48 protein-coding genes (2 of these 48 cut by a window edge) are annotated in these 57,671 nt (G+C 37.2%); 22 read left to right on the top strand and 26 right to left on the bottom strand.

Annotated features, from left to right (window positions below; translation table 11 throughout):
- On the bottom strand, positions 1 to 1,414 hold the beginning of the coding sequence (locus tag AQF98_RS18680; RefSeq protein WP_055133473.1) for a S41 family peptidase. The gene continues 1,769 nt to the left of window position 1, outside the view; the window shows 1,414 of its 3,183 coding nt (coding positions 1-1,414); it begins with the start codon at positions 1,412 to 1,414; its stop codon lies off the left edge, out of view.
- 74 nt (positions 1,415 to 1,488) lie between these two features.
- On the opposite strand from AQF98_RS18680, the gene AQF98_RS18675 reads away from it, so the two are divergent.
- The 5 genes from AQF98_RS18675 to AQF98_RS18655 all read left to right on the top strand — a co-directional run bounded on the left by AQF98_RS18675 (position 1,489) and on the right by AQF98_RS18655 (position 6,506).
- Positions 1,489 to 2,769, top strand: coding sequence for a glycosyltransferase family 4 protein (locus AQF98_RS18675; protein WP_082435171.1), 1,281 nt, complete (start codon positions 1,489 to 1,491; stop codon positions 2,767 to 2,769).
- A complete protein-coding gene (locus AQF98_RS18670) occupies positions 2,766 to 3,521 on the top strand; it encodes a glycosyltransferase family 2 protein (RefSeq protein ID WP_055133472.1) in 756 nt (251 codons plus the stop codon). Before AQF98_RS18675 ends, AQF98_RS18670 begins: the two co-directional genes overlap by 4 nt.
- A 369-nt stretch (positions 3,522 to 3,890) precedes the next feature.
- On the top strand, positions 3,891 to 4,622 hold the full coding sequence (locus AQF98_RS18665; protein ID WP_082435170.1) for a phosphatase PAP2 family protein: 732 nt from the start codon (positions 3,891 to 3,893) through the stop codon (positions 4,620 to 4,622).
- On the top strand, positions 4,564 to 4,980 hold the full coding sequence (locus AQF98_RS18660) for a GtrA family protein (RefSeq protein ID WP_055133470.1): 417 nt from the start codon (positions 4,564 to 4,566) through the stop codon (positions 4,978 to 4,980). Before AQF98_RS18665 ends, AQF98_RS18660 begins: the two co-directional genes overlap by 59 nt.
- Positions 4,981 to 5,015: 35 nt before the next feature.
- Positions 5,016 to 6,506, top strand: a complete 1,491-nt coding sequence (locus AQF98_RS18655) for a glycosyltransferase family 39 protein (protein ID WP_152969759.1) — start codon at positions 5,016 to 5,018, stop codon at positions 6,504 to 6,506.
- Between the two features lie 310 nt (positions 6,507 to 6,816).
- On the opposite strand, the gene AQF98_RS18650 is transcribed toward AQF98_RS18655, so the two are convergent.
- Both AQF98_RS18650 and greA read right to left on the bottom strand, forming a co-directional pair.
- Positions 6,817 to 7,209 carry an HIT family protein gene (locus tag AQF98_RS18650; protein ID WP_055133468.1) on the bottom strand — a complete coding sequence of 131 codons (393 nt, stop codon included), beginning with the start codon at positions 7,207 to 7,209 and terminating at the stop codon, positions 6,817 to 6,819.
- Between the two features lie 68 nt (positions 7,210 to 7,277).
- Positions 7,278 to 7,751, bottom strand: a complete 474-nt coding sequence (gene greA / locus AQF98_RS18645) for a transcription elongation factor GreA (RefSeq protein ID WP_055133467.1) — start codon at positions 7,749 to 7,751, stop codon at positions 7,278 to 7,280.
- A gap of 189 nt (positions 7,752 to 7,940) precedes the next feature.
- Between greA and AQF98_RS18640 the strand changes: the two genes are divergently transcribed.
- Positions 7,941 to 9,830 (top strand): M1 family metallopeptidase, encoded by a 1,890-nt coding sequence (locus tag AQF98_RS18640; RefSeq protein ID WP_055133466.1) that lies wholly within the window; start codon positions 7,941 to 7,943, stop codon positions 9,828 to 9,830.
- Positions 9,831 to 9,908: 78 nt separating this feature from the next.
- On the opposite strand, the gene AQF98_RS18635 is transcribed toward AQF98_RS18640, so the two are convergent.
- The 3 genes from AQF98_RS18635 to rsmA are packed head-to-tail and all read right to left on the bottom strand — an operon-like array spanning position 9,909 to position 12,143.
- Complete coding sequence (locus tag AQF98_RS18635; protein ID WP_055133465.1) at positions 9,909 to 10,385, bottom strand: OsmC family protein; 477 nt, start codon at positions 10,383 to 10,385, stop codon at positions 9,909 to 9,911.
- Between the two features lie 40 nt (positions 10,386 to 10,425).
- Entirely contained in the window at positions 10,426 to 11,355 is a 930-nt protein-coding gene (locus tag AQF98_RS18630) for an NAD(P)-dependent oxidoreductase (RefSeq protein WP_055133464.1), read from the bottom strand.
- 2 nt (positions 11,356 to 11,357) lie between these two features.
- Positions 11,358 to 12,143, bottom strand: coding sequence for a 16S rRNA (adenine(1518)-N(6)/adenine(1519)-N(6))-dimethyltransferase RsmA (rsmA, locus tag AQF98_RS18625; protein WP_055133463.1), 786 nt, complete (start codon positions 12,141 to 12,143; stop codon positions 11,358 to 11,360).
- A gap of 490 nt (positions 12,144 to 12,633) precedes the next feature.
- Between rsmA and pdxA the strand changes: the two genes are divergently transcribed.
- The 14 genes from pdxA (at position 12,634) to AQF98_RS18560 (ending at position 27,653) form a co-directional block, all read left to right on the top strand.
- Complete coding sequence (pdxA, locus tag AQF98_RS18620; RefSeq protein WP_055133462.1) at positions 12,634 to 13,713, top strand: 4-hydroxythreonine-4-phosphate dehydrogenase PdxA; 1,080 nt, start codon at positions 12,634 to 12,636, stop codon at positions 13,711 to 13,713.
- A gap of 74 nt (positions 13,714 to 13,787) precedes the next feature.
- Entirely contained in the window at positions 13,788 to 14,585 is a 798-nt protein-coding gene (locus tag AQF98_RS18615) for a hypothetical protein (protein WP_055133461.1), read from the top strand.
- A gap of 7 nt (positions 14,586 to 14,592) precedes the next feature.
- On the top strand, positions 14,593 to 15,429 hold the full coding sequence (locus AQF98_RS18610; RefSeq protein ID WP_055133460.1) for a sulfurtransferase: 837 nt from the start codon (positions 14,593 to 14,595) through the stop codon (positions 15,427 to 15,429).
- A 402-nt stretch (positions 15,430 to 15,831) separates the two neighbouring features.
- Positions 15,832 to 16,365, top strand: a complete 534-nt coding sequence (locus AQF98_RS18605) for a DUF177 domain-containing protein (RefSeq protein WP_055133459.1) — start codon at positions 15,832 to 15,834, stop codon at positions 16,363 to 16,365.
- Positions 16,366 to 16,383: 18 nt separating this feature from the next.
- Entirely contained in the window at positions 16,384 to 16,575 is a 192-nt protein-coding gene (gene rpmF, locus AQF98_RS21965) for a 50S ribosomal protein L32 (RefSeq protein WP_082435168.1), read from the top strand.
- A 97-nt stretch (positions 16,576 to 16,672) separates the two neighbouring features.
- On the top strand, positions 16,673 to 17,611 hold the full coding sequence (gene plsX, locus AQF98_RS18600) for a phosphate acyltransferase PlsX (protein WP_055133458.1): 939 nt from the start codon (positions 16,673 to 16,675) through the stop codon (positions 17,609 to 17,611).
- Between the two features lie 15 nt (positions 17,612 to 17,626).
- Complete coding sequence (locus AQF98_RS18595; protein WP_055133457.1) at positions 17,627 to 18,616, top strand: beta-ketoacyl-ACP synthase III; 990 nt, start codon at positions 17,627 to 17,629, stop codon at positions 18,614 to 18,616.
- 152 nt (positions 18,617 to 18,768) lie between these two features.
- On the top strand, positions 18,769 to 19,251 hold the full coding sequence (gene accB, locus AQF98_RS18590; protein ID WP_055133456.1) for an acetyl-CoA carboxylase biotin carboxyl carrier protein: 483 nt from the start codon (positions 18,769 to 18,771) through the stop codon (positions 19,249 to 19,251).
- Positions 19,252 to 19,327: 76 nt separating this feature from the next.
- Positions 19,328 to 20,668, top strand: coding sequence for an acetyl-CoA carboxylase biotin carboxylase subunit (accC, locus tag AQF98_RS18585; RefSeq protein WP_055133455.1), 1,341 nt, complete (start codon positions 19,328 to 19,330; stop codon positions 20,666 to 20,668).
- A 79-nt stretch (positions 20,669 to 20,747) separates the two neighbouring features.
- Positions 20,748 to 21,629, top strand: a complete 882-nt coding sequence (gene tatC, locus AQF98_RS18580; protein WP_055133454.1) for a twin-arginine translocase subunit TatC — start codon at positions 20,748 to 20,750, stop codon at positions 21,627 to 21,629.
- Between the two features lie 132 nt (positions 21,630 to 21,761).
- Positions 21,762 to 22,202, top strand: a complete 441-nt coding sequence (rpiB, locus tag AQF98_RS18575; protein ID WP_055133453.1) for a ribose 5-phosphate isomerase B — start codon at positions 21,762 to 21,764, stop codon at positions 22,200 to 22,202.
- Positions 22,203 to 22,273: 71 nt separating this feature from the next.
- Complete coding sequence (locus tag AQF98_RS18570) at positions 22,274 to 23,923, top strand: M28 family peptidase (protein ID WP_055133452.1); 1,650 nt, start codon at positions 22,274 to 22,276, stop codon at positions 23,921 to 23,923.
- 329 nt (positions 23,924 to 24,252) lie between these two features.
- Positions 24,253 to 25,641: a LutB/LldF family L-lactate oxidation iron-sulfur protein gene (locus tag AQF98_RS18565; RefSeq protein ID WP_055133451.1), complete on the top strand. Its 1,389-nt coding sequence runs from the start codon at positions 24,253 to 24,255 to the stop codon at positions 25,639 to 25,641.
- Between the two features lie 35 nt (positions 25,642 to 25,676).
- Positions 25,677 to 27,653 (top strand): thiamine pyrophosphate-dependent enzyme, encoded by a 1,977-nt coding sequence (locus AQF98_RS18560; RefSeq protein WP_055133574.1) that lies wholly within the window; start codon positions 25,677 to 25,679, stop codon positions 27,651 to 27,653.
- Positions 27,654 to 27,979: 326 nt separating this feature from the next.
- Here the strand turns inward: AQF98_RS18560 and AQF98_RS18555 are convergent, their stop codons facing one another.
- A complete protein-coding gene (locus AQF98_RS18555; protein WP_055133450.1) occupies positions 27,980 to 28,222 on the bottom strand; it encodes a hypothetical protein in 243 nt (80 codons plus the stop codon).
- Positions 28,223 to 28,541: 319 nt separating this feature from the next.
- Between AQF98_RS18555 and AQF98_RS18550 the strand changes: the two genes are divergently transcribed.
- Positions 28,542 to 29,357, top strand: coding sequence for a hypothetical protein (locus tag AQF98_RS18550; RefSeq protein ID WP_055133449.1), 816 nt, complete (start codon positions 28,542 to 28,544; stop codon positions 29,355 to 29,357).
- Here AQF98_RS18550 and AQF98_RS18545 read toward each other — a convergent pair.
- The 13 genes from AQF98_RS18545 to AQF98_RS18485 form a co-directional block, all read right to left on the bottom strand.
- Positions 29,309 to 29,890 (bottom strand): SprT-like domain-containing protein, encoded by a 582-nt coding sequence (locus AQF98_RS18545; RefSeq protein WP_055133573.1) that lies wholly within the window; start codon positions 29,888 to 29,890, stop codon positions 29,309 to 29,311. The two genes, AQF98_RS18550 and AQF98_RS18545, sit on opposite strands and share 49 nt — an antisense overlap.
- A 50-nt stretch (positions 29,891 to 29,940) precedes the next feature.
- Complete coding sequence (feoB, locus tag AQF98_RS18540; protein ID WP_055133572.1) at positions 29,941 to 32,049, bottom strand: ferrous iron transport protein B; 2,109 nt, start codon at positions 32,047 to 32,049, stop codon at positions 29,941 to 29,943.
- 13 nt (positions 32,050 to 32,062) lie between these two features.
- Positions 32,063 to 32,278: a FeoA family protein gene (locus AQF98_RS18535; protein WP_055133448.1), complete on the bottom strand. Its 216-nt coding sequence runs from the start codon at positions 32,276 to 32,278 to the stop codon at positions 32,063 to 32,065.
- A 54-nt stretch (positions 32,279 to 32,332) separates the two neighbouring features.
- On the bottom strand, positions 32,333 to 35,182 hold the full coding sequence (locus AQF98_RS18530) for an outer membrane beta-barrel protein (RefSeq protein WP_055133447.1): 2,850 nt from the start codon (positions 35,180 to 35,182) through the stop codon (positions 32,333 to 32,335).
- A gap of 132 nt (positions 35,183 to 35,314) precedes the next feature.
- The gene (locus tag AQF98_RS18525; protein WP_055133446.1) at positions 35,315 to 38,113 is read right to left on the bottom strand and encodes an outer membrane beta-barrel family protein; all 2,799 of its coding nucleotides are present in this window, start codon (positions 38,111 to 38,113) and stop codon (positions 35,315 to 35,317) included.
- A gap of 263 nt (positions 38,114 to 38,376) precedes the next feature.
- The gene (locus AQF98_RS18520) at positions 38,377 to 38,784 is read right to left on the bottom strand and encodes a VanZ family protein (protein WP_055133445.1); all 408 of its coding nucleotides are present in this window, start codon (positions 38,782 to 38,784) and stop codon (positions 38,377 to 38,379) included.
- 3 nt (positions 38,785 to 38,787) lie between these two features.
- A complete protein-coding gene (gene gcvH, locus AQF98_RS18515) occupies positions 38,788 to 39,168 on the bottom strand; it encodes a glycine cleavage system protein GcvH (protein WP_055133444.1) in 381 nt (126 codons plus the stop codon).
- Between the two features lie 79 nt (positions 39,169 to 39,247).
- The gene (sprA, locus tag AQF98_RS18510) at positions 39,248 to 46,426 is read right to left on the bottom strand and encodes a cell surface protein SprA (protein WP_369816943.1); all 7,179 of its coding nucleotides are present in this window, start codon (positions 46,424 to 46,426) and stop codon (positions 39,248 to 39,250) included.
- A 4-nt stretch (positions 46,427 to 46,430) separates the two neighbouring features.
- A complete protein-coding gene (gene ruvA / locus AQF98_RS18505) occupies positions 46,431 to 47,015 on the bottom strand; it encodes a Holliday junction branch migration protein RuvA (RefSeq protein ID WP_055133442.1) in 585 nt (194 codons plus the stop codon).
- 6 nt (positions 47,016 to 47,021) lie between these two features.
- A complete protein-coding gene (locus AQF98_RS18500) occupies positions 47,022 to 49,340 on the bottom strand; it encodes an NADP-dependent malic enzyme (protein WP_055133441.1) in 2,319 nt (772 codons plus the stop codon).
- Between the two features lie 337 nt (positions 49,341 to 49,677).
- Positions 49,678 to 50,121 (bottom strand): hypothetical protein, encoded by a 444-nt coding sequence (locus AQF98_RS18495; RefSeq protein ID WP_055133440.1) that lies wholly within the window; start codon positions 50,119 to 50,121, stop codon positions 49,678 to 49,680.
- A 140-nt stretch (positions 50,122 to 50,261) separates the two neighbouring features.
- Positions 50,262 to 51,698, bottom strand: coding sequence for a TlpA disulfide reductase family protein (locus tag AQF98_RS18490; protein ID WP_055133439.1), 1,437 nt, complete (start codon positions 51,696 to 51,698; stop codon positions 50,262 to 50,264).
- Positions 51,699 to 51,703: 5 nt separating this feature from the next.
- The gene (locus AQF98_RS18485; protein ID WP_055133438.1) at positions 51,704 to 51,967 is read right to left on the bottom strand and encodes a hypothetical protein; all 264 of its coding nucleotides are present in this window, start codon (positions 51,965 to 51,967) and stop codon (positions 51,704 to 51,706) included.
- Between the two features lie 182 nt (positions 51,968 to 52,149).
- Here AQF98_RS18485 and AQF98_RS18480 point away from each other — a divergent pair, with 182 nt between their 5' ends.
- The gene (locus tag AQF98_RS18480; protein WP_055133437.1) at positions 52,150 to 52,356 is read left to right on the top strand and encodes a helix-turn-helix domain-containing protein; all 207 of its coding nucleotides are present in this window, start codon (positions 52,150 to 52,152) and stop codon (positions 52,354 to 52,356) included.
- Positions 52,357 to 52,388: 32 nt separating this feature from the next.
- Here AQF98_RS18480 and AQF98_RS18475 read toward each other — a convergent pair whose 3' ends face one another.
- From AQF98_RS18475 to AQF98_RS18450, 6 genes are all read right to left on the bottom strand, one after another.
- Entirely contained in the window at positions 52,389 to 53,798 is a 1,410-nt protein-coding gene (locus tag AQF98_RS18475; RefSeq protein WP_055133436.1) for a lytic transglycosylase domain-containing protein, read from the bottom strand.
- A 38-nt stretch (positions 53,799 to 53,836) separates the two neighbouring features.
- Entirely contained in the window at positions 53,837 to 55,261 is a 1,425-nt protein-coding gene (gatA, locus tag AQF98_RS18470) for an Asp-tRNA(Asn)/Glu-tRNA(Gln) amidotransferase subunit GatA (protein WP_055133435.1), read from the bottom strand.
- A gap of 119 nt (positions 55,262 to 55,380) precedes the next feature.
- Positions 55,381 to 55,581 carry a twin-arginine translocase TatA/TatE family subunit gene (locus AQF98_RS18465; protein WP_055133434.1) on the bottom strand — a complete coding sequence of 67 codons (201 nt, stop codon included), beginning with the start codon at positions 55,579 to 55,581 and terminating at the stop codon, positions 55,381 to 55,383.
- A gap of 32 nt (positions 55,582 to 55,613) precedes the next feature.
- Positions 55,614 to 55,955 (bottom strand): twin-arginine translocase TatA/TatE family subunit, encoded by a 342-nt coding sequence (locus AQF98_RS22300; RefSeq protein ID WP_055133433.1) that lies wholly within the window; start codon positions 55,953 to 55,955, stop codon positions 55,614 to 55,616.
- Between the two features lie 48 nt (positions 55,956 to 56,003).
- Positions 56,004 to 57,278 (bottom strand): murein hydrolase activator EnvC, encoded by a 1,275-nt coding sequence (locus AQF98_RS18455; protein ID WP_055133432.1) that lies wholly within the window; start codon positions 57,276 to 57,278, stop codon positions 56,004 to 56,006.
- Between the two features lie 21 nt (positions 57,279 to 57,299).
- A protein-coding gene (locus AQF98_RS18450) for a DUF4292 domain-containing protein (protein ID WP_055133431.1) crosses the window boundary here: on the bottom strand, positions 57,300 to 57,671 show its final stretch. The gene runs 417 nt beyond the window's last position; 372 of the gene's 789 nt are visible here — the last part of the coding sequence; its start codon lies off the right edge, out of view; it ends in the stop codon at positions 57,300 to 57,302.

Genomic DNA, 57,671 nt, shown 5'->3' with positions numbered 1-57,671 from the left:
TGTCTTTGATATCATGTACCAAAATATCTTGTTCAAAATTGCGAAAGGCCGTAAACAATACATATTGATCATTTGGAGAGAAACTAGGGCTAGAGTTTTGGATGGCCCAGAACTCGTCTCTTACAATTGTTCTACTCTCTAAAGTTTTAAGGTCTAACAACCTTAACTCGTTACGTCCACTCAAATAAACACCCAATGTTTTGGTTTTGTTTAAGGTAATATCATGGTTATTAGCTTTGTCTTTGGTCAACTGTTTTAAGGTACCTTTACCATCACCAGTAATGGTATACCAGTTTTGGTAGCCATTAAATGTTTGGTTAAAAAGAATGGTCTTGTTGTCTGCCAGCCATTTTACCTCTAAAGCCCGCTCTCCCGTATTGCTGATTTTACGGATAAATTTACCATCTGGATCACTTACAAAAATCTCTCCTCTTGCAATAAACGCAATCTTTTTACCATCAGCCGATGCATCAAAATTAGAGATGTTCGCTCTTACATCATACTCTTGTTCTTTGCTCAAGATCTGGTTTCTCGACGTGCTCACAGCTACTTTTTCTATTTTTTTGGAAGCCACGTCGTAAGTATACAATTGGTAATCCTTCTCAAAAACAATGGTACTGCCATTTGCCGATACAAAAGGACGTTTAATTGAAGTATCGAACTTGGTCAAAGCTGTTTTTTTGCCATTGTTAAAAGTATAGAGATTGTATTCTTCATTACCCTCGTCAGATACAAAGTAGATATTTCCTTTTTGATCTATGGTAGTCCAAAAATCTTTACCTATATAATCGGTATAGCGTTTATAGCTTTTAGTTTTTGGGTTATACGATTGAATATCAGGGTTAAATGCACCTTTATAATGTTTTCTATTGATAAAGTTTCTACTCTCCCAAGTGTCGTTAAAAAAGAGGTTACCATCTGGTGCCTCTGCAATATTATGGGTGGTGTTAAAGTAATTATCGAACAAACGCACAGCCGTTCCGCCATTGATTCCTACCTTATAACTACTATAGTTGTTGTATCTACTAGAAGTAAAATAGATCGTTTTAGAATCCCAACTCCAATTGTCAACCTCATCCGTTCCATCGTTAAAAGTTAACTGTCTGATGTCTCCACCTGCCAATGGCATTACATACACATCGTTGTTTCCGAACTGGTTTGAAGTAAAGGCCAGCCATTTCCCATCTGGAGAAATTTTAGGATTGATTTCATCGCCTTGCATTCCTGTAATGCGTAAGGCCACACCACCTTTTGTAGGCACTTTCCAAATGTCGCCATCATAGCTGAACACGATCGTTTGTGCATCTGGGCTTAACGATGGATAAGCGGCAAAATAGGTTTGATCTTGCGCTTTAGTTAAGGCTGGCAGCAACAATACCATTGCGGCGAGCGTTCTAAGGATGTTTTTGTTCATGAAAATTTTGTTTGTTGGCTTTAAATGTTGAAAATACACAACAATTTTATAAACCTAAACAATAAAATGTATTTTTGATTGATTTGAAAGTTGTACACTTAAATACCTACGATGGAAATGGAGGCGCTGGCAGGGCTTGCCTGCGTTTAAGTGACGCCCTAAATGCGAATGGAATAGACTCGAAGGTATTGGTCTATTACAAGTTTGGCCAAAACCCGAAAATCGACACTTTTACCAAAGGCATTTTTGCCAAAGCTATGGCTATTTTTAACATTATGGCCGAGCGTTACCTCGCCAAATTATTTGTTAAGGCTGTAAAAACCCCTTTTTCTTTGCAATGGTTTGGCAAATCGATCGTAAACCATCCTGATCTTCAATCGGCAGACTTGATCCATTTACATTGGGTTAACCATGGCTTTTTAACTCCAAAATTTCTAGCCCAACTTGATCAATTAGAGAAACCCATTGTTTGGACTTTTCACGACAGCAATGCCTTTACTGGGGGCTGCCATGTGCGTTACAGCTGTGAGCATTTTCATCAACAATGTGGCAATTGTCCGGTATTGCGCCTAAGCGGGAAAGACGATATCTCTCATAAAAACTGGTTGCGTAAGCAAAAAGCGTACTCAGAGTTGAACTTTCATGTGGTAGCACCAAGCAGATGGATGGCCGCCTCGGTTAAACAAAGTAGTTTACTGGGCGTTAGACAAACTACGGTTATTCCAAACACCATTGAAATAGACGTTTTTAAACCTTATGTTAAAGCAGAGGCTAAAAAAATATTAAAAATCCCTGCAGACCATTTTGTACTGATGAGCGGTTTTATGCCCTCTAAAAATGATAAACACAAGGGTGCCCAATACTTGATTGATGCCTTAAATGAACTGGCCGCTCGTCCAGAAATTCCAAGAGAAAAAATAGAATTGGTCATTTTTGGCAATAAGACTGAGAAAGATTTGCCAGAATTCCCTTTCAAAACCACTTGGTTAGGCACCATCAATAAGGATGAACATTTAGCCAAATGTTATGCTGCAGCTGATGCATTTATTACCCCTTCTTTAGAAGACAATTTACCCAATACCGTGATGGAAAGTTTGGCCTGTGCTACACCTGTAATCGCTTTTACAACAGGTGGTATTCCAGATATGGTGAAACATTTAGAAAATGGTTACCTGGCCAAATATCAGTCGGCAACAGACTTGGCCGATGGTATAGAATGGCTATTCCTTCACGAAAACAAAGAGGCGGTACAAAAAGAGGCCCGAAGAAGCATCTTAAACCATTTTGCACCTACAGTAATTGCCAACCAACACGAAGAATTATATCACAGTTTAATTAACGCAATGCCTCAATGACCATTAACCCGAAACTTAGCGTAATTACTGTAGTTTATAACAATGTAAAAGATATCGAGCGTACCATGCTTTCGGTATTGAACCAAACTTATACCAATATTGAATATATTGTAATTGATGGTGCTTCTAATGATGGAACTGTTGAGGTTATCCACAAATACAAAGACCGTATCGCCAAATTAATCTCGGCGCAAGACCAAGGTATTTATGATGCCATGAACAAAGGATTGGCTTTGGCTACCGGCGATTATGTATTGTTTATGAATTCTGGAGACGAGATTTATGCATTGGACACGGTAGCTGATGTTTTCTCATCAGCACCATCTGGCGATATCTATTACGGTGAAACGGAGATGTACGATGAAAATTGGAATAGCCTAGGGCAACGCAGGCACACTGCTCCTGAACATTTCGATTGGCACAGTTTTAAGTTCGGGATGAATGTAAGCCATCAGGCCATTTATATTAAACGCAGTTTAACGGTGCCTTATGACCTACACTACAAATACAGTTCTGATATTGATTGGATTTTAAAAGCAGCCAAAAAATCGTCGAATATTGTAAATACACATTTGTATGTGGCCAAATATTTGGTAGGCGGCATATCTAAGAAAAAACATTTGGCAAGTCTTAAAGAACGCTTTAAAATTTTGAGTAAATATTATGGTCTTATTCCAAATCTATTGAACCATATTTTTATTGCTTTAAACCTCATTCAATATTTCATTAGACATAGAAGAACCAACGATTAGTCTTACACTGTTAAGTTAACGTGAGTTGCGCATAAGTAAATATATAATTTACATCAATAGCTGATCTTGAAATCAATTATTCCTAGCTACTATTTGATCGTTCTGTCGCTTCGCGGACAAACTTTTTTCCTGTAGATGAAAAAAGTATGCAAAAAAATCCACGGCTGCGCCCTGTTCTATAAAAGGAAGTGCTTAGGCATAATAGTGCAATCCGAACAGGCCAAGGCCGCTTTTAGCGAAACGTTGAGGTAGTACTTTGGCTTGAGATAGTTCTAAATCTAAATTCCTTAACACAAACTCAGGTTAAGTTAACTTTATCCTCACCCCGACTTAATATTCAACCTATAGATTTGTTTAAATCACTTATCTATGATGTTGAAACAGCTAAAGCAGCATCCAATCTATTTTGGCCTTGTTGTTTTATTACTAATTTTAGGTACGCTATTTAATTTCTACTTTTCTAAAACGGAGGGGTTTGTATGGTTAAATGGTTTCCATACTGAGGCCTTAGATCAGTTTTTCAGCTTTTATACTTTATTAGGCGATGGGGTATGCTCTATCATCGTTGTCTTATGTCTATTCATACTCAAAAAGTATAGAAAAGCAAGCACCTTATTATTGGCTTTTTTGAGTTCTAGTTTAGCGGCCCAATTGTTAAAAAGACTCTTTCAATTGCCCAGACCAAAAATGTATTTTGAGGCTACTTCATTCCAATACAATCATTTTATTGAGGGCATTACCCTACACAACTCCAATTCTTTTCCATCTGGGCATACCACATCAGCCTTTGCCTTGGCTACGGTTTTGGTATTGGTTTTTAAAAAAGAAAAACTGGCTATACCCTGCCTCATTGGCGCAACATTAGTGGCCTATTCAAGGATCTACCTGGCGCAACATTTCTTGCAAGACACCATTGCTGGTGCATTGATTGGCACCATTTTCGGTATGCTGAGCTATTACTGTGTGAAACAGAAAAAAATGCACTTGCCATTTAAAAACATTTACAAAAAAGCAAAATCTGAGCAAATATTAAGTAAACATTATGGATTTAGCACAAAAAAACAGCCCCTTATTCAAGAAGAAAATCATACAGCTCTTTAAATTTGGGATAGTAGGTTTATCAGGTTTGTTGATCGATTTTTCTGTTACCTATTTTTTTAAAGAACACCTTCATTTCAATCCATATCTGGCCAATACTTTAGGCTTCTGTTTTGCTGTGGTTAACAACTATCTCATCAATAGGGCATGGACTTTTAAAAGTAAAGAACAAGCAATTATCCAACAGTTTGGAAAGTTTTTGCTCATCGCCATTATAGGCTTAGCGCTAAACACCCTTTGTATTTACTTATTGCAACAACAACTGCACCTCCCTTTCTATTTGGCAAAGTTGATTGCTATTGTTATCGTTTTTGCATGGAACTATACCATTAATGCCACCTTAACATTTAGCAAGAATTGAACTTCTGGAACAATAGAATTTGGTTTTTAATTTTAGTGGCCACCATTTTACGATTGGTGATTGCTTTTTGTTTAAATCTGGGCAATGATGAGGTTTACTACTGGACTTATGCCCAAGACCTTCAATGGAACTACTTTGACCACCCGCCTATGGTGGCTTGGTTAATTCGGCTCACTACGTTTAACCTTACGCTACACCACGAGGTATTTGTAAGGGCTGGAGCTGTGATCTCTTCTGCCATTTGTACTTTATTGATCTATAAAATGGGTACTAGCCTTTACAACCGTCGTGCGGGTTGGTATGCGGCCCTACTTTATACCTCATCATTTTATTGCAGCATCATTGCAGGAACATTTATTTTGCCCGATAGCCCTCAAATGATTTTTTGGTTATGGGCTATCTTTACGTTGATCAAGATAGCCCGATCAAACACCATCAATCCACGCAGCAAAAGGCTATGGTGTTATTTTGGCATCATTGCAGGGCTCTGTATCCTATGTAAAGTGCATGGTGTATTTTTATGGGCTGCGGTTGCCTTGTTTGCTTGTTTTGGCAATAGAAATTGGCTCAGAAACCCTTGGTTGTACATTGCAGCAATGATCAGTTTTGTAATTGCCTCTCCAATTTTGCTTTGGAACATTCAGCATCATTTCATCACCTACACTTACCATGGCAGCAGGGTCAGTTTAGTTACCGCTGGTTTAAATCCGATTGCTTTTTTTAGAGAGTTATTTGGCGAGTTTTTCTACAGTAATCCGGTTGTCTTTTTCTTAAGCTGGGCAAGCATTTGGTTGTGGTATAAAAATAAATTGCATGCCAAAAGAAAAGAATTCAGCTTGCTGATCTGTTGTAGCTTGCCATTAATTGTTGTGTTGCTGGCCTTGTCTTTATTTAGAGATACCTTACCACATTGGTCTGGCCCGGCTTACAGTTGTTTGATCTTAATTTCTGGGGTAAGGTTAGCCTTCTATCCTAAACGCAAGGCCAACCAGTTGATCATTGGCGCACTGTCTTTCTATTTGCTAGTGGTAGTTGCAGGGCTTATGGTTATTAATTTCATGCCGGGAACATTGGGTTCAACTACAGACAAATATACTACCGGAAAAGGTGATGTAACCTTAGATTTGTATGGTTGGAAAACAGCTGGCAAAGAATTTAACCAGCTTTATTTAAACGACAAAGCCAAAGGTTTAATGCCAATCAATGCGTCCATCATTATCAATAAATGGTTTCCGGCTAGCCATATAGATTTTTACTTGGCCCATTATACCCAACAAGAAACATATGGTATTGGACCGTTATTTGACCTACACCAATATTACTTTTATAACCTTAAGAAAGAAAAACCAGCTTTGGGAAGTGACGCCTATTACATTGCCCCTTCAAATACATTTAAACCAGAAGACCTAGAGGTGAATAAAACAGCTTTTGAAAAAATAGATGTTCCAACATTTATTCCGATCTATAGAAATGGCAAAATCTGCAAATATCTATTGGTTTATCGATTAAGGGGTTTTAAAGGTTAACTGTTGGTCGAGATTTAGAATGTTGGTTGGAATTTACAATCTCGACCTTTTTAATTTTTAATAGAACAAACCGCTGTCCGAATCCTTTTCAGACTCAAAGCGGTCTTATTTATTAAGGTTTCAGAAAAACATTGTCCGTAGTTCTTCGGGCATTTCAGTCCTGCTTTTCGTTGCTGCCGAAGAAAAATCGGCATACACTACAATCAGGTTTAGCTAACAAAGGCAGTGGCTCTAGGCACAGTTACAACCCCATAAAAAAAGTGCCATGAAATATATTCATGGCACTTTCCGATTACTTCAGTAATCAATTTTATAACACCGCTTTAATTTTAGCAGCGGCCTCGGCCAGTTCATCTTGCGATGGCTTTAATTTTTCTTTACTAAAATTCATGTCACTTACATTGTTCATCGGGATTAAATGAATGTGCGCATGCGGTACTTCGAGTCCAATCACAGCCACACCTACCTTCTTACATGGAAAAGCTTTTTTTACTCCAGTAGCCACTGTCTTTGCAAAAAGTGTCAATCCGGTATAAATTTCGTCATCCATGTCAAAAATATAGTCTATCTCTTTTTTGGGGATCACCAAAACATGGCCCATTACCAATGGGCTAACATCTAAAAACGCTAAAAAATCTGTAGTTTCTGCTACCACATGTGCTGGAATTTCTCCGCTTACAATTTTAGAAAATATACTCATAATTAAGTTGCAAGTTATCAGTTATGGGTTGCAGGACTATTAACTTATAACCTACAACTTATAACTTCTTTCTATCTCGAGATTTCTAGTATTTCAAATTCCATTTTACCTGCAGGCACTTGGATTTCTGTGGTATCGCCAATAGATTTACCCAATAAACCTTGCGCAATAGGAGATTTCACTGAAATTTTCCCAGTTTTTAAATCTGCTTCACTTTCTGCAACCAATTGATAAGTCATTGTTGCACCATTCTTTATATTCTTAATTTTAACAATAGATAGGGCCAACACCTTAGATAGGTCAAGCTTGCTTTCGTCAATCAGTCTTGCCGTAGATAAGGTCGCCTCCATTTTAGCAATTTTGGCTTCGTGCAAACCTTGTGCTTCTTTAGCAGCATCGTATTCTGCATTTTCCGACAAATCGCCTTTATCTCTAGCCTCTGCAATAGCTTTTGATATTGCCACTCTATCACTTGTTTTTAATCTATGTAATTCCTCTTTAAGTTTATCTAAACCTTCTTGGGTATAATAAGTTACCTCTGACATACTTAATAATTTTATAAAGTCCTCTAAAAAACAAACAAGACTACATCGGCATTTAGCCTACATAGTCTTGCTTCACTTAAAACGAAGATATAAGGCTATTCTTACAAAAGCAAATATTTTAGCACTAAATTATTTTCATCTGACCTTCATCTTCAATTGCTAACTTTAAATTTTAATTACTATAAATTTATGAAAAGACTTAACCTCATTTTAGTAGGAGCCATTGCTTTACTAAGTTGTCAACAACTTTCGGCGCAGGAACTGTACATGCCACGGAATGTGAAGGCTGCCTATCAGAAGGGTACACGTTCTCTTGATGGTAAACCGGGCAAAAACTATTGGCAAAACCATGGCAAATACAATATGGAAATTACCGTTAACCCAGATACCAAAGTAGTTAGCGGAACGGAAAGCATCGATTATTCGAACAACAGTAGAGACACTTTAAAATCGATTACCATCCGTTTTGTAAACAATTTGCATAAACCTACCTCGCCTAGAGGTGGTAGTGTAAGTGAAGATTTTTTGTCGGCTGGATTAACCATTACCACATTAAAAATTAATGGTGAGGTATACAACGTAAACACTAAAAATTGGGGTACCACAGGCGATGTCAAGTTAAAATCGCCCTTATTGCCGGGTCAAAAAGCCCTATTAAATATTGATTGGAATTATCCTTTATCAAAAGAAAGTGGCCGCGAAGGACAGATCAATCCAACCACGCTATATGTGGCCTACAGTTATCCACGGGTATCAGTTTACGATGATTACAATGGTTGGGATAAATTGCCACATACCGACAGACAAGAATTCTACAATGATTTTAACGACTATGTTTTTTCGATCAAAGCGCCTAAAAATTATGTGGTATATGCCACAGGCGATCTGTTAAACCCTGATGAAGTGTTACAGCCAGAATATGCTGCAAGATTAAAAAAATCGTATACCAGTGATGAGATTATCCATGTGGCCAATGAGCAGGAAATGAAAAGTGGTAAGGTGACATTACAAAACGATTGGAATACTTGGAAATTCTCAGTTAATAACATTGTAGATGTTTGTTTTGGCTTAAGTAGCACTTATTTATGGGATGCAAGTAGTGTGGTGGTTGACAATAAAACCAACAGAAGAGTAAGCACTCAGGCAGCTTACGATGTAACTGGAACTGATTTTATCAACTCTGTTAAATACAATAACTATGCCTTGGCTTGGTTTTCTAACAACTGGCCTGGTGTGCCTTATCCATTCTCAAAAATGACTGCTTTTCAGGGTTTTGCCGACATGGAATACCCAGGTATGGTTAACGACTCGCAAACCGGTGATCCGAAATTTGCACAATTGGTACAAGACCACGAAATAGCGCACACTTATTTCCCTTTTTACATGGGCATTAACGAAACGCGTTATGCTTTTATGGATGAGGGTTGGGCCACCACTTTAGAATATTTAATCGGCATTGCACAACATGGCAAGGAATCGGCCGATCAGTTTTACAAAAGTTTTAGGGTAAATAAATATATCAATGACAAATCTGCCGAAGAAGATCAACCGATCATTACCATGTCTACTCAATTGTCTGGTTCTGGTTACGGCAACAATTCTTATGGCAAAGCCTCTTTATCTTATCTGGCACTTAAAGATATGTTGGGCGATGACCTGTTTAAAAAAGCCCTGCACACTTACATGGACAATTGGAATGGTAAACACCCCATTCCTTGGGATTATTTCAATTCGATGAATACTGGAGCCGGCCAAAACCTAAACTGGTTTTTCCAGAATTGGTTCTTTACCAACAACTATCTAGACCTAAGAATGATTGGCATTGGAAAAGCACCAGGTTATCTTCCGGTTCGGATAGAGAATGTGGGTGGTTTTGCGATTCCTTTTGATGTAGTTGTGACCTTTAGCGATGGCACAAAACAAAAGGAACATTTTACACCCGCAATTTGGAAGAACGGTCCAAAATTTATTTCAGTTAGGATCAAAACACCTACCGGAAAGCCTATCCAATCCATTCATATTGACAATGGGATCTTTGTTGATGCTACACCAGCAGATAACTCTTGGAATTCCAAATAATTCAAATTCCCTTGGTTCGCGTCGACACGAACCAAGGGAATTCATTATACCGTTGGTCGGGATTTATAATCCCGGCCATTATTCATTTTCTGCTTTAAATGAAGCTTGATGTTTAACTGGAAAATTAACCGAGTTGGCAATGAAACACATTTTATTGGCGTCTACGTGTAAAGCATTTGCCTGAGCAATATGCGCTTTGTCTGCAATGAGTACCTCAGGATTTAAAGTTACTTCTCTAAATCTCCCACTACCATCAGCACTTTCTTCCATAATGCCAACCGCATTATCTTTATACTCAATAACCACAATGCCATTTTTTGAACACAGGTGCAGATACCAGAGCATGTGGCAGGAAGATATAGAGGATAGTAAAAGATCTTCTGGATTATATTTTGTTTTATCTCCTAAAAATACTGAATCTGAAGAGCCTGAAATTGGGGCTTTGTTTTCAATAGACACTACAAAATCTCGGTCGTATGAGCGATAATCCATTGTTCCCGAACCTTTGTTACCCGTCCAAACCAAATTGGTTTTATATTGATGTTCCTTTGCCATAAGTTTTTTGATGTTTTGTTCTTATGAGCAATTTAAGGAATTATAATTTGATTTCGCCTAGTTTTTGCGCCAAAACTTCAGAAATTTTACGATAGGAATCAAAGGTCCAACCAGCCACATGTGGAGTTAGGATGACCTTACCCGATGTTTTTAACTCATCAAACCAAGCTTGTTCTCCGAGCAGTGGAAATTTTTCGGTTTCCAATACATCTAGCCCCGCTCCCAAAATTCTACCACCTTTAATCTTGTCCAATACGGCTTTCGTATCTACAATTTCTCCTCTGGCAGTGTTGATCAAAAAAATCGGTTTTTTAAAATGGTAGAGGTATTCCTCGTTCACCATCTGTCTGGTTTCTTTGGTTAATGGGACATGTAAACTGATCACATCACTATGTTTTACAATTTCTTCCATACTTACCTCACGGACATATTGATCAGTGAAACCAGTTTGGTATTTATCGTAAGCAATTACATTTACCTCAAAACCTGAAAGCTTACGAGCCATTTTCTTGCCCATAAATCCATAACCTATAACGCCTACGGTTTTACCCTTCAGCTCATAACCACGGTTGCTTTCTCTATCCCAAACACCATTTCTTATTTCTGCATCCGCATTGCGAAAGTTATTCATTAAGGCCAACAGCAATCCAATAGCATGTTCGCCAACGGCATCATTGTTTCCCTCTGGGGCATTGATCAATTGGATATTTTTTGCTTTAGCTATTGCTTCGTCAATATTATCCAAACCCGCACCTGCCCTGGCCACAAACTTTAAGTTTGGCGCAGCATCTAATAGCTCTTCATCTATTCTAAACTTGGTTCTAACTGCAATGCCTACATAGTCTTTAATCACTGCTAAAGTTTCAGCTCTGCTAATCAAAGGCCTATCGTCAACCTCAAAACCTAGTGCAATTGCATTTTCTTTAAAAACAGGGTGAAGATCATCTACAATTAAAATTCTTTTATCCATTCTTATTTGGCCATTAAAGCACTCAGATGCTGTGTTAAAGTAATAAAATCTGCAACACTCAATTGTTCGGCACGTTTACCGAAAAACGGATGGTCGTCCATTTTATCTTTCGGAATGGTACCAGATAGAGCGTTACGTAAAGTTTTACGGCGTTGGTTGAATCCTCCTTTTACGGTACGCCAAAACAATTTTTCGTCGCATGGCAAAGCTGCTGTATTATTGCGGCTCAACCTGATCACACCAGAATTTACCTTGGGTGGCGGATTAAAAGTGCCCGGTTTTACAGTAAACAAATACTCAATATCATAATAGGCTTGGATCAGTACACTTAATATGCCGTACTCTTTGGTACCCGATTTGGAGGCACAACGTTCGGCTACCTCTTTCTGAAACATCCCTACCATTTCTACAATATGGTCTTTATGGTCTAAAATCTTAAATAAAATCTGAGAAGAGATATTGTAAGGAAAGTTACCAATTACAGCAAACTTGGCAGGAAAGATTGAAGTCAAGTCTAGCTTTAAGAAATCGCCATTGATTAAGCGATCTCCAAGTTGAGGATATTTAGCCGCTAAAAAATGAACAGATTCCGTATCAATATCAATAAGGTAGGTCTCTAGGTCTTTTCGTTCCAATAAAATATCAGATAAAATACCCATACCTGGTCCTACTTCTAAAACCTGATGGTATTGATCAGTATGAATGAGACCATTCACAATTTTTTCGGCAATTTTCTTGTCCGTTAAAAAATGTTGACCTAAATGTTTTTTTGCTTTAACTAAACTCATGTTACGCTATTGATTAACCGCGAAGAATACAAAGTTAGGGTTTATTTTTGCCACTAAGGCTCAAAGCGCACCAAGAAATAGGAATCTCAATTTTTTACAGGTACTGTACATGATTTTAGGATAAATATTTTTTGAAGAGCAGGTTCTTGCTCATCACTTCTGCAAGCCCCTTTAACCGCTTTACTATGCTCCCGCCCCTTGTTCGCTAATATCAGGTGTATTTAATCAACAAATTTGCTTTCTATTTTGGTATCCTGTACATTTCATAGCCCTTGTTGGCGTCCCCGCCAACAAGCATAAAGACACATTGGTTGAACAAAGTTATATAAAAGGTAGGTTCCCGTTGGCGAGGACGCCAACGATAGCAAAAATTGCGCTACTGATCATTTGAAATTCGGAAAGTTTAATAGCGATTTGCCTAGTGGTTTGCCCCTTATCTTGGCCGTTTCTATAATAATCGCTAATTTGCGCTAAATTCTTTCAATAAAGCATGAGCGACAAAGTTAAAATAGGAATCAGCATAGGTGATGTTAATGGTATAGGTTTAGAGGTTATTCTTAAAACCTTTGCCGAAAATAAAATGCTTGATTATTGTACACCTATCATTTATGGGCATACCAAAGTAGCTTCTTTTCATAGAAAAGCTTTGCACATGAACGATTTGGTGTTTAACGTGATCCATCAACCTGCAGATGCCAACCCACGTAAGGTAAATATGGTAAACTGCTGGGAAGAAGATGTAAAAATTGACCTTGGTGTAGCCAATGAAACTGGCGGAAAATATGCTTTGCTTTCTTTACAAAGAGCTACAGACGACTTGGTTAGTGGAGCTATTGATGCTTTGGTTACCGCCCCAATTAACAAAAACAACATCCAGTCGGAGAATTTTAACTTTCCTGGACATACCGAATACTTACAAGAACGCAGCGGCAGCAATGATGTATTGATGTTCCTGATTAGCGAAACCTTAAGAGTTGGCGTGGTTACTGGCCATATCCCAGTATTTGAGGTTCCAAAAGCGATCAGTCGCGAAAAAATTGTCAAAAAACTACAATTGATCAATGAGAGTTTAAAGAAAGATTTCTGGATCGAGAAACCAAAAATAGCGGTATTAGGACTAAATCCTCATGCCAGCGATAATGGTTTATTGGGTAAAGAAGAAGCTGAAATTATCTCGCCAGCGATACAAGAGGCCTTTGACAAGGGAATTATTTGTTTTGGCCCGTACCCTGCCGATGGCTTTTTTGGCAATGGAACTTATACCCAATTTGATGCAGTTTTGGCCATGTACCATGATCAAGGCTTAATTCCTTTTAAAACCATTGCATTTAGTACAGGCGTAAATTATACCGCAGGATTAAAGTTTGTAAGAACCTCTCCAGACCATGGAACGGGTTATGATATTGCTGGTAAAAACATTGCAGATCCGACTTCGTTTATGGAAGCTGTTTTTGCGGCCATCCATATTGTTAAACATCGCAGAGAGCAAGAAAAATTATTGGGCAACCAATTGAGGTCTGGTGGTAAACTGGTAGAAACGGCCAGCGATGTGAAGGATGATGCGAATTAAAAGTGGAAGGCTTAAAGCTGAAAGCAAAAGGCGGAAAGCGGCTAACCCTTGATTAATATTTAAATCTCTATCTAATGAAAAGATTGTTTTGTATCCTTCCTTGCTTACTACTTTTCACATCGTTTCCTAATGCTTTTGCTCAAAAGAAAGTAATTCGTCCTAAAAAGGGGGAGATTGTTTTTGTATCAGAAAACATCATATCAAACAAAGAGTTGTTTGAGCAGAGTATGAAAGAAAAGCAGACTAAGCTAATTACACTAATATTGGCAACAATGGGTAAAGAAGGAGAAATTGATAGTCTCGCTCAAAAACAAGCAAAAAATTTAGATTCTGTTCCTTTTATGTTATTAACAGGTAATGATGAACCAATGATGTTTCAACATGTTTATGAAGACTCTTTAATTAGAAGTTATCAAAGCAGTGATAATGGCGTTATGATTGGGGATTATACACTCATTGACCTAAAAAAATCAACATTTGTTTTACAAGCCAAAGTAGATCGTTCAATTATCTACACCAAACCTCAAGTTTATTATTACGCAAAAAATAAAGAGGTAACCATTACAGAGTTTAGAAATGAACGAAAGAACATTCATGGTTATGATTGTTTCAAAGTTATTTATAAATATAAAGATGGCTCAGGAGAGGAGAATGAGGAAGAATATGATGAGATTTCTACAATATTATCACTTGATGAGTTCAGCATTGCCGAATTTTGGGTAACAGATCAAATCCAATCTTTATTTCATCCAATTTGTAAAGAAAAGGAAATTTTGGCAAAATATTTTCCTCTTGAAATCAATCAGAAAATTTCTTTGTTTAATGGGATGACCATCTCAACAAAATTAAAATCAATTACTCTTTCAAATTAGTCATCCAATGGAAAAACTATCTCCAATTATAGAACCAACAGCATTAGTTGAACTTGATCCAACTACATTTGTTTTAGTTGATGCAAGTGCAGGCTCAAAAGCAAGATATGATGAAAATCATTTAAATGGTGCCTTATACATAGACCTGAATACAGATCTGGCACACATTGAAGATTTTGCTGTTGGCGGTAGGCATCCTTTGCCAAGCTTACAACAATTTACCAAGGTTTTAAAGCAATTTGGGATCGCTAAAGGCACTCGTGTAATAATTTATGATGATAAAAATGGTGGCAATGCAGCCGCCCGGTTTTGGTGGATGTTAAAAGCGATTGGACATGAGCAGGTGCAAGTGGTAAATGGTGGATTTAATGCCGCCATTGTAGCGGGTTTCCCTACCAGTTCAAGCATAGAAGCACCAAAAACTGTTGAAGATTATCAGCTCACAGAATGGGCCTTACCATTGGCTGATATCAATGAAGTTGAAACTGCTAGTAAAACTGGAAATCAGGTAATTGTTGATGTAAGAGATAAAAACCGTTTCGATGGCTTAACTGAGCCTATAGATTTAATTGCAGGACACATTCCTGGAGCCAGAAACATCCCGTTTACCGAAAATTTAGACGAAAATGGTTTCTTTTTAGCTCCAGCACTTTTAAAAGAAAAATATACAGCAGCACTAAAAGATATTCCTAGCGATCAGGTTATTGTACATTGTGGTTCTGGAGTAACCGCTTGCCATATGTTGTTGGCTATGGATTATGCCGGCCTAAGCATCCCTAAACTCTATGTGGGTTCATGGAGCGAGTGGTCTAGAAATCAGAAGGAAATGGTGTTGGGTGTTTAATGAGTTAATTGTTAGTATTGTTTAATTGCTAAACTGTTTAAATTGGTTAATCGTTTAAATTACAGGCCAAAGCAACTTTTCAATCTATGTGTCCTATGTTTCTATGTGGTGAAAGTCAAATTGCTAAATTGTTGAAATTGGTTAACTGTTGAAATTGAAAACCAAAGCAACTCACCAATCTATGTGTTCTATGTCCCTATGTGGTTAAATTCCAATTGCTAAGCTGTCGAAATTAGTTAATTGTTAAACTACAGGGCATAAAATATAGGAATATTGAGGTGAAAAGTAATTATTCTTCTTCATCCATATCATTATGAGTTTAATAAGCTTGATTCAATTTTGTGAAAATATTTCATTTAATAAAAATATTTCCTACCTTTGCAGGCTAAAATTTAGTTACAATTGAAGGCATTAAAACAATTTTCAATCCCGTTTACCGGCTTAAAATTGGGCAAACATCAATTCGAGTTTGAAATTGATAAAAGCTTTTTTGATGCATTTGAGTACTCTTTGGTTAAAGATGGAGCGCTTAAAGCTGAAGTTGAACTGGATAAACAGGAAACAATGTTGATTTTGCATCTCCATATTTTGGGCACGATACAATTGAATTGCGATAAATGTTTAGCCGAGTTTGCCCAGTCGATTGAAATTAACGAAAGGCAAATTGTAAAATTTGCAGAAGATGATTTAGAAAGTGATGATCTTGAGATCATTGTTTTAAATAAAAAGGAAAGTGCAATAGATATTTCGGAGATGATCTACGAGTTTATCAATGTTGCAGTACCCTATATTAACAACTGTGAGCAAGCAGGACAAGGCCAACAATGCGACCCAGAAATGATCGCTACTTTGGAAAAATTGGCCAGTGGAACTCCAGAAAAAGAAGAAGAACAAAATGACGACCCTCGTTGGGCCGCATTAAAAAAATTAAAATAATAATTAAACAAAGCAGCAATGGCACATCCTAAACGCAAGGTTTCGAAACAAAGAAGAGACAAAAGAAGAACTCATTATAAAGCTGTAGCTCCTTCTTTGGCAACATGCCAAACTACTGGTGCTATACACGTTCCTCACCATGCATACAATGTTGATGGTAACTTGTACTACAACGGTAAATTAGTTATAGAAAACACTTCAATAGGTTAGTTTTCTAAGAAAATTTTTGTGTTTTCTGTTAGTTTAAGTATAACTTAGATTAATGGAATTAAAAAGCAATTAAGCTTACACACAAAAGATTTTTACTATGAAAATAGGTCTCGATATTATGGGCGGAGACTATGCTCCCAAAGCAATTGTTTTGGGGGCAATAGCAGCTCATCAATCCCTTACTCCCGATCAGCATTTAGTGCTTATCGGAGATACCCAGCAGATTAAACCTCTACTTTCAGAGAACGGATTCAACCCCGATCACTTTGAATACGTACATACCGAAGAAGTAATTGGTATGGGCGAACATCCCACAAAGGCTATTCTTCAAAAGCCAAATTCTAGTATTGCTGTAGGTTTCCAATTGTTAAAAGAAGGCAAAATTGACTCGTTCGCAAGTGCGGGAAATTCTGGTGCAATGCTAGTTGGCGCTGTTTTTAGCGTAAAAACTATCCCTGGTATTATCCGTCCTTGTTTATCAACCATTGTACCCAAACTTAAGGGTGGAATAGGCTTGATGCTGGATGTAGGTGCCAACGCCGATTGTAAACCTGATACTTTATTGCAGTTTGGTGTATTGGGCAGTCTGTATGCAGAAAATGTAATGCAGATCAACAACCCTAAAGTAGCCTTGATGAACATTGGCGAAGAAGACGAAAAAGGCAATATGCTTTCTTTGGCTACTTTCCCGTTGATGAAGGAAACAGAACTGTTTAACTTTGTAGGAAACGTAGAAGGCCGAGATTTATTTAACGACAAAGCCGATGTAATAGTTTGCGATGGTTTCACTGGAAATGTAATGCTTAAATTAGCCGAATCATTTTATGTGCTGACCATTAAAAAAGGATTAAAAGATGAATTTTTTGATCGTTTTAACTACGAAAACTATGGCGGAAGCCCAGTGCTAGGCGTGAATGCCCCTGTTCTGATCGGACATGGAATTTCAAGCCCTGAAGCAATAAAAAATATGATCTTCCAATCTAGAGATATGATCAACACTGGATTGGTTGGAAAAATACAAGCCGCATTCCAATAATTTAAATCAAACAAAATGAATAAAATTCACGCTGCCATCACTGCAGTTCATGGTTACGTCCCAGACTATATATTAACCAATAAAGAGCTGGAAACCATCGTTGAAACGTCTGACGATTGGATTACTTCCAGAACTGGCATAAAGGAGCGAAGAATATTAAAAGGAGAAGGTTTAGGCACTTCAGATATGGCTGTTGAAGCTGTAAATGGTTTACTTAAAAAAAGAGGAATTGGCGCTGAAGAAATTGAACTGATCATTTTCTGTACCACTACTCCAGATTTCCCTTTTCCTGCATCTGCAAACATCTTAGCAGATAAAATTGGCGCTAAAAATGCTTGGGGATATGATTTACAGGCTGCTTGTTCTGGTTTTATCTTTGGCTTATCAACCGGCGCTCAATTTATCGAGTCGGGTAAACATAAAAAAGTATTGGTTGTAGGTGGCGATAAAATGTCATCGATCATCAACTATCAAGACCGTACCACCTGCATTATTTTTGGAGATGGTTGCGGCGCCGTACTACTTGAACCAAATGAAGAAGGTTTAGGTGTACAAGATTCTATATTGCGTAGCGATGGTTCTGGAAGAAATTACCTGGGCCAAAAAGCAGGTGGTTCTGCTCGTCCTGCTACTGCAGAAACCGTTGCCAATAACGAGCATGTGGTTCACCAAGAAGGACAAGCTGTATTTAAATTTGCTGTAACCAATATGGCAGATGTTGCTGCAGAAATTATGGAACGCAACACTTTAACCTCTGATGATGTAACCTGGTTGGTACCACACCAAGCCAACAAACGCATTATTGATGCAACAGCTTCAAGAATGGGATTAGATTCTGACAAGGTAATGATCAACATCGAACGTTACGGAAATACCACCAATGGTACCATCCCACTTTGTTTATGGGAATGGGAAAGCAAACTTAAAAAAGGCGACAATCTTATTTTAGCTGCTTTTGGTGGAGGTTTTACATGGGGTTCTGTTTATCTTAAATGGGCGTATTAGAAAGTTAGAAGTTAAGAGTCAGAAAGTATAGTTTTTTAAACTATTGCCGATTACCCATTAACTATTCCCCAAGCTGTATAAAAATAAAACAAAAAAACTATAACTTAGTTAATCAATAAGCCACCAATTTTTTTTAACATAACCACAAAAGAATGGATATCAAACAAATTCAGGAACTCATTAAATTTGTTTCTCGGTCAGGAGTAAATGAAGTAGCCATTGAGCAAGAGAACTTCAAAATTACAATTAAAACTAACCAAGCACCTGTTTATGTAAATGCAGCTATACCTGCCCCAGTTGCAGCACAGCCTGTAGCAGCGCAAGCAGTAGCAGCAGTACAAACAACTGTAGAAACGAAAGCAGCAAGCACTCCAGAAGCTGAAGATACATCAAAATATATCACTGTGAAATCGCCAATGATCGGTACCTTCTACCGTTCATCAAGCCCAGATAAACCTTCATTCGTTAATGTTGGCGATGAGATTGGTACTGGTAAAGTAGTTTGTATCATCGAAGCGATGAAGCTATTTAACGAAATCGAAAGTGAAGTTTCTGGCCGTATCGTAAAGGTATTGGTAGACAATGCTTCTCCAGTAGAGTACGATCAACCATTATTCTTAGTAGAACCTATTTAATATTACGTCTTGCTGAATTTATTTCAGCACCTAATAGATCCCGAAATAAATTCGGGATGACGAAAAGGAAAAATATATGTTTAAAAAAATATTAATTGCCAACAGGGGCGAAATCGCTTTGCGTATCATTCGTACCTGTAAAGAAATGGGTATCAAAACGGTTGCTGTTTACTCTACCGCAGATAGAGAGAGTTTACATGTACGTTTTGCCGATGAGGCTGTTTGTATAGGTCCCCCTCCTAGTAAAGATTCTTATCTAAGTATTCCAAATATCATTTCTGCAGCAGAATTAACCAATGCCGATGCCATTCATCCAGGTTATGGTTTCTTATCAGAAAATGCAAAATTTTCTTCTGTTTGTCGCGATTACGGAATTAAATTCATTGGTGCTACACCAGAGCAGATCAATGGTATGGGCGATAAAGCATCGGCCAAAGCAACCATGAAAATTGCAGGTGTACCAACTATTCCAGGTTCTGAAGGTTTATTAGAAAGCGTTAAGGATGGTATTAAAATAGCCAACGAAATGGGCTATCCGGTAATCTTAAAAGCTACCGCTGGTGGCGGTGGCCGTGGGATGCGCATTGTTTGGAAAGATGAAGAATTTGAAAATGCTTGGGACAGTGCCCGTCAGGAATCTGGTGCCGCATTTGGTAATGATGGTTTGTATCTAGAAAAATATATCGAAGATCCACGTCACATTGAAATCCAGGTAATTGGCGATCAATATGGCAAGGCTTGCCATTTATCAGAAAGAGATTGTTCAATTCAGCGTCGTCACCAAAAATTGGTTGAAGAAGCTCCATCTCCATTCATGACTCCAGAGTTACGTAAAAAAATGGGGGAAGCTGCAATTAAAGGAGCGCTTGCCGTAAATTACGAGGGAGCTGGAACTGTAGAATTTTTGGTAGACAAACACCGTAATTTCTACTTCATGGAAATGAATACCCGTATCCAGGTAGAACATCCGGTTACTGAAGAAGTAATCAACTTCGATTTAATTAAAGAGCAGATTAAAGTTGCTGCAGGTATTCCAATATCAGGTAACAATTATGTACCAAATATGCATGCGATCGAATGTCGTATCAATGCAGAAGATCCATTTAACAACTTCAGACCATCACCAGGTAAAATAACCAATTTCCATTCGCCAGGTGGTCATGGTGTACGTGTAGATACACATGTGTACGCAGGTTATCAGATCCCTTCTAACTACGACTCAATGATTGCTAAATTGATTTGTGTAGCGCAAACCCGCGAAGAAGCAATTTGTACCATGGAACGTGCCTTGAGCGAATTTGTAATTGAAGGTGTAAAAACAACTATTCCTTTTCACCTGAAATTAATGAAAGACCCTAATTTTAGAGCTGGTAATTTTACCACTAAATTCATGGAAACTTTCGAATTTTCAGAATAATATAATCTTTTATTAGATTTAAATCGTAAATACCATTCTATATCAAACAGAATGGTATTTTTGTTTACAAATAATTTCAATGAGCGAAAACAAGACCCAGAATCTAATTGATTCTATTAAGAATAAAGGAAAAAGTTTAGAGGCAGAAATGTCCTTCTTTGACCATATCGATGTATTACGCAAGCATTTACTTAGAGGATTGGCTGTAGTTACCTTGTTAACCATGGTTGCGTTCTACTTCACCGACTTTATTTGGAGCAAGATCATAATGGGTCCAAAAGATCCAACATTTTGGACTTATAGAATGGGATGTAAGTTAACCGCAATGTTTCCTTCTATTGGACAGGATTTTTGTATCACCAAAATTGATGCAAAAATTATCAATACAGAAATGTCTGGTCAATTTACCTTACAAATGAGTTCTTGTATCATGGCAGGATTTATTTTAGGTGTACCTTACTTGTTATTTGAAATTTGGTTATTTATTAAGCCTGCCTTATTAGAGACTGAAAGAAAATCTTCACAAGGTTTTGTTGCATTTGCCTCAATCTTGTTTTTAGCAGGGGTTTTATTTGGCTATTACTTTATTGCTCCTTGGTCAATCAATTTCTTAATCAATTTTACGGTTGATCCAGGCATTCAAAATACTTTTACGATTGATTCTTATCTTTCTACAGTACTTACCCTAACCCTTGGAACTGGAATCATCTTTCAATTACCTGTGGTGATCTTTATCCTCTCTAAATTGGGTGTAATGACCCCTCAGTTTATGAGAAAACATAGAAGATATGCCGCAGTTTTAATCTTGGTTGTGGCAGCAGTGGTAACCCCTACTGCCGATCCTTTTACCATGATGATCGTAGCTATACCGCTTTTCTTCTTATACGAAATGAGTATCATGATCTCGGCAAACATCCAGAAGAAAAAATTAAAAGCAGAGGCCTTATTTTATAAAAGTTAATCGGTCCCATTTTTAACCTAACCTAAAAAGGAGTAGTTGATATCGGCTACTCCTTTTTGTTTAATTGAATAAAGTTTTTCAGCGCAACAAAAAATTTACGCGTAAGCTCCATAATTCTATATAAATTTGACAATGCCTATATTAAACCATTTAAAAATAGCCATTGGCGCAGACCATGCTGGCTATGACTATAAAGAAATTTTAAAAGAGCATTTAGCTGCTCACGAAATTAAAGATTTTGGCACTTACGCCACAGATTCTGTAGATTATCCTGATTTTGCCCACCCTGTTGCGAATGCTGTAGAAAGTGGAGATTTCGATTTTGGTATTTTAGTATGTGGAAGTGCAAATGGCGTGGCCATTACAGCAAATAAACATCAACAGATTAGAGCTGCAATTTGCTGGGAGAATGAAATAGCTGCTTTGGCCAGACAGCATAACAATGCAAATATCATCTGTATCCCTGCCCGATTTGTATCTACTGATCTGGCAAAAGAAATGGCAACTACTTTTTTAAGCACTCCATTTGAAGGTGGAAGGCACGAAAACAGGGTGCAAAAAATTTCTTGCTAACCTAAGTAACGAAACCACCATGGTATACTTGCTCAATAGGAATAACCATGTTAACAATAATAATAAAACTGATGAAAAAACAATTTCTATACACTGGCTTTGCAGTAATGCTAAGTTTCAGTGCCATGGCTCAGAAAAATCCTGATGCTGTAAAATTTAGCGAAACGATTAATAAACAAAGAGGCTATGACCATCTTTCAATTTTAGCTTCTGATGAATTTGAAGGAAGAGAGACTGGTAAAAAAGGTGCATGGATGGCAGCTGAGTATATCAAAAAACAATTCCAAAGTTTCGGATTAAAAGGTCCAGTAAAAGATGGTAGCGATCCATATTTCCAGAAGTTAGGTTATGCCTCAATTAGTTTGACCAAATCTGTGCTTTCAGTGAATGGACAGGCTAAAGAAAACTTTAAAGATTATTACATGCCAACAAATACCGTAACTGCAAAAGGTTATGATATTAAGGCTTCATCTATCATTTTTGCTGACTATGGCTTAAATAAAGATGAGTTTAACAACTACGCTGGACAAGATGTTGCTGGTAAAGTTGTAATGATTTTTAATAGTGGAGATCCTGTAGCAAAACCAGCACCAGCGCCAGCCCCTGGAACAAGAAGAGCACCTTCAAGTGTTGGAAGTTTACAAAACAAAATCAAATACCTAATTGAGCAAAAAGCTGCAGGAGTATTGGTTATTGATCCAAACATTGAGACCATGAGCCCTCAAATGAAAGCTCGTTTACAAAATAGCAATCCATATTTGCAAACTACAGAGCGTATGAAAAGCATGGCAACAGCAGCTTCATTACCAACTGTAAACATTAGCGTTAGTTTAGCCAACCAAATTTTGGCAAGTGCGAATACTAACATTGATGAGGTGAAGAAAAAAATTGCTGAAACGTTAAAACCTGCAACTGTAGTATTGAATGTACCTGTTCAATTTAGTGCTGCAAGTAAAGAAACTGATGTTAGAGCAGAGAACGTATTGGGTTTCTTAGAGGGTTCAGATCCTAAATTAAAAAATGAGGTATTGGTTATTACTGGCCACTATGACCATATTGGTTTAGTTGCTGATCCTAATGCAAAAGATAAAGTAAACAATGGTGCAGATGATGATGGTTCTGGAACTACAGGCGTATTATTAATGGCCGAAGCGTTTGCTAAAGCAAAAAAAGCAGGCAAAGGCCCAAAAAGAAGCATTTTGTTTATGACAGTTGTTGGTGAGGAAAAAGGTTTATTGGGTTCTGAATGGTATTCAGAGCATCCTGTTTTCCCAGTTGCTAACACTATTGCAAACTTAAATACAGATATGATTGGTCGTATTGGAGAAGAATATTTAGGCAAACCAGATAGTGCAAATTACATCTATTCTGTGGGTTCATACAGATTAAGTACTGAATTAGGTGACTTAAGTGAGCAAATTAACAAAACTTACACTAACATGAAATTAGATTACAAATATGATGATCCTAAAGATCCTCAATCAATCTATACCCGTTCAGATCACTATAACTTTGCTAAATTGGGTATTCCTGTAATTTTCTATTACGATGGGATGTTAGAGCAAGATTACCACAGACCTGGTGATGAGGTAAGCAAAATCAACTTTGACCTATTGGCAAAACGTGCACACCTTAGTTTTTACACCGCATGGGAATTGGCCAACAGAGCTAATCGCCCGGTAGTTGATAAAAACTTAAATGGCACGCCAAAAACTAAATAGTTTAAGGTAAAATATATGATCCCGATAGTTAAAAGCTATCGGGATTTTTTTTGCCAAAACTTTACTTTATACACATTGAGAATTTCCAACTGAAAACCTCTGTAGTCTTTATAAAATTGGCCCATTGGCGAGGACTCCAACGGGTGCTAGGAACTTTACTTTGTATTAACTGAAAATTGCCAAATGAAAACTACTCCTTTACTCTTTACAAGACTAACACATTAGCGAGGACACCAACGTGTGCTAGGAAATTGCCAACTGAAAACCGGGAACTGAAAACTGCCAACTGAAAACTTTGGTCTTTCAGGTTTAGCCTTGTATATTTGGGCATGATCAATACTGCGGAAGAATTCTTGGTAAAAGCTGATGAAAAGGCTTTTGACTTACCACATCGTAAAACCATTAACCATAATATCGGGAAATACAATGTAGCCGTAGAACGAGGTCTTTCAAAATTTGAGAATTTAGAAGCTTCTAAGAAAAAAGCACATGTGGTAAAATGGCGTGTGATGGAAAATTTGGATAAATTTCTACCTGAATTTGAAGCCAATTTCCAGAAAAGAGGTGGCAAGGTCATTTGGGCAAATGATATTGCAGAAGCTCAAAAAGAAATCCTGAATATCATCCAAAAGAATGGCGGAAAAACGGTCATCAAATCTAAATCGATGACTACAGAAGAAATTCATTTGAATGATTTTCTTGAAAAACATGATATTGAGTCGTTAGAAAGTGATTTGGGCGAATACATTGTACAGTTGTTAGGCCAAAAACCTTACCACATTGTAACCCCAGCCATGCACTTAAGCAAGGAGGAAATTGCACAACTGTTCCACGAAAAATTCGGCACAGCGGTAGATGCCACTCCAGAACAGCTAACGCAAAAAGCAAGAGAACTTTTAAGAGAAAAATATTTAAGAGCTGATATCGGAATCTCTGGTGGAAATTTCTTGATCGCCGATACTGGCAGTATTGCCTTAACAGAAAATGAGGGCAATGCCCGTTTGTGCACGACCTTTCCTAAAATACACATTGCTATTGTGGGTATTGAAAAGATCATTCCTTCAATGGCCGATCTTGATCTCTTTTGGCCTTTATTGGCTAGTCATGGTACGGGCCAAAATTTAACCGTTTACAATACCATTTTAAGTGGCCCTCGGCAGCCCAATGAAACAGATGGGCCTGAAGAAATGTATGTCATTCTTTTAGACAATGGCCGCACCAACTTATTGGCTCAAAAAGACCAAAGGCAGGCTTTATACTGCATCCGTTGTGGGGCATGTTTAAATGCTTGCCCTGTTTATAAAAACATTGGTGGCCATACTTATAACACTACTTACAGTGGGCCAATCGGTTCCATTATCACCCCTCATTTTAAAGGGATGAAAGAGTTTAAACACTTAAGCTATGCTTCTAGTTTATGTGGCAAGTGTTCTGAAGTATGCCCGGTTAAAATAGACATCCATAAAATGTTGCTGCTCAACAGAAGAGATGCAGCCAACCAGCATGATAATTCTAAAATGGAAGAGATAGGTTGGAGTTTATGGAAAAAAGGCATGACCAAACGTTCTTTAATGGACATGGTAAGCGGTAAACTGAAAAATTTCTTCCTTAAAAAGTTCTTCAAAAAAAGTTGGGGCAAATACCGCGATATGCCAGAAATTGCTCCCAAATCATTTTCTAAACAGTGGGAAGAACACCAGAAGAGCAAAGAAGCATAACACAAAATCAATAACCTACAAGCTAACCAAATATGATGCAATTTGATAGAAAAGATAAAGATGACAATCGTCTGCTGACACTTTATAAAACGTTACTTTATCCCCGAATGGTAGAAGAAAAAATGCTTATTCTTTTACGTCAAGGGCGAATTGGCAAATGGTTTTCTGGAATTGGACAAGAGGCAATTGCAGTGGGCAGTACTTTAGCCATGCAAAGCGAAGAATATATTTTGCCCATGCACCGTAACCTAGGTGTATTTACCAGTAGAAATATCCCTCTAAAGAAACTGATGGCACAATGGCAGGGTAAAATCTCTGGTTTTACAAAAGGCCGTGATCGTTCTTTCCATTTTGGCACACAAGATTATAAAATTATAGGGATGATCTCCCATTTAGGTCCTCAAATGGCCCTAGCCGATGGCATTGCCCTTGCAGATTTAATTGCCAATAAAAAACAAGCCACCTTGGTTTTTACAGGCGAAGGAGCGACAAGCGAGGGAGATTTTCATGAAGCAATCAATGTAGCTTCTGTATGGAACTTACCCGTTATCTTTTTAATTGAGAACAATGGCTATGGCTTATCTACTCCTATTAATGAGCAATTCAATTGCAAACATTTGGTAGATCGAGCCATTGGTTATGGCATAGAAGGCATCCAGTTAGATGGCAATAATATTCTAGAGGTTTATGACAAGCTAAGCGAAATTGCAGCAAGTATCAGAGAGAATCCACGTCCTGTTTTGGTAGAATGTCTTACTTTCAGAATGCGGGGACATGAGGAGGCTTCTGGAACTAAATATGTTCCTCAGCATCTTTTTGATGAATGGACAAAGAAAGATCCTGTAAAGAATTTTGAAGATTACCTGGTTGCAGAAAACATTCTTAACGAAGAATTGATTGCTACCATTAAACGCGAATATAAAGCTGAAATTGAGCAAGATGTGGAGGAAGCTTTTAACGAGCAAGAACCAGAGGCCCATACCGCAGTTGAGGTGGCAGACATGTTTGCTCCCTATGAGGCTCAGCAAAGCTTACCTAGTGCTGCGCAAAGCGAAAAAAGATATTTAGACGCCATTACCGATGGTTTGCGGGAAGGGATGCAGCGTTATGAAAACCTAGTGATTATGGGGCAAGACATTGCAGAATATGGTGGAGCTTTTAAAATTACCGATGGTTTTGTAGCCCAGTTTGGCAAAGCAAGAGTGCGCAATACACCGATCTGCGAATCGGCAATTGTTGGTACAGGTTTAGGCCTTTCCATTAATGGATATAAGGCTGTGGTAGAAATGCAATTTGCAGACTTTGTAACTTGTGGTTTCAATCAGATTGTAAACAATCTTGCTAAAACCCATTACCGTTGGGGCGAAAAGGCCGATGTGGTGGTACGCATGCCAACAGGTGCAGGCACTGGGGCTGGTCCATTCCATTCGCAAAGCAATGAGGCCTGGTTTACCAAAACACCAGGTTTAAAAGTGGTATATCCCGCCTTTCCTTATGATGCCAAAGGTTTATTGATTGCGGCTATTGAAGATCCAAATCCGGTAATTTATTTTGAGCATAAATACCTGTACCGTAGTTTGAGTGGCTTGGTACCTGATGGCTATTATACCGTAGAAATTGGCAAGGCCAAAGTTTTAAAAGAAGGTGAACAATTGGCCATTATCACCTATGGTTTGGGTGTACACTGGGCCTTAGACTATTTAAACAAACACCCAGAAATTTCGGCTACTTTGGTAGATCTGGTAAGTTTGCAACCTTGGGACAAAGAAACCGTAGCTGCTGCTGTAAAAGCAACTGGCCGTGTGATCATTTTACATGAAGACACTTTAAGTAGTGGTTTTGGCGCTGAATTAGCCGCTTGGATTGGCGAAAACTGTTTCCAAGACTTAGATGCTCCAGTAATGCGCTGCGCCAGCTTAGATACAGCCATACCAATGAGCAAGGTTTTGGAAGACGATTTTTTAGCGAAGGCGAGATTAGCAGAAACAGTAGAGAAGCTATTGGTTTATTAAACATACAGAGCTGATTAAATTAGCCCTGTATGTTTTAACTAATTTTGTTAAATTTTAAACCCTGTAATGCTGGGTTCATTTAAGATGTAGAACATGTTCCATAAAAAGAATAACAAGTGCCGTAATAGCATTCTGCCATACAAGTTGCAATCCTAAGGTAGCAAGTTTCTGAACCTGATATCGGATCTACGCAGACAGCACTCATAGGTGGGTTTCCACCTTTTACTTTTTTCATCTCAGTTTTACTAAGTAGGTTTGACTTTTTCATTATTTTAAATTTATTTAATAACCCACCCAAACACCAGGATGGGTTATAGTTTATTCAATTAATCTATTGGTTGAGGTAAATTACATCCATATATCCAACCCTGTGGACAGAAAGCCCTAGCGTCAGCAATCGAATCACAACAAGCATAAAAATAATGAATGTCTGGACCAGTTTGAGTGGCACAAGTAATAAAGCCTCTAGGAGCACAAGTACCAGGGTCGCCACCTGGAGTTTCTGGAGGATATCCTCCACCAAATACTTTCTTCATCTCAGTTTTACTGAGTAGGTTTAGTTTTTTCATTGTCTTAAATTTAGTTTATAGGTTGTGCAGCCCCTCCACGCTGGCCTGCTTATAGCGGTACTCGTATACGCCAGTACTCATTTTCAGTAATAGATCTGAGCTTATTACCTTATTACTAGCAATTTAGTTATCGCGGGTTAAGCAAACAAATTTATTGTACCAAAGGCCTTTACCAGTGTATGAAATGCCTTCTACAGTATATATCCTTATTATTCATTCAAATTTTATTAACCAATTCTAGGTGTTTCAAACACCGCCAAATGCTATTGGCACGATAATAGCCTATATGTAAATAGGGTTATAACATAAGGAGCGTAGTATGAAAAGTGTATATTTTTTAATTTTAATAGGCATATTTAGTACACAACTGGGCTGCAAACAGTTTAAGGCAGATCATCCACAGGCTGCCCTTAGCGATGAAAATGCTACCAATCTTACCGCAAAATCAATTGTACATTATGCCGATTCCATTGATAAGAACTTAAAATTTTTAGAAAAAACCACCAGTTTGGTCTACATGCTTGGCGATCTCTCTTTTTATGTAGAACAATACAGCAGCGATAACAACCCCATTCTAATGGTAGAACATGCCTTTAATGGTGGTATTAGCAATAACCTGAAAAAATATTATTTTAGAAATGACAGCTTGATCTTGGAAACGGTAAATAATGAGCTGAGCAATGAGGATGGAAATGTATTTAAGCAAGTAAGAACTTATTTAAGGAACAATACTGTTTTTAGAATGGAGGACAGAACTGCATCTGCTGAAACGGAAATCAAATCACTACCCTTTGTCAATCTACCACTTAGTCAAAATACCAATACTGATCAAAGCCATTTAGAAAATGTAAAAACGTTACATGACATCATGAATGGTACAGATAAATTTGAAATGGTCTTTGAAAGCATTACCACCTACCCAGATTCTAGGTATATTATTTTAAGAAGCAAGCTCCAAAACAATTATACGGCGAGTATTTTAGTGAATGAAAAAGATGCGTTTATAGATAGTTTGCTCAACAAACCTATTGATTTCAAAAATCAAAAACTAATGCTCAATTGGATCATTAAAGACCAAGAAGCTGTTTATGTGCCTGTGGCCAGCAACACCTCTGCCAATGGGTTAAAAAGGTAAGTATTTCCATTATCTAAACATACACAACGGTAACGTTTCCTAATCCGCTCTCCCTTTTCAAATTTGCGCCCATCCTTTAACGTAAATACAGCATGTAGAGGCAACTCTTCTACCCTACTTGTAGACAAATGGGTATCGTATTTTTTTAAGGCCCTGGCAAGCGTTAAATCAGTGCAACTTGATGCAGCAGGATTATCTAAATAATTAACGATAGTTTGATAAATGTCTTGCGGAAAAACCTGGATCTCAAAAAAAGGGTTCATCATTCTTTTGAAATTATTCTTCCATTCCGTTCCATGGGGTTTTGCTTTATGCTTATGGTCATTCCAAGTTAGCAAATGTGCAAATTCATGTACCGTGGTTACCAGAAAAGCATAGGGGTTGAGGTCGTTATTTACAGATATTTTATGCCCCTTATCTTTAAAAGGATGCCTATAATCGCCCAATTTGGTTGCTCTATTTTTTGAAATTTTAAATTCGCATTGAAAATAATCAATCCATTTAGCAATGATTGGTGCCGCAGGTGCGGGCATATACTGCGCTAAAACATCAACTTTGTTCACAGCAGTAAATTTAACCAAATTTATTTTAAAAATTGATAGGCAATTAAACTCGCAACATAGGCCATTGCGGTCATGTAAACCAATTGGATCATTGGCCATTTCCACGATTTGGTTTCGCGATAAACCACCGCAACCGTACTCATACACTGCATGGCAAATGCATAGAAAAGCATTAGTGAAAGTGAGGTGGCAAAGGTAAAAATCGGCAAGCCTGTTTCTGGATCTTTGGCATCACGCATTTTATTGCGAATGGTGGCCGTATCTTCATCCCCACTATCTACACTATAAATGGTAGACATGGTACCTACAAAAGCCTCACGTGCTGCAAAAGAAGTAATTAAGGCAATGCCTATCTTCCAATCAAAACCTAATGGCTTAATTACGGGTTCTATCGTTTGACCCAAAATACCTGCGTAAGAGTTTTCCAGCTTTTCTGCAGCTTTATCTCTTTCTAAAGAAGCCAATTGTACACTGTCTTTTGAAGTCGACTCAATAGTGGTGTATTTTTGTTCGATGTTTTCAAAACGTTTGCCTGGTCCGTAACTAGCCAATACCCAAAGTACAATTGAAATGGCAATAATTACCTTACCTGCTTCTAAAACAAAGGTTTTAGATTTTTCGTACATCGTAAAAATAACGTTCTTCCAACGTGGCATACGGTATACCGGAAGCTCCATAATAAAGTATGATTTCTCTTTGGCCTTAATGATGAACTTCATGACCAAAGCCACCAAAATAGCCGCAACAATGCTAATCACATACATGGCCATCAAGGTTAATCCTTGTAGACTTAGAAAGCCAAAGATCATTTTATTCGGTACTACCAGAGAGATCAGTAAAGTATAAACAGGCAATCGGGCCGAACAGCTTACCAAAGGTGTAACCATAATGGTGATGATGCGGTCTTTCCAGCTTTCGATGTTACGTGCACTCATGATAGAAGGTACCGCACAGGCAATACCACCAATCATAGGAACCACAGATTTACCACTTAAACCAAATTTACGCATGATCTTGTCCATCATAAACGTAACTCTGGCCATATATCCTGTATCTTCCAAAATGGAGATCAACGCAAATAAAATCGCGATCTGCGGAATAAAAATTACAATGCCACCCAAACCTGCCAACACACCGTCTAACAGCAAATTAGTTAAAACTCCTTCTGGTAAATGGGCATGCCCTAAATCTGTTAACCAGATAAAAGAAGTTTCAATCAGCTCCATTGGATAGGCAGACCAAGAGAAAATAGCATTAAAGATGAAGAATAAGATGGCAATAAAAATGAAGAAACCCCAAAAACGATTGGTTAAGATCGAATCGAGCTTATCTGTAATCTTAAATTTCTTTGCTGCACCAGTATCAGTAACTACATCTTTTAAAATGGCACTTAAGTAACGATACCTGGCAATGGTTTCTGCACCTTGTATTTTAGAAGATTCGAAACCATTTTCTTTTTCTATCGTTTCTATTTCTTCTTGCTCTTTTGGCGTAAAGAATGTCAAATGCTCATGCTGATGCAGTACCTGCAAGGCATAATAATCATTTGTGGTATTGATTTTTTGCTTAACAGCATTAATCGCTTCTGGTGCGAATACGGCTACATCAATGCTGGTTACTTGGGTACAAACTGTAGAGGTGTTAGCAATAGCAGTTTTGAGTACTTCTAATCCTTCATTTTTTCGGGCAGAAATGGCTACCACTTGGATCCCTAATCGCTCTGCCAGTTTATTGGCATCAATCTCGATCCCTTCCTTTTTGGCCATATCCGTCATGTTGAGCACCAATAACATCGGTAAACCCAAATCTGCTACTTGAGCACATAACAATAGGTTACGACGTAAATTGGTGGCATCAGCAACCAATACAACCATATCGGGGTGACTTGGATTGTTTTGATCGGCCAGTACCTGAAAGACAATGCTTTCATCCTTACTTTTTGGATATAAACTATAGGTGCCAGGAAGATCGATGATTTCCGCTATTTTCTGATTTGGTAGTTTCGAAAAACCTGTTTTCTTATCTACGGTGATTCCTGGAAAATTACCAATTTTCTGATTTAACCCAGTTAATAAATTAAAGAGGGTAGATTTTCCGGTATTTGGATTACCAACTAATGCAACTCTAATATCTGCCAAGGTACTATTGAATTATAATGACAGCAGCTTCGCTTTTACGTAAACACAATTGATAACCCGCAACGCGAATAGCAATAGGATCTCCCAATGGGGCGAAACGCTCAACTTCCACAACCTCACCTGGCAAGCAGCCCATTTCCATCAACTTTACCGACATTTCTAAGTCTGTAAATGACACGATAGTTCCTTGTTCTCCGGGATTTAATTGTGATAGCTTCATGATTAAAATTATGGCGCAATTTACCCTTTATTTATATTAAATCCAAATAAGAGACTAGTTAAATCGGATCATTGGTGGTGGCGCCGGTATACCACCTGCCGCTGCTGCCCCGAATTTTTTCAGCCTATAAGTTACTGCCATTAAGAAATACCTACGCATACCTAGATTTACACTTTCGAGAATATAGGTATCACTCGCAAATCTACTGCTGTTTCTGCTATTGTTAAACACATCAGAAACGGTAGCTTTTAGGCTCAATGATTTTTTTAGGAATAGTTTCTCAAAACTGACATTTGCCGTATGTATGGTATTGTTATTTGCACCTAAAGATACATTGGCATTGTAAGTTACATTACTGGTCAGTGTAAAACGCAAATCGTAAGGCAAGCTCGTCATCAAACTTAGGTTGTTGAACACCGAGGTAAATCTCGCATCTGGTAAATTGTTGTAATCGTAACTAATGTCTCTAATGCTGGCATTGATCCGGTTAGAGAACTGTAGATCTGAGCCAATGGTATAATAAACAGCGCTACCAAAATTATAGGATACTGCCGACGATTTAACCTGCGCTCTATTTAAAAAAGATGTATTTTTTGACGTAGAAATGTTAAAATTAGGACTGATGGTGAGGCCCAAACTTTTTACCCTAACACTTCCAGACAGCCTTGCGCTAAAATTGCTATTGCCATCAATGTTGTCATAAAACGTAGTTTGGATACCGGTTTTAGGGTCTAACATAGAATTGTTGATGATACTGTTGCTAGTATTGGAATAGCTTAAACTAAAATTGATGCTACTCCCAGAACTCACATTAAATCGATTATAGCTTAAAGATAGATAATTCTCTGCCGAAGGTTTAAGGAAAGGATTTCCGGTAGTGATCTGCAAGGGGTTTGAATTATCTGTTAAAGGTTGTAATTGCGAAATACTTGGTGTATTCATATACCTGCTTCCATTAACTGAAAGATTTGATGTCTTGGTCATTTTATAAGAAAAATAGAAATTGGGCTGGAGCAACACAAAATTTGTATTTACATTTTTATTGTTCATCAGATTGGCTCCACTTAGCGCTACATATCGCTGTGTGCTATTTATACTTAAACTCATCTTTTCATTAGGCACAATGTTTAAATTCAGTCCAATGCCGTGGCTTTCATTAAAGTTTTGTAGCCTACGAGACAGGTCGGCATTGATCAGGTCGTAACGAGTGGTACCTGTATTGTAATCGTAAACCATCCTATCTATAATGTCTTCTCTTTTACTATAGCCATAACTTGCACTCAGTTTAATCTTTTTGGTAAGAGGTTCAGTATAATCAAGGTTTAGCCCATAACTGTTTACATCTCCTGATTGATCGATCAGCTGGTTAAGGATAGTAGAGGTTGGCACACCATTATCGTTAATGGTGATATTGGATAGATTTAAACCATCTAATGCAGAATTGCTGAAATTACCATTTAAACTAATATTATAACCTCTCCCTTTTTTATTTAGTTTTTTGTTAAAAGCAACCCTACCACCAAAACCAGGTGTTTTATTGTCATTCGAATTGAGTGAATTTCCTTTATTGATGTTTTGTTGGCTTGCTTGCGTATAAGAACTAAATACAGCTATATTTTCGGAGTTTGCAGTACTCAGTCCAAAATTTGGGGTAATCTGAAGTTTTGCAGTTGAATCTATCGGAATGTCCAATCTCATGGTCAAACGATGGCGGATACTGGTTGAGGTGGCATCGGTATTCCGATCATTGAAATAACTATCCTGGCCCAACAAATTTAACCTGCTGCTTAAACTTTGACGGATACCATAGTTTTTGTTGAACATGTAATTGAAACTGATCTTATTGGGTAATTTTTTATTCTTTCCCCATTCATCATTAAAGTTCAGTCCAATCCCTTTGTTATCATTGATACCACCACCTCCACCGCCAAAAAGCCCATCGCCACCAAAAGCCATAGATACATTACCTACACCATCTATAGATACTGAATTGACCATGCCCGAACCAAATACATCGCCACCTAAAAAGTCGGACAAATCGTTGAAAGAGAAGCTCGTTTTATTGATGTTATTGGCCAAACTGATAATAGAGATCTGGCGTTTGTCATTGAAACGGTTCAGGTTGAACGAGGCATCGTACAGACTTCCATTGGCTTTACCTGCCAAGGCATTTCCAAAATAGCCTTTCTTCTTATCATCTTTTAATTCGATGTTCAATACATTTTCCCGCTTGCCATCATCTATTCCTTTAAAAATGGCATCATCTGTTTTTTTCTCTATTACTTGTATTTTCTTAACAATATCTTTCGGTAAGTTTTGGGTAGCTGTTTTGGGGTCGTTGCCAAAAAAATCTTTTCCACCTACCAAAACCCTGTCGATTTTTTTCCCATTAAAACTAATGTTCCCATCTTTATCTACTTCCATACCTGGCATTACCTTTAGCAAATCCTCTACATTGGCATCAGCTTGTGTTTTAAAAGCATCGGCAGCAAATTCTATGGTATCTTTTTTAATAATCATGGGTAACAACTCGCTTTTAACCAAAATATCGTTTAAGGTAATAGCACTTTCATCCATTTCTATATTGCCAAAATCTACAGCCGGTTTTTCTTTGGTCAACTCAAAAGCCTTAATTATTGGTTTGTACCCAATTAACGCAATGTAGAGTTTGTACTGTCCAAATGCTAGTGCCTTTGCAGAAAAGTGTCCCTCGGTAGTGGTAGCGCCCATAGCCGCCACCGTAGAATCTTTTACATTTTTAAAGGCAAAAGAAGCGTAGTCGATTGGTTTTTTGGTTTGGGCATCCACTACTTTTCCTTTAACATTTCCCTTTTGGGCAAACGCAAAAGAAGCTACGAGCAGGAAAGAGAATAGGAGTAAAAATTTAAAATAGAATAGTTTCATGGTTGGTTTAGTTTGATTCGTTTAAACAAATAAACTAAATATATAGTAGATTTCAAACTATTATTTTAGTTTTTATTACAAATAAAAAAGGCCATCAAAACTGACGGCCTTTTATCACATTATAGGTTAAGCTTACATTCTAATTCTTTGACCACCTTGGCCTGGCATTTGCATACCACCCATGCTTCTACCGCCAATGCTACCTAATGAATAGGTAAATGAAAGCATGTAGTAACGTTTCAATACGTTAAAGTTTAAGTCGGTAATTGTGTTAGAACCACCACTACGTGTTACTCCAGTATTTTGGTTTAATAAGTCATTTACAGAAAGCTTGAAAGTACCTTTGTTTTTAAAGAACTGACGACTGATATAAGCATTCATCAATGTATATTCTGTATCAAAACCAGCACCTCTACCAGTAACCTTATTGTAGTTTACATCTGTTTGTATACGCACCTTTCCTGGCAATAAATAACTAATATCGATACTTGGGGTTAACGTGTAATATCTTGCATTGCTATTTTGCGCAGCTGAATAAGTATCACGGAACATTGTTCCTGAAATACCTGCATTCATATCTAGCTTATCTAAGTTCGAAACTAACTTATAACCATTTGTAATTGAATAACTTTTGGTTACATTTTCTAATGAGCTGGTAAAGTTGGTGCTTTTAGCATAATTACCACTTGCATTGACCTGTAATGTTAGCTTATTGCCTTTGATAATAGGTTGGCTCAAGTTACCAAATACGTTTGCACTAAAGTTACCATCAACGTTGGTATAACCTTGTGCAATTTTACCATAATTTGTACTTGTTGGATCTGTGATTAAAGTACTTGTATTTGCAAAGGCATTAATCTGTTGGTTAATAATAGCACCCAACGTCATCGAACGGAAACTTGCAAAATCAAAGCTGTTATAAATCACAAACAAATTATTTGTAAATGAAGGCTTCAAATCAGGATTACCTAACACGATTGATTGTGTATTGGTATTATCTGGAATAGGTTGGATCTGATTGATACTTGGTTGTTGCGTACGACCATTGTATCTAATATTTAAACGTTTATTGTTGCTAAAATTATATCTAAACTGAGCTTGAGGTGTAATGTTGGTAAAGTTCTGATTAAATACATTTCCATTTGTCATGTTTACATTTTTACGATCTGTATTTTGAACTGCCGCACCAATTTGCCAGTTGTATTTCTTTTCTGTTTTGTTAAAGTTAAAACCTATCGAATTGGTCAAGGTTGTATTTTCAAACTCGTTGCTATAGAAAGGATCTTTAATGTCGAATTTGTTTGTTACTGGGTTGTAATTGTACACCAAACGCTCTTGGTTATCAAATGCATAACCATTCTGATAGTTCAACTCTAAACTCAATGTTTTGTTCAATGGCTCAGTATATACCAATCTTGCATTGTTGCTAATTGATTTTGAGTTTTGGTCATTCAATTGATTGGTTAATTTTGGTGTAGTTACACTGCCAATTGTTGTATTATCTAAAATGTAGTTGATATTATCGGCATCATTATTATTGTAACTTGTATTAATATTCAATGATAAAGTACGACCTCTACGTTGGAACTTTTTACGGATCAACAAGTTGTTATTAATAGAAGGGGAAGTTGATTTTGTATCATAACGCTGCTCTCCTTTTGTAGAGCTATTTAATACTTCTCTTGTATATTGGCTTTCACTCAATCCGTCGTTTTTGGTATAGGTAATGTTTGGTTGTAATCTAAATGATATGGTAGAATCTAACTTAGTATCCAAGGTAAAATTCAACCTATGGTTTAAACGGTTAGTTGTGCTTTCTAAATCATTTCTATTGGTAGTAGTTGTATTACCTAATAAATTCTGAGTAAAGCTATGTTGGTCGTTATATAATGAGGTTTTGTTAAAGTTATAACTTGCATTAAAAGTAGTACCATTTTTATATACATCAGCATAGTTAAAACCAACCATATTGGTAGTTGTGATCCCTTGTTGTTGACCACCGCCGCCACCGCCAAAGTTTCCACCTCGGCCGCCGCCACCGCCACCAGTAACGCCACCACCAAAGCTTTGTTTATTTACATTGTTGAATTGGCCCAATAACGACATTTGTTGATCGTTTTTAAATTTGTTAATGTTTACATTCACATCATAACGATCTTCTTTATCACTATCCTGACCATAACCAGCAGTGCTATTCCCAAAAAAGCCATTCTTTTTATCTTGTCTTGTAGTGATATTGATAATTTTCTCACGGTTACCATCATCCACACCAGAGAATTTAGACTGGTCAGACATGTCGTCGATGATCTGGATTTTATCAATCATATCCGCAGGTAGATTTCTTGTAGCCAATAATGGATCGTTACCCATAAAGTCTTTACCATCTACTCTTACTTTCGATATTTTTTCTCCTTGTGCAGTAATGCTACCATCTTTAGCTACATCAACACCTGGTAGTTTTTTCAATACATCTTCAACTACTGCATTTTCTTTTACTTTAAAAGCAGCAGCATTAAATTCTAAGGTATCTTTTTTAACTTTAACTGGAGGGATCTCTCCTTTAACTTCAATTTCTTTCAAATCTACACCTGTATCTTCCATGCCCAAATCGCCAAAGTTGATACCTGGCTGAGCAGCGTTGAGCTCAAAATCTTTTGTTAATGATTTTAGACCTAAAAAGGCCACGAATAACCTATATTTTCCAACTGGCACATCGCTAACAGAAAAACTACCTGTTTTGCTTGTAATACCTGTTCCTATCACAGACGAATCACCATATAGCTTTTTGATGGCTATGGAAGCAAATTCAATTCCAGATTTGTCTTTATTATTTAATACTTTACCGCTAACTGTACCTTTGGTTTGGGCAGCAGCAAAATAACTTACGAATAAGAGGGCAATAAGTATCGATTTTTGTATAAAATTCTTCATTGTTACTATTTATAATTTTGTAAAGTTACCCTATCAGACTACAGAGAGCTCCAAAAGTTTGTTAAGAAGTGTTAAAATATGGGTAACATTTTAAATACAACTAACTTTATCGTTACAAGTATTTTTTTTGACCAGATTTTTGGAGGCTGAAAAACTATCTTAGATAGCTATTAAAGGCAGGTATTGGCGTTTGAAGCCAAAGAGATGAGCGTTAAATGTAATTTGATTTATAATTAAGGTTGTTAAAATAATGTTACCAGAAATTAAACCTTTTGTTCGTTAAAATTCGACTTGTGTAATAATACATAACTAAAGACCCCCATTAGGGCTCCAATCATATCACATCCAAAATCCCACCACTCTGCAGATCTATAAGTGAATACTTTCCATTGCAGGAGTTCTATTGCCCCACCAATTACAGCTGAGATGATCAAGACTTTTAGAATAGTTAACGAGCGGAAACGGTAACTATGTTGGTATTTTATTTTACCATAAAATAATAAAATGGTGAGCACATAGAAAAAGCCTAAATGCGCCAATTTATCAAATCCTTCAAAGAAGAAGCCTGAGCCTCCTTCGCTTGCTGGCAATTGAATATTACAAAGTACTAAAATAATGAAAGTCCATACAATAGACCAGCGTTGGTATTTTAGTACTTTGTAATTGTTCATTAATTAGGCACCTACTAAAGCCTTGTAATCATCGGCACTTAATAAGCCATCTACATCTGTCAAATCTGTAATGCTTACTTTAACCATCCAGCCTTTACCATAAGGATCAGAGTTTACAAGTTCTGGATTATCGTTCAAATCGTTATTAATTTCTAATACAGTACCAGTTAATGGCATAAATAGATCAGAAACTGTTTTAACTGCTTCTACAGTACCAAACACTTCTTCTTTGGCTACTTCTGTACCTACACTGTTAATATCGATATAAACGATATCACCTAGCTCACGTTGAGCAAAATCTGTAATACCAATAGTAGCTTCGCTACCTGAAACGCTAACCCACTCGTGGTCCTTAGTGTACTTTAATTCTGATGGAAAATTCATTTTGTTTATGTTAATTTTTTAATGTCTTGTTTTATTGATCGGTAACAAAGGTAATTATTAAACGCATTTATAACAATTGCTAATTAAGCGTAATGCGTAAACTAAAGCCGAAGTTACTAAACGAAGTATTAAATGATTGTGAGGTATAAGGTTTGGTAATATTCGAATCGTAGAATACTTTTAGGTTAAACCTTTGGTTCAGTACATAATCAACACTTGGTCTTAGTGTAATGTTTTTCTGACCTGATGAAACTTCAGCTTCTTTAACATCGGCTCTATAAATTACAGTCTTGCTATCTCTAACAGAAACATCTAATTTAAAGTCCATGTTGTTGTCCATTCTTAACTGGCTAAACCATCCAAAAGGGAATCTAAATTTGTTGGTACGGTAACCCAAACCAAAAACCAAGTTGTTTTCTGAGAGTTGCGCCAACTGGCTATTTGCCAAACTCAAAGCTAATAAACGGGTTTTATTGATCTCGAAATTTGCAGTTAAGTTGTTTTTAAATCTGGTATCAATACCGATAAGTGGAGCAAAACGTTCTGAAATACTTATCTGCGAAAATTGGAATTTTGGCAAAAAGTTTTGGTTCACATCTTTACTGCTCACATATCCTTTGTTCTCTTCGTATTTTAATAAAGTGTTAAAACCATTTACACTATAGAGTGAGTTGTAAGAATGTTTTAAACTCAATTCAGAGAATCGTTCCGCAATGTAAGGGATCCTAGTTAAACCGCTATAGGTAATTCGCCAGTTCGGAATTGGGATTTTAGGCATGCTATTTAAACTAACCGAATTTGCATCTTTACCTGTATATGCTGCTATAAATGCAGAAACAATTACATCTTGTGCATCTTTATTGTAACCATCGGCAAAACCATTGGTAACGCCCGAAGAATTTGGATTTTCTGCACCTAATCTTCTAGAAATGGTTTCTCTATTTGCCATAAACTGGTTAAACAAGCTAGATACCACACTTCCATTCCTGTCTTTAAATGCAGTACCCAAGGTCATAAACGATACACTATAATCACCAGTTGTAGTTGGACTTAAATTTCTAAATGAGTTGATACTATTGTCGTATCTAAAGTTAGTAGAATAGTTTAAGGTTCTATTTTTTGTAGCACTTAAGGTAATTCTTAAATCTCTTAAAGGTTCAATTGTACTGGTTAACTGAAAATCTTCTCTTAAGGTATTAATGTACAACTGTGTCTGCAACTCATCTCTGGTTAACCAGCCATTGTTTAATGCCATCTCTCTAATATCTCTTTGGCTACCGAACACAAAACCTAAACCAGGTGCACCGGTAACATTATCTATTCCGAAATATTTGGTGCGTGGTAAATAACCAGGCAAGAACGTGCCTTTGGTCTGGTTAAAATTAACATTGATATTTTTTATACTCGTAAATAACCCTAACAATACATCAGAGAAATTACGCAACGAATCTGGCTTGTTTAAACTTTTTCTCATAAAGCCAAGTTTATTGTACAAACCCGTCATGGTTAGTGTTGGGTTAACTTGGATAATTCTAGAGTTTTGAATGGTATTCCCCAAGTTGATGTTAGGGTCTCTTAATGTAGATAATGGTTCTGTTTGCCAGTTAAAGTTGGTACCATACGTGGTAGCCACCGAAACCCAATCTAAGCCTGGAATCTTATCAATCGGAAGTTTATAGGTAACATTCACATTGTGACTGTAGTTTGTAGTACGGCCTAAAGTTTTCAGGTTCTGCCATAAAGTATCTCTTTTTAATCCTTCAATCCTGCCATCTGGCTCATCGATAATAGAGTAGTTTGTGGCATCAAAATCAAGACTTAAAGAGTTGGTTAAATTCCATGCAATACCATATATCCTCGAAACTAAGAAGTTTTTATTGAAGGTGGTATTAATTGGAATGAAGTTATTCGGATCGTTATTGCGCAAAGTATTTTCTGCGTAAAAACGATCTACATCCAACCTAAAGTTAATGGAACTTGGCAACAATGTGAAGTTAAAATCCTTCAATAATTTAAGGGTATTCGATTTGATGATCTTATCAAACGGTTGGTAATTTTTTGGTGTACCCGAATAGTTATAAGCTAATGAAGCTCTATAGGTATGTTGAATACTGTTTTCGTTTACAAAATCTCTATGAGCAAATTTAGTTTGCGAGTAGGATACATTAAAGTTTTCGATATCCCATAACCTTACTTTTGCATTAGGGTTTGTACGTTCTTTACGCACATTGGTAAAGTTAATGCTGCTTCTGGTGGTGTAGTCTTGTGCAAAGTTAAGTATCGAATCTCGTTGCGCTTTTGTAGCAGCATTCAGTGCATTTTTGAGCTCGATATCTGGTGTACGTGGATCATATTGTGGCGTAATTACCTGTTTGGAGTAACTCACATACATTGGAATTTTAATGCCTGTTTTATTTGGCAAGAACTTGCCCAACTCCATACTCGATGAAATATCAAAAAATGCATTATCAGCTCTATTCCTTTCGCTCACTCTTTTTTCTAATGAACCAAAACCAATAGTCGATTTGCTTCCCGAAACATTCAGATCTGCAAAATCTGCCAACTTTGCATTCATTCTGGCAGTAGCCGCCCAACCACCACGCTCATCAAATTCTGTTAGCCTTAATTCGTTAAACCAAACCTGTGCATTTTTATCTAGCCCATCATCACCTGCAGGAGAAGCCTGGTTACGCAATGGATTTTTTAAACCCAACATATACACCCTCACTTTACTCATATCTGGTTGTCCTTTTACAATAATGGTATTTTTTCCATCGCTATAAGTAAAAGGAACATTAATAGGCCATGGTGCTCCACCAGCAATTCGGGCATTATTTCTTGCCAATTTTGCTTTTTGGAACAACTCTAACTCAATATCCATTTTATTCTGGTCTGGCCAAATGGCATAAGGATCGCTCGTACCTGGTTGGGTAACTTTTAAGGGTTGGTTGTATTCGTAATAGTTATCTTGATTGTCTGTTCCGATACGTAAAAAGGCACTTACATCATTATCCGACAGTTCTGAACCGCCAATGGCTTCTAAGTGGATAAACATTTCCAATCGTTTATACGATCTAAAGTCGTTAATGGCAGTTTTAAAAGCAGCCCTACCATAACCATCTTTTAGGTTTTTGATAATTACCGCTAACGACTGCTCATTCTGACGGGTATCTCCACGGTAGTTGCTAAAATCACGTTCTCGTTGAATACCTGGCGGCACAACATAAGGGATTGGCGCACGTTTACCATTTTCTTCAATATTAACCGTAGCTACTTCTATTGTAGAGTTATCAGGGTTGGCTGGCAATAATGAAGGATCTGCAATGACTTGGCTGCTTTCATTTTTTGCATTGTATTTGCGCCACTCTCCTCTTACCAATTGGATTTTGGCAAATCTAAGCACGGCAGTATCGGCAAAATTTGTCAAGAACATCCTCATGAAACGGATAGATTTAAAATCTTGAATACCACCCACTTTTTGTTGGTATTGTGCCAAAGGGATACGGATTTGATACCAAGTTGAATTTTGAATGTTACCATTGGCTAATTTAACCGATGATACTACTTTATCTGTTACAAAGTTCTGTCCCACAACTAAATCGCCTGGTTTCATAGATACCTTATACTGGAAGTATTCATCAGACTGGGTCATGTTGTTATCTCTGTTGATATCCTCGCCATCTGGAAGCGAAGTAGAAGCTGAATTTTCAAGACCCAACTCATCTAAAGATTGTTGCGATGTCTTAGAGTTTCCTTCGGTTCCATTATAGTTTTGATATCTTTTTAGAATACCTGCATTAGATTGATCTAAAATGCCTCCTCTAAAATAAGAGTAATCATCAGATGATGGATCATTCTCAAATGCCAGTGCTGCATCTGGATTGAGCTGAGCTTTGATCTGTGCAATTAACCTTGCAAATTTAACTCGCTCGTTTGCGTTAGATAAACCATCCAAACCTACATCTTGGGCTTTTCTTGCTGCTGGATCGTTATCAAAAGCCTGTACAACAGGTTGCAGTTTGGCTACCCTTCCCCAATTTGTTTCATCGTATTTATTTGGGTCTTCATTTGCTGGCAAACCATTTTCAAGCGATTTTCTACCATCTTTCAAGATATCTTCGGAGATGTTTCCTAGATTGAAATACAGGTCTCCGCCTTGCGAACCCGGTTTATACATATAAGGATCCATTACCCATAATTCGATGTACTCTATATTCTGGGCTTCAAAATCATTGATATCTATTCTTCTCATTAAACCACCCCATTTAGATTTTGGGTTGTTTAAATTTCCATTTGCACTAAAGCCGTTTGGCGTAAAGTTATAGGGACCACGAAGTGATGGATAATAGGCAATATCTAAAGTAGGTAATATGGTAGACTGGCCCGTACTTGTTTCTTTAAAAGGGAATACTTCCTGTTCAACAATCTCTCTCACATAATGATTAGAAAGCTCATTGGTATTATTTCTTATACTTGAAGGCAATGTTGATACACCACCTCTGTTATAGAATATTGGATCTATATTATAAAAAGCAACTTTAGCCCTGTTGTAACCATATTCCAAATTGTCTACCAACTGGGCTTCTGGAAATAGTTGTGGCGTACCTGATAATTGCCAAGGAATAGCACTTTTTAAATCTATAACCGAACGAGAGGCTTCAAAATCATCTAAATAACTAGCCCCACCTTTTTCTCCTGTGGCGTTAATAGCACTCGGATGCCCTGGGATCAATTGTGCATATTCTCCAGAAAAAGTAAAACTAGATGGTGCTTTTGTAGAAATAAATGGAAGTTTATCTACCAACTTGGTTAAAAATCTAGACGGCGAGCTGTAGTTGACATCTAAACCAAAAATAGAGTTAGAGATTGGCTCTTCCATGTAATTAACCTTCTGCGTTAACGGCTTCTCCGTTAGGTTCATGAAAGTACCGCCCAACGTTAGTTTATTATTCACCTTATAATCTAAGCGGGTACCAAAAAGTGAACGTTGTTGTAAACCAAAAAGCTCATTGTTCTCTGTAGTTATTCTAATTGGTTGACCAGAAGCCAATAATGCGGTATTGATAATTTTCACTCTTCCGCCTTGGTAATCTACTGTAAAATCGGCCCCTTCTTGGAGTGGAATAGTTCCTGAAAATACTTTTACCGAGCCTTCGGTAACATTAATTGAGTTCAAAGAAAATTCTGATGAAATTTCAGATTGATAGGTTCCTTTTACAATATATAGGTTTTTATTACTGAACAACTGTTGTGCATCTACTTTTGTTGAAGTATACAACTCGGGGTAGGTATATTTATCTGCTAAGCTTTGTTCGCCCGGCAAATCAAATTTTGCGGCTAAATCTTTACCAAAAGGTTCAATCAATGGAAATATCAATCGTCCGTTTAAAGGATCAATCGTTACATAACCATTATTGGTATTGTTAATCAAGCTGCTTAAGCCAGTACCAGAAGATGACGAAGAACCTGGGAAATTATTTTGCGGGTTCTGATTGTTACTAAAAGGTTTATTCTCTGCCTCAAAGTCGAAAACACCATCGGGCTTACGTTCTTTCTGTTGGTTCAGCTGATCTAAATTGGTTAGAGAGATGTATTGCTTTAAAGCTATTTTATTCCCCTCCCTAATGATAGGCATTTCTATCCCTGTCTTATCATCAATCCTAAAAATATCAAGCTTAAAATTTTGGTTGCTAATCTGATATCCACCAATAGAATAAATGTTTTTCATCATCAAATCCCAGGTAGGTAAATTGGTCTTGATGGTTTCGTTCTTTAATAGCTTACTGTATAATACTTTTGGTTTAGCCTGATCAAAAGCGATATCTGTTGAGAACTCTCCTACTTGATATTCTACTCCATTATAGGTATAACGATAAGATACGGCTAAAACCTCATCTGCATTTAATGGGTTATTTAAGGAAATGTAACCGAGTTGCGGTTGGAAATTATATTCTCTTTCGGTTAATTTTCTGGCATAGGTTAACTTGGCAAAGTTATCTGTTCCTCCGTTGGCCTGAAAATAGTTGATGACATCGTTAGAGTTGGTCGATCTTGAATCTGGTGCGCCTGCAGCTAATTTGGCAAATAGATCGTTAGATTGTGCAGGGAACAATGGATTGGCAAAACCCGAAGGCAACACCGAACCACCACCAGTAAATTGACCGGTATTGTGTGGTTTATTCTCACCCAAATCTAAAAAGGCCAATACATCTCTAGAATCTTGTGGATTACCCGTTTTATTGGTAATCCAAACCTCTATTTTGGTAATCAATATCCCTGATAGAATGGTTGGTGGATTGGCCAATGATTTATTATAGTTGTCTCTAAAGTACTGCGCTAAAAAGTAATGTTTATTGGCTTCGTAATCACTCCCGCTAAATCTGTACTCATTTTGCTGGGCGCCATTGTTGAGCTTTATTTCTTTAGATTGTGATTTTTGTTGGGTAAATACCGCTGCAATATTCAGTTTACCAAATTGCAATTGCGTTTTAACCCCGAATAAAGATTGTGTACCATTAATTAAAGTACTGTTTAAAGGCAAGCTTACATTACCCGCTTCAATTTTTTTAATGATATCATCAGCACCCCCAGTATAGTCTAATTTAATTTGGTTTTCAAAATCAAACTGAGCTTCTGTATTGTAGTTCATGTTGATTTTCATCTTGGTACCAATGTTACCAATTACATCCATTTGGATACGTTGATTGAAATCAAAATTGCTTTGTACCCTTTGGCGTTCGTTAAATAATGGGTTCTCATTTTTATTGATCCTTCCCAAAAATGTAAGTTCAGCCTCTCCCCTCGGTTGGATATCGATGGTGGTACCCCCAAATATTTTCTCAAAAACTCTACTGTTTATCTTTACGGGTGGAATAATTCCGGTTTTTCTTACTTCTGCTATTTCGGCATTAGATAAGAGTCTCCAGTTCTCACGTTTGATCTCACTATTCACCAAGCGCAGGTATTGCTCTACCGTTAGATACTGTGGTTGCGAGAACAATCGATCGCCAATACGTTCGGTAATTACATAGCGTTTATTTACGGCATCGTAAGTTACTTCACGCTTGATATTTTCTGGCAGATGGATAAACGGACTATTAAACGTACGTAGGCCAAGTCGCTGTTTTTCGCGTACATTAAATGAATTTTTTGCGGAATCACTTGTTGATTTCGTTGGTGTAACCTGAGCGATGGCAACAGTTCCAGCAAAAACAAAAAATAAAAGAGTGAGGAGAGTTAATTTGTTTGTCAAGCGCAGTTAGTTATATATTCTTCAAAGCTATTTTAATCATTTGTTCTACTGTTAAATCCTGATCAGCTTTTTTAACAGCATTGTCGATGGCCTTTTCTGCAACCTGTTTGCCAAATCCAAGCATGATCAAAGCAGATAACGCTTCATCTTTCGTTGTATTATGTTGAGGCATAGAAATTAAAGTATCTGGTCCTTCTTTCTTCAGCTTATCCTGTAATTCTAATATAATCCTTTGCGCAGATTTTGCACCTATTCCTTTAATTTGTTGTATTAATGTTACATCTGCCTTTATAATTGCATTTTGTATTTCTACTGGTGTAATAGAGGAGAGCATCATTCTACATGTTGTTGGTCCGATACCCGAAACAGATATCAGATGTAAAAATAACCTTCTTTCTCCTTCATCTGCAAATCCATATAGCGTATGTGCATCTTCTTTTACATGTAACCATGTATAAATTTTACACCTTTCTTCAGCACCTAATGCCGAGTAGGTGTTTAGCGATATATTGATGTGATAACCAACGCCTCCGGCTTCTACCACAATATAGGTTGGGCACTTAAATGTTAATTTACCATCAATATACGCAAACATCTGTTTTTATTTTTTTGCTATTCTAGTTAAAATACTTCTTCTTTTTGTCGAATTTGCAGTTTCTTCTTTTGCCTGCACATCTAATACTGCAATAGTAACCATATTTACGATTTCTCTTACAGAACTCCCTAATTGAACAATATGAACAGGTTTTTTTAGACCTAATAAAATTGGACCTACAGCTTCTGCACCACCTAATTCTTGTAAAAGTTTATAGGCAATGTTTCCAGACTCCAAGTTAGGAAAAACTAATGTATTTGCAGGTGCATCTGCTAAACGACTGAAAGGAAAATTATCTTTCAATAAACCGTTGTTCATGGCAAAATTCCCTTGCATGTCTCCATCAACAACAATGTTTGGATGTTTCTCATGTAAAATTTTCACTGCTTTTCTTACTTTCTCTGGAACGATACCCTCATTAGACCCAAAGTTAGAATAAGAAAGTAGTGCAATGCGTGGTTGAATGTTAAACTTACTTACTGATTTTTCTAACAATAAGGTTAAGTCTACCAATTCTTCAACCGTTGGATCAACGTTTACCGTGGTATCTCCAAAAAATACTGGACCCTTCTCAGTCATCATCATGTACATTCCTGCTACACGATTAACACCTTCTTCGGTTCCAATAACTTGCAAAGCAGGTTTAATGGTTGACACATAATTTTTGGTCAATCCAGAAATCATCGCATCAGCCTCCCCAAATTCTACCATTGATGCACCAAAATAATTTCTATCGCGCAATAGCTTATTGGCTTCAAATAAGGTAACTCCTCTACGTTGTCTTTTCTTGAAAAGTGAATCAGCATATTTTGCCATTCTTTGTGGCTCTAAAGCTGGCTCGATAATTTCGACACCTTCTAGCTCTAAGCCATTTTCGGCAATAATTTGTTGGATGATCTCTCTATTTCCTAATAAAATTGGAATAGCAATGTTATCATCTTTAACAATTTGTGCTGCTTTTAAGATCTTATAATTATCCGCCTCAGCAAAAACTACACGTTTTGGTGCAGATTTAGCTTTATTGGTAATGGCACGCATAATCGAATCGTCCATACCTAAGCGGCGTTTCAGTTCTTCTGCATAAGCATCCCAATCGGTAATCACTTTGCGGGCAACACCAGATTCTATTGCAGCTTTAGCCACCGCCATAGACACATTGGTCATTAAACGAAAATCCATTGGTTTTGGAATGATGTAATGCTTTCCAAATTTGATATTCTTTTCGTTGTAGGCCATATTTACAGCCTCTGGAACAGATTTTCTGGCTAGCTCGGCAATGGCACGAACTGCAGCAATTTTCATTTCCTCGTTAATGCTGGTTGATCTTACATCCAAAGCTCCTCTAAAAATATATGGGAAACCCAACACATTGTTAACTTGGTTTGGATAATCAGAACGACCAGTTGCCATGATCAGATCTTTACGTGAGCTAATGGCTAGATCATAAGCAATCTCTGGATTTGGGTTGGCCATGGCAAAAACGATCGGGCTCTTAGCCATCGATTTCAACATCTCAACGGTAACACAATCTGCAGATGAAAGCCCAATGAATACATCAGAATCTTTCATCGCTTCGGCCAAAGTATTGAGGTTTCTTGGCGTAGCAAATTCTTTTTTGATATCGTCTAAATTGCCTCTGTCACTACGGATTACCCCACTTCTATCGCACATTACAATGTTCTCTTTCTTAGCGCCTAACGACACATATAAACGAGAACAAGAAATTGCGGCCGCACCAGCTCCATTTACCACAATCTTAACTTTATCTATTTTTTTCTTTTGTAAATCGCAAGCGTTCAATAATGCAGCAGCAGATATAATTGCCGTACCATGTTGGTCATCGTGCATTACTGGAATGTTCATTTCCTCTTTTAAGCGACGTTCAATTTCAAAACATTCTGGTGCTTTGATATCTTCTAAATTTACTCCGCCAAAAGTTGGTTCTAAAGCTTTAACAATTTTAACAAAATCATCTACATTTTTGGTATCCAATTCTAAATCGAATACATCAATATCTGCAAAGATTTTAAACAACAAACCTTTACCTTCCATTACAGGCTTACTTGCTTCGGGGCCAATATCTCCCAACCCTAAAACTGCAGTACCATTACTAATAACCGCAACTAGATTGCCTTTAGCAGTGTATTTGTATACATCTTCTGTGTTATCGGCAATTTTTAAACAAGGCTCAGCTACTCCTGGCGAGTAGGCCAGCGTTAAATCTCTTTGCGAAGAATATGGCTTGGTAGGTACAACCTGAATTTTGCCTGGCCGCCCTTGCGAGTGGTAATCTAAAGCGTCTTGTTTTCTATTCGTCTTACTCATAAAATACATTTTGGTAACGGGCAAAGTTACAATTATTTTCCTCGTTATAAATTTGTTTTTTATCTGTAACGATGGTATCGCAAAGCACTTTTATAGCACAAGAAAAGGCGGCTTGCCCTAAGCAATGGCTAGGGACAGCAATCAAGGCAAAAAGAGCACTAATCTAAGATCTATTTTAACTTATGTTATCTAGTCTTTGTGCGCTTAAACTAGTAATTGGGGTACAATATCACCCATTGATTAGCGCAGTGGCAAGCAAGGGCGAATACAAATTCGCATATTTAAACAGTGCTGTGGTCTTTATTATGTAGAAAAAAATATTAAATGAGTTTTTTCTTTAAGAATTGACAATTGCTGTAAGCCAGCTAGGCACTAGGCTCTTCTCTCTTGGAAACTTTTCTAGATCTATCCGATATTCTACTTGATCGGGTTCAATTTCAAAATCTGGTCGCTCATCATAGTTATAGTTCAGAGTGAAATCTCCATCAGCATTAATCTCCATCCTTACTGAATACCATGCACCTTTTTCGGGGGCTAAAGCATACATTTTCTGCCTAAGCTTTACAAATTTTCGATGAACTCTTTCTAATGGAGGTGTACCCGGGTAATTGGGATCGAACGATCTTCCTTTTACTTCGTTTACAAAATAATTGGCCACTAGTTCATTGTATGTTGACAAACCCACAAATTCAACCACTACTTTGTCCCAATTATTAACCGGAATATTATAGATAGTTGATTGTCCTATTTTTTCGATTAGCTCTTGAATTTCTTGAGTCATTGCAATTAAAACAGTAAATCTAAATCAATTGACCTTTAATTCGATGCTCGAAATCCGCACATCTTGCGATTTATTCTAACATTCCCAATAACAAGCTTAAGCCTATTCGTAGAGATAAATACTCCATCATTAAATGATCTTTATTTTTTTGATTCTGCGGGAATATATTTTTTAAGTTCCTCTTCAAATCGAGGATCTGATGGTCTTAAGAATTCGGAATTTAGAATTTTCCCCTTGTCATCTATGATGATATATCTGGGTATTGTTCGTAAGTCTATAAGCTTTGTCAAAGTAGAATTTTTCCAATCTATCAATCGAAATTGGTTGGGATTGTTCATTTCTTTTTCTTCTATGATGGCTTTTTCCCAATCGGCTACTTTTTGGTCTACATCAATACTGAAATTAACAAAAGAAATGTGTTGATTTTTATACTTGGTTCTATATTTAACGAAGGTAGGCAACTCGCTCCTGCATGGCGTACACCAGCTTGCCCAAAAATCGACCAGTAAAACTTTACCTTTATGCTTAGCTAAAATAGTAGCTAGCGATATTTTTTGATTGGCCTGGTTGGTTAACCAAATTTGATCCAAATTGGGCAAAATCTTGTTTTCAAATACTGGTCTTTTATTTTTTAGTTCAAGATATAGCTTTGTCAATTCGCTATTAGCCAATTTCGCAGCTTCAATAGCAACAAACAATTTGTCTCTTTCTTTTGGACTACTCTCATTAGCTCCATATAATGACAATTTCAAATAGGCTGTAAGAAAAGGAAATCTAGAAAGCTTATCAAAGTTATCTATAAGTTTATCATCAGGTATACCTAAAGATGTTAAATATCGAGCCATCAAACGATGATAGATAGTTACAGCAAAAGGTGAGTTGATCTGCTCTAATTGTTTGTAGTTTACCGATATGTTTCTGTATAAACTATCAATCGTTTTTTGCTCTTTTACGGTTAAACTCTGCGTTTTAATTCCTACAATTGATTTGCATTTCAGAATATAATTAAAATCAGTTAATACTTTTTTTAGGCTGTCGGTTAATTTTAACCCCCCAATTTTTTCATCATTTTGCTGATACGTAGTTTCTATGTTTTGAACCCGATCTTTTAAGGATTGTTGGGCAATCAATTTCTTTCTGTCAGTCGATAGTAAATCATAAGTTAGATCCATAGAAAGAAGACTATCGATCAACTGGCTGTTAAAAGGGGAGTATTTGACTCTTTTTTCATCTATAAATATGAGCGAATCTCCAGGCATTACAATAGAACTATAATTATCAAAAAAAATGCGCCCCTCATTTATGCTCGAATTAATGTAATACAAATGGGTTGGTCTATCTATTGTTATCGCAATTTTCGAAACTTTAACACCATTAAAATCTACACTCTTTTTTACTGTCTGATTAAAATTGTATGTAGAACTTAAAATAATCGGTACTTCATCGGGATAGATGATCATTGACTGTTTTTTTTGACCATTGACACTGAATGACCAGATCATAAATAATGATAAAAATAATAAAATTGATCTAGTCATATTTAAAAATTTATAATGAATGCTGTAAACAGCATTCATTATAGTTAAAAGTTTGGATTAGACCCGTCGCAGGCACAATCATAATAACAATGATCTCCACTTTCATTTCTACCTGCCAAAAAATTAATACAATAGATCTGAGCCTGTACTTGTTGGTCAACACAGGAACCACTAAAATTCTGGGGCATGTACGCAGGATATTTCAAATCTGGTGAAGTGTATTTTACCCTACACTTACCGCCAAATTCTTCAACACCACCCATTACATTTTTCATTTCGCCCTTACTCAGTAAATTTAATTTTTTCATTGCATAGATTTTAAATTTTGTTTTTCAAACAGCTAAAAACAACCTTAAGTTGTTCAGGTAAACTTAAATTATTATGCCCATCTGTTTACGATTGAAATCCGCACATCTTGCGATTTATTCTAACATCCTCAATAAATAGCTTTAATTGATTAACTTAAGCCTACCTATCTAAAACATTTAATATGAATACCAAAAAAGTGCTGAAGCAATTGCGCTTAACTAGAGGTTATACACAACAACAAATTGCAGAAAAACTCAATATAGATCGAACGACCTACTCATCATGGGAAAATGGCAAGGTTGACCTGACCTTCTCTCAACTAAAAAGAATAGCTGGCGAATACAGTATGGATTTACCTGTATTGATTAAAATGCTAGATGAAATATGAAAATTTCGCAGTAAAACTGCGCTTGCAAAAACTTATCCTTTATTGATCTTTAATACCATGCCAGCTTGGATGCTTGCCTTTGTTAGTTTGTTGATCTTTTTGATATTTGCTACAGTTGCGCCATCAAATTTTTCGGCAATGCCAGATAAGGTATCTCCAATTTTAACTTTATAAGTAATATAGGTTGCTTTAAGGGGTGCTTTAGCTTCCTCTTTTACTGTACCATGTACCTTTAATTGTTGGCCAGGAATAACCGTTGTACCTTTTAAATTGTTCCAAACTTTTAAGTCTTGTACTTCTACCTTGTACAGATTAGCAATTATTGTTAAGTTTTGTCCAAGTTTAACTTTATGGATATTTGTTTTAGCAATAGCCGTTTTACTTTTATTGGCCAAACCTTTTTTCCTCAAATCTCTTACATCATCTGTAGAGGCCAGTACAATTTCTTTATCAACCTCAATATCTGCATTCAATACCTCAAAAAGTTTAGCATAATTAACTTGCTCAACCCTAGGCAGGATTATTCTTTTAGGCAATTGATCTGTGCCATTTACAATCTTCTTTTTATAAGATGGATTTAAGCCAAACAACGTTGCTTCTTCATGGTTGATGGCCTTTGCCACATCGGCCAATGCCACAAAACGGTTAACCAGTACTGTATCTGTTTTATAATTGATAGCTGGCGTTTGCATTACAATATCGTGTGTATTTGAATAATGCATTACATATACCGCAGCAATAAATGCCGGCACATAATCTCTGGTTTCTCTTGGTAAAAATGGACGGATTTCCCAGAAATCTCTAGAGCCAGCCTTTTCCATAGCACGGGTTACATTTCCCTTTCCGCAATTGTAGGCCGCAATGGCTAACAGCCAATCGCCCAGCTCTTCGTAGGCATCTCTAAAATAAGCCGCAGCAGCATAGCTTGCCTGAATAGGATCTTTGCGCTCGTCAACAAAATTATCCATATTTAAACCATAAGCCTTGGCTGTGCCAAACATAAACTGCCACATACCCGTTGCACCAACTCTTGAAATAGCGTGCGGGTTCATCGAAGATTCGATAATGGGTAGGTATTTAATCTCGGCAGGGATGTTATAAGCCTTAAGCGCTTTTTCGAAAATAGGGAAGTAATATTGAGAAAGACCCAACATTTTGCCCATCATGTCTTTACGTCTGCTATAGATATCTATAAAACTTTGCACATATTCATTGTAACTCAATGGCACTGTTTTGGCAATTGAATCCAAACGTAATTTATAGATGTAATTTTGGTTAAAAACCAGTGGTTTATCAATAACCGGAACAGCAACCGTATCAAAACGAGATGCCGTAGTCATGTTTTTTAAAATCGAATCTGTTTGTGCAGTTCTTCTTGGAGTTTGAGCAGCAGCAGTAAAAATTGCTAGAAAACTTAATGTGGTTAGTACTATTCTTCTCATAGGCTGTTGGGCAAAAAATCTAAGTTAAGAGATTTTAGCTAAACTTCGTGTAAAAAACGATGTGATAAATTGAGCAACTCTTGCTCGTTAAAGTGTTTGGCCATTAACTGAACACTTAACGGCAAACCTGCAGCATTATTGCCCAATGGCAAGGCAACTGCCGGAATACCAGCCAGTGACGCCAAAACCGTATAGATATCTGCCATGTACATTACCAATGCATCTTGGATATTTTCGCCTATTTTAAAGGCTGGAGTTGGAGTTACAGGACTCAATAAGAAATCGTAGTCTACAAATAAAGCTTCTACTTTTTCTCTGATTAATCTCCTTACTTGTTGTGCTTTTTGATAATAGGCATCATAATAGCCTGCACTTAACACAAAGGTTCCGAGTAAAATTCTTCTTTTTACCTCTTCGCCAAAACCTTCGGCCCTTGAGGTTTTATAAAGCTCATTTAAACTTTGGGCTTGGGTATTTCTGTAGCCATAATGTACCCCATCATAACGCGAAAGATTTGACGAAGCTTCTGCAGTAGTTAATACATAATAAGCTGGCACTAAATAATCAAGAAGATCAAAGGATACATATTCAACAACATGCCCCTGCGATTTAAATTTTGCTATTGAAGCTAAAATCGCTGATTTAATTTCTGGATCTAGGGCCTCATTTTCGATGGTTTCTTTTAAAACCGCTATTTTTTTTGTTCCACCTGCACCAAGATTTTGCGTATAATTTGGTACTGGAAGGGTAGAAACCGTACTATCAGCATCATCTGCCCCAGAAAGTACTGCCAACAATAGGGCTGCGTCACTAACTGAGGAAGTTAAGGTACCCACCTGATCGAATGAAGAAGCATAGGCCAATACGCCATATCGAGAAATACGACCATAAGTTGGCTTAAAACCAATACAACCACAAAAAGCGGCTGGTTGGCGAACTGAGCCTCCGGTATCTGTACCCAAAGTAGCTAAACAGAGATCTGCTTGTACCGCTACAGCCGAACCTCCTGAAGAACCTCCTGCAACTCTTTCTTCGTCTGCTGCATTTTTAACTGGGCCATAATAAGAAGTTTCGTTAGAACCACCCATCGCAAATTCATCACAGTTCAGTCTGCCAATAATCACGGCATCTTCTTGCAACAAACGGCTTACCACAGTTGCTGAATAGGGTGCCACAAAATCGGCCAACATTTTTGAAGAAGCAGAAACCTGGTGGTCAATATAACAGATGTTATCTTTAATACCGATAACCATACCCGCCAATCTACCAGCTATTCCATTATCTACTTTTTGTTGCACCAATTCTGCCTGCTTTTTTGCAGAATCAAAAAACACCTCATTAAAAGCATTGAGGTGTTGATTTTTTTCTATCTGTGTAAAGTAATAAGCGATTAACTCTGGTACAGTAAGCTGCTTTTGCGCAAGTCTTCCTTGTATCTCTGTTAAAGAGGTATATTTCTTCAAAACTTAAATTTAAAAGATAAAGTATGGTCGATTTATTTAAACTACAAAAAGTAATTGATTAAATCATTGTTGCTTTATCGTCGGTAAAAAATGTGCTATTAATGAAAAACAGCCGCTAATTAAAGCGGTTTGTTTCCATTTTGAGTTCCGTCAACACCGTCAACGCCATCTTTACCATCTTTAAATTCTTTTACGCCTTTACCTAAGCCACGCATTAGTTCAGGAATTTTTTTACCACCAAATAATAATAAAAGTGCTAATACGATTAATACTATTTCACCTGTACCTAGGCCGGCTATTAGAAATGTTGGTTGTACCATTGGGTCTATATTAAGTTTTTTAATTCTTTAAATTAGGAATACGATTCCTTGTTTTTTGTTTCTTCGGGAGTAGCTTCTGCTTTAGTTTCAACAGGGGTTGATTCTACAGCTGTCTCTTCTTCTGTTGGATGATGACGCTGCGCATGGTTCTCTTCCTCTTTTACTTCGTTTTCTGTATCTACGGAATTTATGTTCCGATGGATTTCTCTCTTCACTCCTTCCGAAGCATCTTTAAATTCTCTAATCCCTTTTCCTAAACCTCTTGCCAATTCTGGTAATTTTTTACCTCCAAATAACAAAAGTATGGCCAAAACGATGAGCATAATCTCACCTCCACCCATGTTTAAGAACTCTAATAATGTGCCTGAATACATCTCTAATCTATTTATATACAAATATAGACAAATTAATTGCCTAATAGTTTATCTCGCAATCCAACTTTCGGGATTTAAATGGTTTGCACCTCTGATCAATTGAAACCCAAGCTCTGGTACTCCGTCAGTGTTGCCAACAATTCCGATGGTTTCTTTAGTGCTTACATTATCTCCCGCTTTTACACTTGCACTTTTTAAATTGTAATAAACGGTAAAGTATTCGCCATGTTTAATCAACACCACAAATCTTCCTTGTACTGGTGTAACCGATCTTACTGTACCATTAAAAACGGCTCTAGCAGGCGCATCTTCATTGGTATGGTATTTAATTCCTTCTTCATTAATTGTAGCCTGTTCAAACTTACCTGCTCCATAACGTGTACTGATATATCCAGTGGCAACTGGTGCAGGCAAACTACCCTTATTACTTTCAAATGCAGATGAGAGTTTAGCAGCTTCGGGTGTTGCTCTTAAAATCTCACTGGTGGTTCTTGGTTTAGCTGCAGCTACTACTGGTGCAGGTCTGTTCTCTGTTTTTGCTCTTGCAGCGGCCAACCTCGCTTCTTCTTTCAATCGATCTTCTTCCTTTTTACGTTCAATTGCGATGATTCGATTAATCTCTGCAGTAATCTGTCTTTGAATTGCGGCTTGTTGTTGTTTCTTTCTCTGGATATCTTGTGAGAACTGTTTCTCTTGTTTGCTCAATTGGTTTAACACCATGGTCTGCTCGCCCTTTTTCTTATCCAGCTTGCTCTTCTCGTTTACCTGCTCTTTTAACAGGTTGTTTTTTTGCTTTAGATCTTTATCCAATACCACAATCTTATTGTTCAGGTCTTTTTCGGTACCCTGGATATAGGCTGCTTGTTTTTTACGGTATTGTCCAAATTGCTGCAGGTATTTGATCCTTTTATATGCTTGATTAAAATCTTTAGCTGCAAAAATGAACATCATTTTATCATAAGAATTTTTATTCCGCTGGGCAAACCTGATCATCCCTGCATACTCTTTCTTTAAGTCAGACAAACGTGTTTGCAGATTGTGAACTTTACCTGTATTTTCGGTAATCTGATTATCCAGATTTTTCATTTCCGAGTTAATGGTCGAGATTTTTTCTTGCATTAAACGAACCTGAGCTTTAATGGTATTGATTTCGCCTACGGTTAATCTTTTACCATTAGTTGTTTTTTTCAGATTTTTTTCTGCCAGTTCAATTTCTCTTTGCAGTGCTTCTTTTTTACGGGTAAGCTCCTTTGTGGTTTGTGCAAAAACGCTTGTACATAAGGCTACAAAAAGTAGAGAAAGAAATAGTTTATTTAGCTTCATTGCTCCAAAAATATAAAAAAATTAGTTGATTAGCTCAAAACTTTTAGGAACACTAAAAGGAAACTCTACGGCAACATTGCTCTCGATTTTTGTAAATTCAATTTCTACATTTATTTTTTTTGCGCCAGACATGGTGTTGATTTTCAGGCTAGAGGGAAACAAAGCACTATTTACTGGAGTATACTTGCCATAGGTTACCTTAAATGCTTGTCCTGCTTTGGCATCGTTCAATGTAGTTTCTGCTACCTTTAACAAGGTATTAAATAAACTTCTATAGGTCAAATCGCCATTTGTACCACTTAATACCCAAACACCCGATTCTTGGATCAAATCCGAATTTACATTCATAAAATCTGGTATCGCATTACCTGAAAGTACCGCTTGTAACAAACC

Source organism: Pedobacter sp. Hv1 (assembly GCF_001412215.1).
GTDB lineage: Bacteria > Bacteroidota > Bacteroidia > Sphingobacteriales > Sphingobacteriaceae > Pedobacter.
This window is presented reverse-complemented; position numbering and strand designations above follow the sequence as displayed.

What these genes read in the sequence shown, in the direction of transcription:
- AQF98_RS18595 (WP_055133457.1), top strand. Translation starts at nt 17,627, where the DNA reads ATGAATAAAATTCACGCTGCCATCACTGCAGTTCATGGTTACGTCCCA.
- plsX (WP_055133458.1), top strand. Translation starts at nt 16,673, where the DNA reads ATGAAAATAGGTCTCGATATTATGGGCGGAGACTATGCTCCCAAAGCA.
- AQF98_RS18560 (WP_055133574.1), top strand. Translation starts at nt 25,677, where the DNA reads ATGCAATTTGATAGAAAAGATAAAGATGACAATCGTCTGCTGACACTT.
- AQF98_RS18640 (WP_055133466.1), top strand. Translation starts at nt 7,941, where the DNA reads ATGAAAAGACTTAACCTCATTTTAGTAGGAGCCATTGCTTTACTAAGT.
- accC (WP_055133455.1), top strand. Translation starts at nt 19,328, where the DNA reads ATGTTTAAAAAAATATTAATTGCCAACAGGGGCGAAATCGCTTTGCGT.
- ruvA (WP_055133442.1), bottom strand. Translation starts at nt 47,015, where the DNA reads ATGTTTGCGTATATTGATGGTAAATTAACATTTAAGTGCCCAACCTAT.
- AQF98_RS18495 (WP_055133440.1), bottom strand. Translation starts at nt 50,121, where the DNA reads ATGACTCAAGAAATTCAAGAGCTAATCGAAAAAATAGGACAATCAACT.
- AQF98_RS18550 (WP_055133449.1), top strand. Translation starts at nt 28,542, where the DNA reads ATGAAAAGTGTATATTTTTTAATTTTAATAGGCATATTTAGTACACAA.
- AQF98_RS18670 (WP_055133472.1), top strand. Translation starts at nt 2,766, where the DNA reads ATGACCATTAACCCGAAACTTAGCGTAATTACTGTAGTTTATAACAAT.
- AQF98_RS18665 (WP_082435170.1), top strand. Translation starts at nt 3,891, where the DNA reads ATGATGTTGAAACAGCTAAAGCAGCATCCAATCTATTTTGGCCTTGTT.
- AQF98_RS18500 (WP_055133441.1), bottom strand. Translation starts at nt 49,340, where the DNA reads ATGAGTAAGACGAATAGAAAACAAGACGCTTTAGATTACCACTCGCAA.
- AQF98_RS18485 (WP_055133438.1), bottom strand. Translation starts at nt 51,967, where the DNA reads ATGAAAAAATTAAATTTACTGAGTAAGGGCGAAATGAAAAATGTAATG.
- accB (WP_055133456.1), top strand. Translation starts at nt 18,769, where the DNA reads ATGGATATCAAACAAATTCAGGAACTCATTAAATTTGTTTCTCGGTCA.
- tatC (WP_055133454.1), top strand. Translation starts at nt 20,748, where the DNA reads ATGAGCGAAAACAAGACCCAGAATCTAATTGATTCTATTAAGAATAAA.
- greA (WP_055133467.1), bottom strand. Translation starts at nt 7,751, where the DNA reads ATGTCAGAGGTAACTTATTATACCCAAGAAGGTTTAGATAAACTTAAA.
- AQF98_RS18535 (WP_055133448.1), bottom strand. Translation starts at nt 32,278, where the DNA reads ATGAAGCTATCACAATTAAATCCCGGAGAACAAGGAACTATCGTGTCA.
- AQF98_RS18610 (WP_055133460.1), top strand. Translation starts at nt 14,593, where the DNA reads ATGGAAAAACTATCTCCAATTATAGAACCAACAGCATTAGTTGAACTT.
- AQF98_RS18555 (WP_055133450.1), bottom strand. Translation starts at nt 28,222, where the DNA reads ATGAAAAAACTAAACCTACTCAGTAAAACTGAGATGAAGAAAGTATTT.
- AQF98_RS18475 (WP_055133436.1), bottom strand. Translation starts at nt 53,798, where the DNA reads ATGAGAAGAATAGTACTAACCACATTAAGTTTTCTAGCAATTTTTACT.
- AQF98_RS18615 (WP_055133461.1), top strand. Translation starts at nt 13,788, where the DNA reads ATGAAAAGATTGTTTTGTATCCTTCCTTGCTTACTACTTTTCACATCG.
- AQF98_RS18520 (WP_055133445.1), bottom strand. Translation starts at nt 38,784, where the DNA reads ATGAACAATTACAAAGTACTAAAATACCAACGCTGGTCTATTGTATGG.
- pdxA (WP_055133462.1), top strand. Translation starts at nt 12,634, where the DNA reads ATGAGCGACAAAGTTAAAATAGGAATCAGCATAGGTGATGTTAATGGT.
- AQF98_RS18545 (WP_055133573.1), bottom strand. Translation starts at nt 29,890, where the DNA reads ATGCCCGCACCTGCGGCACCAATCATTGCTAAATGGATTGATTATTTT.
- gcvH (WP_055133444.1), bottom strand. Translation starts at nt 39,168, where the DNA reads ATGAATTTTCCATCAGAATTAAAGTACACTAAGGACCACGAGTGGGTT.
- AQF98_RS18530 (WP_055133447.1), bottom strand. Translation starts at nt 35,182, where the DNA reads ATGAAACTATTCTATTTTAAATTTTTACTCCTATTCTCTTTCCTGCTC.
- rpmF (WP_082435168.1), top strand. Translation starts at nt 16,384, where the DNA reads ATGGCACATCCTAAACGCAAGGTTTCGAAACAAAGAAGAGACAAAAGA.
- AQF98_RS18630 (WP_055133464.1), bottom strand. Translation starts at nt 11,355, where the DNA reads ATGGATAAAAGAATTTTAATTGTAGATGATCTTCACCCTGTTTTTAAA.
- AQF98_RS18525 (WP_055133446.1), bottom strand. Translation starts at nt 38,113, where the DNA reads ATGAAGAATTTTATACAAAAATCGATACTTATTGCCCTCTTATTCGTA.
- AQF98_RS18660 (WP_055133470.1), top strand. Translation starts at nt 4,564, where the DNA reads ATGGATTTAGCACAAAAAAACAGCCCCTTATTCAAGAAGAAAATCATA.
- AQF98_RS18565 (WP_055133451.1), top strand. Translation starts at nt 24,253, where the DNA reads ATGATCAATACTGCGGAAGAATTCTTGGTAAAAGCTGATGAAAAGGCT.
- rpiB (WP_055133453.1), top strand. Translation starts at nt 21,762, where the DNA reads ATGCCTATATTAAACCATTTAAAAATAGCCATTGGCGCAGACCATGCT.
- AQF98_RS18455 (WP_055133432.1), bottom strand. Translation starts at nt 57,278, where the DNA reads ATGAAGCTAAATAAACTATTTCTTTCTCTACTTTTTGTAGCCTTATGT.
- AQF98_RS18490 (WP_055133439.1), bottom strand. Translation starts at nt 51,698, where the DNA reads ATGAATGCTGTTTACAGCATTCATTATAAATTTTTAAATATGACTAGA.
- AQF98_RS18465 (WP_055133434.1), bottom strand. Translation starts at nt 55,581, where the DNA reads ATGGTACAACCAACATTTCTAATAGCCGGCCTAGGTACAGGTGAAATA.
- rsmA (WP_055133463.1), bottom strand. Translation starts at nt 12,143, where the DNA reads ATGAGTTTAGTTAAAGCAAAAAAACATTTAGGTCAACATTTTTTAACG.
- AQF98_RS22300 (WP_055133433.1), bottom strand. Translation starts at nt 55,955, where the DNA reads ATGTATTCAGGCACATTATTAGAGTTCTTAAACATGGGTGGAGGTGAG.
- AQF98_RS18635 (WP_055133465.1), bottom strand. Translation starts at nt 10,385, where the DNA reads ATGGCAAAGGAACATCAATATAAAACCAATTTGGTTTGGACGGGTAAC.
- AQF98_RS18570 (WP_055133452.1), top strand. Translation starts at nt 22,274, where the DNA reads ATGAAAAAACAATTTCTATACACTGGCTTTGCAGTAATGCTAAGTTTC.
- AQF98_RS18480 (WP_055133437.1), top strand. Translation starts at nt 52,150, where the DNA reads ATGAATACCAAAAAAGTGCTGAAGCAATTGCGCTTAACTAGAGGTTAT.